The 57,671-nt window shown below is 39.8% G+C and carries 51 protein-coding genes and 1 other RNA gene (1 of these 52 cut by a window edge); 25 read left to right on the top strand and 27 right to left on the bottom strand.

The features are described 5' to 3' along the window. Positions 1-28: 28 nt before the first annotated feature. Complete coding sequence (gene prmB / locus ATS72_RS00850; protein ID WP_006793354.1) at positions 29-964, bottom strand: 50S ribosomal protein L3 N(5)-glutamine methyltransferase; 936 nt, start codon at positions 962-964, stop codon at positions 29-31. A 152-nt stretch (positions 965-1,116) separates the two neighbouring features. Between prmB and smrB the strand changes: the two genes are divergently transcribed. Next, positions 1,117-1,674 carry an endonuclease SmrB gene (gene smrB, locus ATS72_RS00845; RefSeq protein ID WP_006793353.1) on the top strand — a complete coding sequence of 186 codons (558 nt, stop codon included), beginning with the start codon at positions 1,117-1,119 and terminating at the stop codon, positions 1,672-1,674. Positions 1,675-1,701: 27 nt separating this feature from the next. Continuing rightward, on the top strand, positions 1,702-2,631 hold the full coding sequence (locus tag ATS72_RS00840) for an AEC family transporter (RefSeq protein ID WP_058428596.1): 930 nt from the start codon (positions 1,702-1,704) through the stop codon (positions 2,629-2,631). Between the two features lies 1 nt (position 2,632). Here ATS72_RS00840 and ATS72_RS00835 read toward each other — a convergent pair whose 3' ends face one another. The 3 genes from ATS72_RS00835 to sixA are packed head-to-tail and all read right to left on the bottom strand — an operon-like array spanning position 2,633 to position 4,215. Then, a complete protein-coding gene (locus ATS72_RS00835) occupies positions 2,633-3,370 on the bottom strand; it encodes an SDR family oxidoreductase (protein WP_058428595.1) in 738 nt (245 codons plus the stop codon). A gap of 6 nt (positions 3,371-3,376) precedes the next feature. Further along, positions 3,377-3,730 (bottom strand): RidA family protein, encoded by a 354-nt coding sequence (locus tag ATS72_RS00830; RefSeq protein ID WP_058428594.1) that lies wholly within the window; start codon positions 3,728-3,730, stop codon positions 3,377-3,379. Positions 3,731-3,744: 14 nt separating this feature from the next. Continuing rightward, positions 3,745-4,215 (bottom strand): phosphohistidine phosphatase SixA, encoded by a 471-nt coding sequence (gene sixA, locus ATS72_RS00825; protein ID WP_033019453.1) that lies wholly within the window; start codon positions 4,213-4,215, stop codon positions 3,745-3,747. 190 nt (positions 4,216-4,405) lie between these two features. On the opposite strand from sixA, the gene ATS72_RS00820 reads away from it, so the two are divergent. Continuing rightward, positions 4,406-7,129: an insulinase family protein gene (locus ATS72_RS00820; RefSeq protein ID WP_058428593.1), complete on the top strand. Its 2,724-nt coding sequence runs from the start codon at positions 4,406-4,408 to the stop codon at positions 7,127-7,129. Between the two features lie 53 nt (positions 7,130-7,182). Then, complete coding sequence (locus tag ATS72_RS00815) at positions 7,183-9,441, top strand: putative bifunctional diguanylate cyclase/phosphodiesterase (RefSeq protein ID WP_058428592.1); 2,259 nt, start codon at positions 7,183-7,185, stop codon at positions 9,439-9,441. On the opposite strand, the gene ATS72_RS18920 is transcribed toward ATS72_RS00815, so the two are convergent. Together ATS72_RS18920 and efpL are read right to left on the bottom strand one after the other, a co-directional pair. Then, positions 9,438-9,632 carry a hypothetical protein gene (locus ATS72_RS18920; protein WP_010555963.1) on the bottom strand — a complete coding sequence of 65 codons (195 nt, stop codon included), beginning with the start codon at positions 9,630-9,632 and terminating at the stop codon, positions 9,438-9,440. The genes ATS72_RS00815 and ATS72_RS18920 overlap by 4 nt on opposite strands. Before the next feature lie 404 nt (positions 9,633-10,036). After that, entirely contained in the window at positions 10,037-10,609 is a 573-nt protein-coding gene (gene efpL, locus ATS72_RS00805) for an elongation factor P-like protein EfpL (RefSeq protein WP_058428591.1), read from the bottom strand. 193 nt (positions 10,610-10,802) lie between these two features. Here efpL and ATS72_RS00800 point away from each other — a divergent pair, with 193 nt between their 5' ends. Beyond that, complete coding sequence (locus ATS72_RS00800) at positions 10,803-11,198, top strand: MmcQ/YjbR family DNA-binding protein (RefSeq protein WP_006793344.1); 396 nt, start codon at positions 10,803-10,805, stop codon at positions 11,196-11,198. Positions 11,199-11,281: 83 nt separating this feature from the next. Here ATS72_RS00800 and fadJ read toward each other — a convergent pair whose 3' ends face one another. Together fadJ and fadI are read right to left on the bottom strand one after the other, a co-directional pair. Next, the gene (gene fadJ / locus ATS72_RS00795) at positions 11,282-13,501 is read right to left on the bottom strand and encodes a fatty acid oxidation complex subunit alpha FadJ (RefSeq protein WP_058428590.1); all 2,220 of its coding nucleotides are present in this window, start codon (positions 13,499-13,501) and stop codon (positions 11,282-11,284) included. After that, a complete protein-coding gene (fadI, locus tag ATS72_RS00790; RefSeq protein ID WP_006793342.1) occupies positions 13,501-14,811 on the bottom strand; it encodes an acetyl-CoA C-acyltransferase FadI in 1,311 nt (436 codons plus the stop codon). The genes fadJ and fadI overlap by 1 nt, the downstream gene beginning before the upstream one ends. A 306-nt stretch (positions 14,812-15,117) precedes the next feature. Between fadI and ATS72_RS00785 the strand changes: the two genes are divergently transcribed. The 8 genes from ATS72_RS00785 to ATS72_RS00750 all read left to right on the top strand — a co-directional run bounded on the left by ATS72_RS00785 (position 15,118) and on the right by ATS72_RS00750 (position 23,368). Further along, complete coding sequence (locus tag ATS72_RS00785; protein ID WP_058428589.1) at positions 15,118-16,074, top strand: AAA family ATPase; 957 nt, start codon at positions 15,118-15,120, stop codon at positions 16,072-16,074. 3 nt (positions 16,075-16,077) lie between these two features. Then, positions 16,078-17,022 (top strand): DUF58 domain-containing protein, encoded by a 945-nt coding sequence (locus ATS72_RS00780; protein WP_058428588.1) that lies wholly within the window; start codon positions 16,078-16,080, stop codon positions 17,020-17,022. 3 nt (positions 17,023-17,025) lie between these two features. Beyond that, positions 17,026-17,460, top strand: coding sequence for a DUF4381 domain-containing protein (locus ATS72_RS00775; protein ID WP_058428587.1), 435 nt, complete (start codon positions 17,026-17,028; stop codon positions 17,458-17,460). After that, positions 17,453-18,439: a vWA domain-containing protein gene (locus tag ATS72_RS00770; RefSeq protein ID WP_058428586.1), complete on the top strand. Its 987-nt coding sequence runs from the start codon at positions 17,453-17,455 to the stop codon at positions 18,437-18,439. The genes ATS72_RS00775 and ATS72_RS00770 overlap by 8 nt, the downstream gene beginning before the upstream one ends. Continuing rightward, entirely contained in the window at positions 18,439-20,349 is a 1,911-nt protein-coding gene (locus ATS72_RS00765; RefSeq protein ID WP_058428585.1) for a VWA domain-containing protein, read from the top strand. The genes ATS72_RS00770 and ATS72_RS00765 overlap by 1 nt, the downstream gene beginning before the upstream one ends. Continuing rightward, positions 20,343-21,998, top strand: coding sequence for a BatD family protein (locus ATS72_RS00760; RefSeq protein ID WP_058428584.1), 1,656 nt, complete (start codon positions 20,343-20,345; stop codon positions 21,996-21,998). Before ATS72_RS00765 ends, ATS72_RS00760 begins: the two co-directional genes overlap by 7 nt. Positions 21,999-22,100: 102 nt before the next feature. Then, the gene (locus tag ATS72_RS00755; RefSeq protein WP_235591616.1) at positions 22,101-22,616 is read left to right on the top strand and encodes a sigma-70 family RNA polymerase sigma factor; all 516 of its coding nucleotides are present in this window, start codon (positions 22,101-22,103) and stop codon (positions 22,614-22,616) included. Further along, entirely contained in the window at positions 22,616-23,368 is a 753-nt protein-coding gene (locus ATS72_RS00750) for a DUF3379 family protein (protein ID WP_058428582.1), read from the top strand. Before ATS72_RS00755 ends, ATS72_RS00750 begins: the two co-directional genes overlap by 1 nt. A 64-nt stretch (positions 23,369-23,432) precedes the next feature. Here ATS72_RS00750 and ggt read toward each other — a convergent pair whose 3' ends face one another. Both ggt and ATS72_RS00740 read right to left on the bottom strand, forming a co-directional pair. Further along, positions 23,433-25,106: a gamma-glutamyltransferase gene (gene ggt, locus ATS72_RS00745; protein ID WP_058428581.1), complete on the bottom strand. Its 1,674-nt coding sequence runs from the start codon at positions 25,104-25,106 to the stop codon at positions 23,433-23,435. Positions 25,107-25,245: 139 nt separating this feature from the next. After that, entirely contained in the window at positions 25,246-25,791 is a 546-nt protein-coding gene (locus ATS72_RS00740; protein WP_058428580.1) for a GNAT family N-acetyltransferase, read from the bottom strand. 50 nt (positions 25,792-25,841) lie between these two features. On the opposite strand from ATS72_RS00740, the gene ATS72_RS00735 reads away from it, so the two are divergent. After that, a complete protein-coding gene (locus tag ATS72_RS00735) occupies positions 25,842-26,210 on the top strand; it encodes a hypothetical protein (RefSeq protein ID WP_006793331.1) in 369 nt (122 codons plus the stop codon). A 69-nt stretch (positions 26,211-26,279) separates the two neighbouring features. On the opposite strand, the gene fabB is transcribed toward ATS72_RS00735, so the two are convergent. Then, a complete protein-coding gene (gene fabB / locus ATS72_RS00730; RefSeq protein WP_008126923.1) occupies positions 26,280-27,491 on the bottom strand; it encodes a beta-ketoacyl-ACP synthase I in 1,212 nt (403 codons plus the stop codon). Between the two features lie 178 nt (positions 27,492-27,669). On the opposite strand from fabB, the gene mnmC reads away from it, so the two are divergent. The 4 genes from mnmC (at position 27,670) to ATS72_RS00710 (ending at position 32,404) form a co-directional block, all read left to right on the top strand. Next, positions 27,670-29,679: a bifunctional tRNA (5-methylaminomethyl-2-thiouridine)(34)-methyltransferase MnmD/FAD-dependent 5-carboxymethylaminomethyl-2-thiouridine(34) oxidoreductase MnmC gene (gene mnmC / locus ATS72_RS00725; RefSeq protein WP_058428579.1), complete on the top strand. Its 2,010-nt coding sequence runs from the start codon at positions 27,670-27,672 to the stop codon at positions 29,677-29,679. A 59-nt stretch (positions 29,680-29,738) separates the two neighbouring features. Continuing rightward, the gene (locus ATS72_RS00720; protein WP_058428578.1) at positions 29,739-30,068 is read left to right on the top strand and encodes a hypothetical protein; all 330 of its coding nucleotides are present in this window, start codon (positions 29,739-29,741) and stop codon (positions 30,066-30,068) included. A 171-nt stretch (positions 30,069-30,239) separates the two neighbouring features. Further along, a complete protein-coding gene (locus tag ATS72_RS00715) occupies positions 30,240-30,875 on the top strand; it encodes an SDR family oxidoreductase (protein ID WP_058428577.1) in 636 nt (211 codons plus the stop codon). A 470-nt stretch (positions 30,876-31,345) separates the two neighbouring features. Beyond that, positions 31,346-32,404, top strand: coding sequence for a hypothetical protein (locus tag ATS72_RS00710; protein WP_058428576.1), 1,059 nt, complete (start codon positions 31,346-31,348; stop codon positions 32,402-32,404). 95 nt (positions 32,405-32,499) lie between these two features. Here ATS72_RS00710 and ssrA read toward each other — a convergent pair. Then, positions 32,500-32,856, bottom strand: a transfer-messenger RNA (tmRNA) gene (gene ssrA / locus ATS72_RS00705). A gap of 267 nt (positions 32,857-33,123) precedes the next feature. On the opposite strand from ssrA, the gene ATS72_RS00700 reads away from it, so the two are divergent. After that, positions 33,124-34,749 (top strand): DUF342 domain-containing protein, encoded by a 1,626-nt coding sequence (locus ATS72_RS00700; protein WP_058428575.1) that lies wholly within the window; start codon positions 33,124-33,126, stop codon positions 34,747-34,749. On the opposite strand, the gene rnt is transcribed toward ATS72_RS00700, so the two are convergent. After that, a complete protein-coding gene (rnt, locus tag ATS72_RS00695) occupies positions 34,733-35,416 on the bottom strand; it encodes a ribonuclease T (RefSeq protein WP_008132506.1) in 684 nt (227 codons plus the stop codon). The genes ATS72_RS00700 and rnt overlap by 17 nt on opposite strands. Before the next feature lie 206 nt (positions 35,417-35,622). Here rnt and ATS72_RS00690 point away from each other — a divergent pair, with 206 nt between their 5' ends. Continuing rightward, on the top strand, positions 35,623-36,501 hold the full coding sequence (locus ATS72_RS00690; protein WP_008132510.1) for a flagellar protein MotY: 879 nt from the start codon (positions 35,623-35,625) through the stop codon (positions 36,499-36,501). A 96-nt stretch (positions 36,502-36,597) separates the two neighbouring features. Here ATS72_RS00690 and ATS72_RS00685 read toward each other — a convergent pair whose 3' ends face one another. After that, positions 36,598-37,485 (bottom strand): DMT family transporter, encoded by an 888-nt coding sequence (locus ATS72_RS00685; protein WP_058428574.1) that lies wholly within the window; start codon positions 37,483-37,485, stop codon positions 36,598-36,600. A gap of 326 nt (positions 37,486-37,811) precedes the next feature. Here ATS72_RS00685 and ATS72_RS00680 point away from each other — a divergent pair, with 326 nt between their 5' ends. Further along, complete coding sequence (locus ATS72_RS00680) at positions 37,812-39,017, top strand: aromatic amino acid transport family protein (protein ID WP_074210141.1); 1,206 nt, start codon at positions 37,812-37,814, stop codon at positions 39,015-39,017. 86 nt (positions 39,018-39,103) lie between these two features. Here ATS72_RS00680 and ATS72_RS00675 read toward each other — a convergent pair whose 3' ends face one another. The 4 genes from ATS72_RS00675 to ATS72_RS00660 all read right to left on the bottom strand — a co-directional run bounded on the left by ATS72_RS00675 (position 39,104) and on the right by ATS72_RS00660 (position 43,042). Next, positions 39,104-40,294 (bottom strand): amino acid aminotransferase, encoded by a 1,191-nt coding sequence (locus tag ATS72_RS00675; RefSeq protein ID WP_058428573.1) that lies wholly within the window; start codon positions 40,292-40,294, stop codon positions 39,104-39,106. 80 nt (positions 40,295-40,374) lie between these two features. Then, entirely contained in the window at positions 40,375-41,028 is a 654-nt protein-coding gene (locus tag ATS72_RS00670) for a GAF domain-containing protein (RefSeq protein ID WP_058428572.1), read from the bottom strand. Positions 41,029-41,084: 56 nt separating this feature from the next. Continuing rightward, positions 41,085-42,737 carry a fused response regulator/phosphatase gene (locus ATS72_RS00665; protein ID WP_058428571.1) on the bottom strand — a complete coding sequence of 551 codons (1,653 nt, stop codon included), beginning with the start codon at positions 42,735-42,737 and terminating at the stop codon, positions 41,085-41,087. Beyond that, complete coding sequence (locus tag ATS72_RS00660) at positions 42,737-43,042, bottom strand: STAS domain-containing protein (RefSeq protein ID WP_006794681.1); 306 nt, start codon at positions 43,040-43,042, stop codon at positions 42,737-42,739. The genes ATS72_RS00665 and ATS72_RS00660 overlap by 1 nt, the downstream gene beginning before the upstream one ends. A gap of 134 nt (positions 43,043-43,176) precedes the next feature. On the opposite strand from ATS72_RS00660, the gene ATS72_RS00655 reads away from it, so the two are divergent. Then, positions 43,177-43,506: a translation initiation factor gene (locus ATS72_RS00655; protein WP_010555944.1), complete on the top strand. Its 330-nt coding sequence runs from the start codon at positions 43,177-43,179 to the stop codon at positions 43,504-43,506. Between the two features lie 15 nt (positions 43,507-43,521). On the opposite strand, the gene ATS72_RS00650 is transcribed toward ATS72_RS00655, so the two are convergent. Beyond that, on the bottom strand, positions 43,522-46,533 hold the full coding sequence (locus ATS72_RS00650; protein WP_058428570.1) for a bifunctional diguanylate cyclase/phosphodiesterase: 3,012 nt from the start codon (positions 46,531-46,533) through the stop codon (positions 43,522-43,524). A gap of 359 nt (positions 46,534-46,892) precedes the next feature. Here ATS72_RS00650 and ATS72_RS00645 point away from each other — a divergent pair, with 359 nt between their 5' ends. Further along, on the top strand, positions 46,893-48,050 hold the full coding sequence (locus tag ATS72_RS00645; protein ID WP_008132528.1) for a chorismate mutase: 1,158 nt from the start codon (positions 46,893-46,895) through the stop codon (positions 48,048-48,050). Positions 48,051-48,111: 61 nt separating this feature from the next. Here ATS72_RS00645 and tyrA read toward each other — a convergent pair whose 3' ends face one another. The 6 genes from tyrA to ffh form a co-directional block, all read right to left on the bottom strand. Continuing rightward, entirely contained in the window at positions 48,112-49,245 is a 1,134-nt protein-coding gene (tyrA, locus tag ATS72_RS00640; protein WP_058428569.1) for a bifunctional chorismate mutase/prephenate dehydrogenase, read from the bottom strand. A gap of 446 nt (positions 49,246-49,691) precedes the next feature. Next, on the bottom strand, positions 49,692-50,051 hold the full coding sequence (rplS, locus tag ATS72_RS00635) for a 50S ribosomal protein L19 (protein WP_008132530.1): 360 nt from the start codon (positions 50,049-50,051) through the stop codon (positions 49,692-49,694). Between the two features lie 33 nt (positions 50,052-50,084). After that, positions 50,085-50,852 carry a tRNA (guanosine(37)-N1)-methyltransferase TrmD gene (gene trmD, locus ATS72_RS00630; RefSeq protein ID WP_058428568.1) on the bottom strand — a complete coding sequence of 256 codons (768 nt, stop codon included), beginning with the start codon at positions 50,850-50,852 and terminating at the stop codon, positions 50,085-50,087. Then, on the bottom strand, positions 50,852-51,388 hold the full coding sequence (gene rimM / locus ATS72_RS00625) for a ribosome maturation factor RimM (protein ID WP_006792802.1): 537 nt from the start codon (positions 51,386-51,388) through the stop codon (positions 50,852-50,854). The genes trmD and rimM overlap by 1 nt, the downstream gene beginning before the upstream one ends. 17 nt (positions 51,389-51,405) lie before the next feature. Continuing rightward, positions 51,406-51,654: a 30S ribosomal protein S16 gene (rpsP, locus tag ATS72_RS00620; protein ID WP_006792801.1), complete on the bottom strand. Its 249-nt coding sequence runs from the start codon at positions 51,652-51,654 to the stop codon at positions 51,406-51,408. A gap of 260 nt (positions 51,655-51,914) precedes the next feature. Further along, positions 51,915-53,294 (bottom strand): signal recognition particle protein, encoded by a 1,380-nt coding sequence (gene ffh, locus ATS72_RS00615; RefSeq protein WP_006792800.1) that lies wholly within the window; start codon positions 53,292-53,294, stop codon positions 51,915-51,917. 249 nt (positions 53,295-53,543) lie between these two features. Here ffh and ATS72_RS00610 point away from each other — a divergent pair, with 249 nt between their 5' ends. Both ATS72_RS00610 and ATS72_RS00605 read left to right on the top strand, forming a co-directional pair. Next, positions 53,544-54,350 carry a cytochrome C assembly family protein gene (locus tag ATS72_RS00610; protein ID WP_006792799.1) on the top strand — a complete coding sequence of 269 codons (807 nt, stop codon included), beginning with the start codon at positions 53,544-53,546 and terminating at the stop codon, positions 54,348-54,350. 61 nt (positions 54,351-54,411) lie between these two features. Then, the gene (locus tag ATS72_RS00605; protein WP_008132535.1) at positions 54,412-55,683 is read left to right on the top strand and encodes an HlyC/CorC family transporter; all 1,272 of its coding nucleotides are present in this window, start codon (positions 54,412-54,414) and stop codon (positions 55,681-55,683) included. Between the two features lie 43 nt (positions 55,684-55,726). On the opposite strand, the gene ATS72_RS00600 is transcribed toward ATS72_RS00605, so the two are convergent. Both ATS72_RS00600 and gshA read right to left on the bottom strand, forming a co-directional pair. After that, entirely contained in the window at positions 55,727-56,341 is a 615-nt protein-coding gene (locus tag ATS72_RS00600) for a transglycosylase SLT domain-containing protein (protein ID WP_008132536.1), read from the bottom strand. A 134-nt stretch (positions 56,342-56,475) separates the two neighbouring features. Next, on the bottom strand, positions 56,476-57,671 hold the 3' portion of the coding sequence (gene gshA / locus ATS72_RS00595; RefSeq protein ID WP_058428567.1) for a glutamate--cysteine ligase. It continues 382 nt past the right edge of the window; the window shows 1,196 of its 1,578 coding nt (coding positions 383-1,578); its start codon lies off the right edge, out of view — the gene reads right to left on this strand; the stop codon is at positions 56,476-56,478.

Below are 57,671 nucleotides of genomic sequence, written 5' to 3'. Positions count from 1 at the left end.
AGTTCATATTAACCTAAAGCAAGTCGTGTTATTTTGAAAAATACTCATCTAGCTGTTTTTTGCTAATAACAAATACGCCTAACCCACCTTGCTCAAACTCAATCCATTCAAATGGCGCATTTGGATATAAAGCATCCATATGTACCATAGAGTTCCCCACTTCTACAAATAACAAACCGTTATCGGTTAGATGATTGCTGGCTTCGCTTAAAATAGTACGCGTTACATCAAGACCATCGTGCCCTGATGCAAGGCCTAGCTCTGGCTCATGGTGAAATTCACGCGGTAAGTCTGCCATGTCTTCAGCATCCACATACGGTGGATTAGCCACAATTAAGTCGTACTTTTGGCCCTCTACGCCACTAAATACATCTGATTGAATAGGCAGTACTCGATCACTTAACATATAATCATTAATGTTGATATCAGTTACTTCAAGCGCTTCATACGAAATATCAACAGCATCTACTTGCGCTTGCTCAAATGCTTGTGCAAGTGCGATGGCTATACAACCCGACCCTGTACATAAATCTAAAATACGATTTACCGAGTTTGGCTCAACAAGCCAAGGCGTAAAACGATTGCTAATAAGTTCTGCAAATGGTGAACGAGGAATTAGTACACGTTCATCTACGTAAAACGGCATACCTGCAAACCATGCAATGTTAGTTAAATAAGGAACTGGAGTGCAGTCGTTTATACGCTCAGCAATAAGACTCGCTAGTCGGTTTTTTTCTGTACTTGTTAAACGCGCATGCATTAATTCTTTTGGTGCATCAACGGGTAAGCTAAGCGCTGGTAAAAGCAGGCTCACAGCTTCATCCCACGCGTTATCTGTTCCGTGTCCAAAAAATATACTACTACTTGCAAATTGGCTTGTAGTCCAACGTAACCAGTCATGTAAAGTTGACAGTTCTGCAACAGCTTCTTCGAGTGTTGCTTCTTCAATTTGTAAATCGCTCATATATTTTTACCTGTATTAGCTTACTGACTGTTTTGAGTCTTTAAGACGATTGCATTGCCTATATTGGCTTAGCAAATTACAATTGCCTCTCATTTAAGTATTGTACCGCCTTTTGCGCTGCGTTTTTACGTTTTTTTGTTTAGGTAATTGTTATGAAAAAAGACTCTCCATCACCATCGTCCCTAAGCAATGACGACATAGACTTATTTCGCCAAACGATCACAGGCGCTAAAGTATTTAAACAAGATACTCATCGTTTTGATACAAAACCTAAGGTGTCACAAGCAAAGCAATTTGCCCAGCAAAAAAAGCAGGCTCAATCTGAATTTTATTTCTCAGATGAATATATTCCCGATATAGACACCCACGGTACTGTCCATTATGTAAAAGAAGGGCACGACACTTATTTACCTAAGCAATTACGACGAGGCGACTTTGCACCTGATTTAACGCTTGATTTGCATGGCTTAAACAAAGAAATTGCTAAAGATGAATTAGCAGGACTCATTCACGAATGTAAAAAACAACATTATTATTGTGCGTGTGTTGTGCACGGAATTGGTGGTGGCATACTTAAACATAAAATTCCTCAGTACCTAGTTCAGCACCCAGACGTAATTGCAATGCATCAAGCGCCACTTGAATACGGTGGTAAAGGCGCGGTACTTATTTTGATAAACTTACCACAAAGCGATGAATTTAGACGCTAACCCAACATATTACTAGGAAGTAATTACGTGCATATTGTTTCTATTATTTTTCCACTTATATTCATTGTCGCATTGGGTTATGGCTGTTGCCGGCTTTCTTTTTTTAACAAACAGCACATTACAGGGCTGAGTAAATTTACTTTTTACATAAGTTTGCCGGCTTTTTTATTATTGAATATGTCGCAAATAGACTTAAAGCAAAGCATTAGTCTTTCTGCATTTTTAAGTTTTTATATCCCGGTGTTGTGTATTTTTGGATTAGGTATTTTAGTCGACCGATTTTATTTGAATAAAAATAATAGTAAAAATTACCAAAAACACGGCGTATTTGGTCTTGCGGCTAGTTACTCAAACATGGTGTTGGTAGGGATTCCTATCATTATTGCATCGCTGGGCAAAGAGAAAATAGCCATTGCTTTTATGATCATCACCTTCCACAGCACTTTATTATTTGCACTGACCTATTTAATTGGGGCAAAGGGCAATAGCAGTTCGTTCTCGTGGTCACAGTTTGGCAAAAGCATGGTGCTTAACCCTATTGTTTTAAGTATTGGTTGTGGCTTAATCATTAACGTTTCGGGCATTGTATTATTTAAAAACTTAACGGACAGTTTGGCATTATTAGCAACCCCTGCAATAGCCTGTGCGCTATTTGTATTGGGCGCAAACCTAGCGTTTTATAAAATAGCAGCAAACTGGCAACCTGCTTTAATTGCCTCGATTTTAAAAATTATGATATTGCCGGCAGGCGTACTATTTATTGGGTCGTATATATTTAAGCTCGACCCGCAAATACTAACCGTACTAGTTTTATTAAGTGCCTCACCTGTTGGCGTAAACGCCTATTTAATAGCGAGTCAAATTAAACAACATGAAGCAACGCTTGCAGGAGCGGTGGTGCTATCTACTATTTTAAGTGTAGTGAGTTTAACGTTTTGGTTAGCGGTTTTACTTTAATTTATAAGCCACCAGCTACATCAATAAAAGTGCCTGTAGTAAATGAAGCAGAATGTGAGGCTAAAAAGTATATTGCAGCAGCCACTTCTTCAGGTTGCCCACCCCTACGCAGAGGAAGATTACTTTTAAGCCGTTCTACCCGCCCCTCTTCACCACCATCTGTGTGCATATCAGTGTAAATAAGACCTGGCCTAACACAATTAACACGCACGCCTTTACAAGCAACCTCTTTGGCGAGACCAATGGTTAATGTATCAATAGCGCCCTTTGTCGCTGCATAATCAATGTATTCATTAGGTGAACCTGTTTTAGCCGCTACCGATGACACATTAACAATACTGCTACCGGGTAACATACGCTTTATGGCTTCTCGGCTACATATAAATGTACTGGTAATGTTTGTAGTGAGTAATTCGTTAATTCGCTTTGCGTCCATGTTTAGCAGAGGCATTTGAGGTTTAAGCACACTGGCATTATTTACAAGCACGTCGAGCCGACCAAATACTTTATCTATACGTGAAAATAAATCGTTAACATCGCTCTCTTGAGATACATCGGCCCTTACTAGTTCGGCTCGTACACCATAACTTCTTACTCTATCGGCAACGTATTCTGCTTGAGTTAAATGGGTCTTATAGTTAATACATACATCATATCCGTGGCGCGCAAAATAAACAGCGGTGGCTGCCCCTATACCTCGGCTAGAACCGGTTATGAGTACCACCCGCGATTTGTTCATACAAAATTAGTCCTTTAGCGCTGCCACTACCGAAATTTCGACCAATAGCGCATCGCGCGCCATTTTAGCTTCTACACAGGCGCGTGCTGGTGCATAACCTTCTGGTATCCATGCATCCCATACAGCATTCATGTCGGCAAAATATTCCATACTTTTTACATAAATTGTTGCGCTTAACATATGCTTTTTTGAGCTACCTGCCTCATCTAGCAATGCTTCTACTTTATCGAGCATGGTTTGCGTTTGCTCTGTTATTCCCTTTTCAGCATCAGCGCATACTTGTCCACACAAATACACAGTGCCGTTGTGCTTTACAATGCGGCTCATTCGCGCACCGGTTTGAAGACGTTCAATGGTCATATTAGTCTCTTAATTTATAAATCGGCAGGAGCGTTTATATTTATATATTCGCTACGATTCGTATTTTCATTGTAATGAATGACAGCCACAGCGCCTGTATTAAATATAGGCATGTTTCCTGGGCAAAGCTGATCAACCAAATAGCTCACTATTGGCATATGCGCTACAATTAACCAGCTATTACACTCGGGGTGCATTTGGATGAGTGTTTCAAGGTAATCAGCTGCAACATGCGGTTTGCCTTCCGGGGTAATATCGGCACACGTTTCGCTATATTTAAACGTGATGCTTTCAGCGACCCCGTTTGCTGTTTGTTGAGCTCGTACGTAAGGGCTAACTAACAATGCATCCGGTTTTTGCGTATTGGCAAGCCACTGCCCCATTTTTTTTGCTTCTAAATGACCCACTTGGGTTAAATTTCTTGCCGCATCATCGGCCTGCATAGGTGCAGCTTCGCCGTGGCGCATTATTAAGATTGTTTTCATAAAAAATCAACCGATTAAAGAATATAAACAGTAGCCAGTTTGCTCACTTGTCAGCTATATTAACAACATAAACTTATTTTTTCTAAAATAGTTCTTTCACGACATTCAGGTAAATCTTTTAGCACACCCTTGCTGCCCTGAAGTTATCCTCTGTTGTTATCAAGTAAACGTTTAGTTTCAGGAGCACCATTTGAATATCAGCCGCAATGATAATAGAGCATATCGCGCCCTTACACTGGACAATGGTCTAAAAGTATTGCTTGTGCAAGATAAAGATTCAACAAAGGCTGCAGCATCAATGGCTGTAAATGCGGGCCACTTTGACGATCCTGCTGATAGGCAAGGTCTTGCTCACTTTTTAGAGCACATGCTTTTTTTAGGCACAGACCAATTTCCAGATTCTGGAAGTTTTAATAATTTTGTTTCGCAAGCAGGCGGAAACACAAATGCATGGACCGGTACAGAACACAGCTGCTACTTTTTTGATATAAACAATCAAGAGTTTGAACACGCATTACTACAATTTAGCCGCTTTTTTATTGCCCCACTGTTAAGTGCTAATGAGACAGAAAAAGAACGTAATGCCATAGATGCAGAATTTAAATTAAAAATTAAGGACGATGCCCGTCGCATTTATCAGGCCCATAAAGAAACGGTTAACCCTGCGCATCCTTTCGCTAAGTTTTCTGTTGGTAACCTGCAAACACTCGCAGACAGAGAACGCTGCATTAGCGACGAACTTTGTGACTTTTTTAATGAGCATTACCAAGCACAATGGATGACATTAGTTGTATGTGCAAACGAAAAGCTAGACACTCTTCAAACCTGGGTAAAAGCTCACTTTAGCCAAATTTCAGGAAATAAAGCATCTGTAAAACCTGAGATCAGCGAGCCACTTTATCGAAAACAAGACCTAGGGAAAATTTTACACATAGAGCCACACAAACACATGCAAAAACTAATCGTTAGTTTTGCCATGCCTAATATTGATGACTTTTACCGACATAAAACCGTCAGTTTTATTGCACATTTACTCGGTTATGAAGGACAAGGCTCACTGTATTCTATTTTAAAAGAGCAAGGTTGGATAAATGCCCTTTCAGCGGGAGGGGGCATTAACGGCAGTAACTTTAAAGATTTTAATGTCAGCATGGCGCTTACCGATGAGGGTATAGAATATTTTGAAGATATTATCGAAATGCTTTTTGAGTACATATGTTTAATTAATGCCAACACAGAAAAGCTGCCCCGCTTATATCAAGACAAAAAAAATCTTTTACAAATTGCGTTTGATAACCAAGAAAAATCACGACTTATTGATTGGGTAAGTAGTTTGAGCATCAATATGCAGCATTATGACGAATGCAACTATGTACAAGGTGACTACCTAATGGAAGGCTTTAATAAAGCAACGCACGAAATGGCGATGCAATGGTTAAAACCTAACAATATGCGTATTGTACTCATTCACCCTGACGTAGAACCCGAGCATAAAACTGCGTGGTACAACACACCCTATAAAGTAGAAAAAGTATCACCTAGTTGGCTTGATGCCCTTAGTGATATCAATAAACCACTTAAAGATATGTACCTACCCACTGCAAACCCATATCTCACTAAAGAGGTTGAGCTTTTCGAAATAGAAAAGCCCCAAGAGCAACCCACACTTTTAGTAAAAGAACCGGGGTTTGATTTTTGGTTTAAACAAGACAGCACATTTAGAGTAGCGAAAGGTCATTTTTATTTAGCTATGGACTCTGACTTTGCGGTAAAAGACGTAAAGCACATGGCGCTAACACGCTTATTTACCGATTTATTTATGGATAGTGTTGGCGAACAGTTTTACCCAGCAGAACTGGCTGGTTTAAGTTATCATTTAACCTCCCACCAAGGGGGACTTACACTACATACTGCAGGGTTATCATCGAGCCAATTAGAACTCGTCGATGAACTTTTAGATGCGTTATTTAATGTAGATATATGTGCAAAGCGCTTTGCCGAGTATAAAAAACAACTTGTTAGGCATTGGCGTAACAGCAACCAAAACAAACCTGTTAGTGAGTTGTTTAGTATTTTAGGTGCAAAACTAATGCCTTGGAATCCACAGCCTAACGATTTAGCAGAAGCGTTAAAAGCAACAAGTTTTCAGCAATTTAATGAATTTAGACAAGACTTTTTTAAGGCGTTACATGTGGAGTCTTTTTTACATGGTAACTGGCAAGAAAATCATGCTTTAGAATTTCAAAAAAAGGTGGCTGCACATTTGCAGAATGCCACAACTATCGACGATTTAAGACGCCCTTTATTTGAAATAAAAAAAGCAACACGTTATGAAATTGAGTTACCGTGTAACGATCATGCCATGGTTGTGTATTACCAGGCACAAACCAATGACGTGAACGAAAAAGTTAAAATGATGGCGTTAAATCATTTAATGAATCAAGACTACTTTAACGAGTTGCGCACAACACAACAATTAGGTTATTTGGTTGGTGCGGGTTACGCGCCTTTTAACACCCGGGCAGGCATTGCTTTTTATATACAGTCCCCTAAATTTGACTCAAAAACCTTGCTACATCGCCATACTCACTTTGTGAATCAATATTTAAGTAATATCAATGAGCTAGACGAGCATAGCTGGCAGCAACAAAAGCATGGTTTAAAAACGCATATTGCAGAAAAAGATAAAAACTTACGTTTGCGCTCACAACGCTTATGGCTTGCCATAGGTAACAGAGATCATAATTTTGATATGCAAAAACGATTGCTTTGTGCACTGAACATGCTGACTCTACAAGAAATTAAAGATTATGCTCTGGTACTTTTTGATGAAGATAGGCCAAGATACGAGCTTTTAAGTAACGCTAAAGTTAATAAATCTCAAAAAACACCGGTTTACTCGCATTCTCTTTGACTCTTGAATGTGCTTGTTTTAAATTGTCATTAGTAAATTAGTAGTAATAAAAAATGATAATAAAAACAATAAAACTAAACCTATTCGCTGTATTACTTGCTTACTCGTTTGATACTTACGCCTTTGAGTCTTCATTTAAATACAATTCAGACACTCTGCTGTTATTGTCGAGCGCTATTATTGCGCTCGCTTTGCCATACCTATTATTTGTTATATACAAGCTTAGGCGCTCTCGTCGCCAACTTCGCCTCTCTGAAAAACGTTTAAAAAGTACCGTTGAAGGCAGTGGTGACACCTTGTGGGATTGGAATATAAAAACAGGCGAAGTTATTCGTATTAACGATAAATACATGATGAACTCCCCCACTATTATGGGTTTCCCACCAAATAAAGGACTTATACACCCACAAGATATTCCTCATGTTGAGCATCTACTAAAAAAACATTTTGCAGAGCAAAGCGTTTTTTTTGAAGCCACATACCGAATTAAAGATACATTTGGCAAGTGGCATTGGGTGCTTGACCGCGGCAAGGTTATCGAAAAAGATGCAAATCTAGCCCCGCTCAGAATGACAGGCACTGTTCGCGATATTTCACAGTTAAAATCAACCGAAGAACGATTAAATCTGTTTGCTAAATGTGTTGAGTCGTTTACTGATGCGCTGGCAATTTACGATAAGAACTTTAAATTAGTCGATATAAATCCCAGTTTTTTAACGTTATTTGGTGGTATGCGCGAACAATACCTAAATAAAGATTTTAATTTGCCTGGATACGATACAAGTTACGTTGAAAACATTATCGATGTAGTGCGCCAAACTGAGCATATTCAGCAAGAAATTAAACTGCGCAATAATGAGCGTGTATTGCTGCCAATAGAAATATCAATTGATGAAATTAAAAACGAGCAAAACCAAATTACTAACTACGTGGTTGTTTATTCTGATTTAACAGAGCGAAAAAAAGCAGAGTCGCAGCTGCATAATTTATCAAATCGAGATCGCACAACAAGCCTGCCTAACCGTAATTTATTTTTTACTAACTTACATAAACTGGTTCAGCAAGACGCTCACCATGCATTACTTGTTTTTGATTTAGATAACTTTAAAAAAATAAACGACTCATTAGGTCATCAACTAGGTGATAGTTTACTGGCAAAGCTTGCTATGCGGTTAAATAAACTCACCCGCGAAAGCGATGTATTTTATCGCTTAGGAGGCGATGAATTTGCGCTTGTAATGTCAAATACGAACGACCTTCATGTAATCACTCGCACTGCGAAACAGTTTTTAGCGGCTATTTCCACCCCATTTAAAATGGCAGGGCACGAGCTGGCTATTACCTCAAGCGTTGGTATTGTGTTGTTTCCTGAAGATGGAAACACACCCGAGGTACTACTTAAAAATGCAGATACCGCAATGTATCATGCTAAAAAGAAAGGTAACAGCTACCTGTTTTTTAACGACACCATGAACCGCCAAGCAGTTAAACGCTTACAAATTGAAAACCTAATGCGTTTTGGTTTGAAAGAAGATCACTTTGAAGTCTACTATCAGCCAAAAATGAATATACGCACGGGCAAGTTAACAGGCATGGAAGCGTTAGTCCGTTTTATTACTCCTAAAAAAGGAATAATAAGTCCGGGCGTATTTATCCCTATTGCTGAAGAAACAGGTCAAATAATAGATATTGGTGAAGTTGTTTTAAACAAAGCCTGTCGCGATGTAAAAAAATGGCTGGACGATGGACTGTTTAATGGGCGCGTTGCTGTTAACTTGTCTGCTAAACAATTTAGCCTTCCTGATTTAACATCGCGTATTGATATTATTTTGCAAAAAAATGCTTTGCCATCGTACTTTTTAGAATTAGAGATCACTGAAGGCACAGTAATGGATGATCCAAACGAAGCCATTAATATTATGCGCTCGTTAAGCGCCCGAGGTATTCATTTAGCCATGGACGACTTTGGTACTGGGTATTCTTCTTTGGCTTATTTAAAACAGTTTCCACTAAATACACTAAAAGTAGACAAGGCGTTCATTGATGATATGAAAAACGAGCGCGGCCGAAATATGGTCGATTCAATCGTCACGATTGCTCACAACCTTGACTTACATGTGGTTGCCGAAGGCGTAGAACAAGCACATCAAATAGACATTTTAAAAACGCTTAATTGCGAAACGGTACAAGGTTATTATTACTCAAAACCGTTATCTAAAGACGAATTTACTGATTTTTTAAAACAACAACAAAGTAAAGCAACGCCAAGCTTAATTAGCTCTAAAAAAAGTAATGTGGCGTCTATAAGCTAAGCGCGCCACATGCAGGTATTAACACCGACATATCTCAACCAGGCTCGCCTGTAATGAACGTTAAATAAAAACCAAGCCAATGGGCCAAGCAGCGCACTAAGCACAAGCCAGCGCTTTACGGGCATTCCTTTTTGTATTGTGTCTAAGTACATAAGCGGGATAAACAAACTGCTAAGTAAAACAAACCACAAAACCACATACCTTATCTAATTAAATTGGCGCGCAGTTTAGCGTTTCTTCGATTAAATTTAAAGCAATACACCTTTAACAAAAAGGCAACGTATTTAGGCCTGTTAATCTTTACGGGTTAAATTTTGTTCAAACCAGCGGCTATTTAACCGCGGCGCGAGGTTTGTGACCTAGTAGATTAAGTAAAAACTGAGTAACAAAGAGTCAATAGCCCTTAGGAAGAACCCTTTGGGCTGCAGCTGTTTAGTATTAATGCGACGTTATCGCCAGTTGATGGGGAATAACCACACTACATAGGCTCTGCCTTACCTACATACCAAACAGACAGCTGCAAATTTAACCTTGAAGGATCAACAGACCCTAGCTAAACCGCAGCTTTTTAATTTAATTAATAATTTGATGAGCGCTACTTTTCAGCACGCCCCATAAATTTGTTTTCAACCGTATTGATACGAATGCGATCGCCCGTTGAAATATGCTCAGGAACAGATATATTCAAACCAGTAGACATGCGTGCTGGTTTTGAACGAGCACTGGCTGAAGCGCCCTTAATAGAGGGATCAGTTTCTTCTACAACAAGCTCAACGCTTGAAGGTAAATCAAGCCCTACTGGCGCTCCATCAATGACAATAACGTGCACCCCTTGGGTTTCTTCATTGATGAACAAAACTTCTTCACTAATGGCATCTTTATTCAAGTTATACGGCGTGTAGTCTTCGCTATCCATAAACACGTATTCGTCGCCATCTATGTACGACAGCATAGCCTCACGACGAATTAAGTCAGCAAGCGTTAGCATATCGCTGTCTTTAAACGTCTCATCAACCTTGCCACCGGTTACTACATCGTATAAACGCATACGGTATAAGCTTCCCCCAGCACGGCCTTGAGGAACAGAGCGCACAATATCTTTTACTACTAATACACGACCATTAAACTCAATAGCTGTGCCTTTTTTTACTTCACTCGCCTTTGGCATGTGTAAATCCTATTATTTTTTTGATTGCCAGAAACATACCATGAACTGAACTTTGTTCAACAATAAAGTGAGCTAAAACGGCTTATACCTTGTATTGACTTGTAAAATCTATATTTATACTAAAATACATATAATCAATTCATTAAAAAACTGCTATGGTGTATCTACCTAGTATGACTTCAAGGAATGGATCATGGATCAAATAAAAGTACATGAGTATTTAATCAAAAAGCCACTTGTGTTGGTTACAAAACCATTTGCTCAAGAGGTTGATGTCTATAAAGTGAATCATAAAATGTTCGCCACGCTTGCTGTTGGTAACGATGGTGAAACAAACGAAAACGGTGAAGTAATTTGGTGGCTTAATCTAAAGTGTGATCCCGATGAGGCACTTTCGTTACGCGATATTTTCCCCGCGGTTATCCCAGGCTACCACATGAATAAGCGTTTATGGAATACGGTTATTTTAGACGGTTCAATCCCCCAAGGTGAAATTGAACGCATGATTGATAATTCGTTTAATTTAGTCGTGGAAAACATGCCTGAAAAAGACCGTAACATGATAGCGCAACATTTAAATGCTGATTAAGCTTACTTATAAGCCTGTTACTTAGCCTAGTTAGGACACAAAAAAACCGCATATAAATGCGGTTTTTTAATACGTGTTAAACGTTATTTAGTGTCATCTTTAGCAACGTCTGATTGCTCTTCAGGCACAACATCTGCTTCTTGCTCTGATGTTTCTAGCTTTACTACTTCAGCAACGGTTTCGTTTTGTGTTGGCTTTTCGCCATAAAACGTTTCACCTGACTCAGCCATTGATACTAACGACTCACAGGGTGCAAATATAGCGTTGCTATTAGCAAGCGTAGACATATCCGAACTTACTTTGCTCGTACCGAGTTTATCCATGTAGCTAAATGGACCACCTAGGAATGGCGGGAAGCCAATACCAAAAATAGCGCCAATATCACCATCACGTGGGCTTGCAATAATGCCCTCATCTAAACAACGCGCAGCTTCATTAAGCATTTGCGCTACACAACGCTGAGCAATTTCGCTTTTGTTTAAACGTGAATTAGGCGTTACACCCAGCAACTCGTACACTGACTCGTCAATTTTTTTGCCTTTTTTCTCGTAATCATAAAAACCACGACCCGTTTTACGGCCAAGGCGTTTTGAATCAATCATGCGTGAAAAGGCATCAGGTCCTTTAAAGCGCTCTCCTAATTCTTTTTCAAGAATAGGTGCGATCTTAGAGCCAATATCAATACCTACTTCGTCAAGTAATGCAAGCGGACCTACTGGGAAACCAAACTCTACAAGGGCTGCATCAATTTTTTCAATTGGCTCACCAGCAAGCATTAAGTTAGCCGCTTCATTTAAGTAAGGTGCAAGTATGCGGTTTACGTAAAAACCTGCCATGTCTTTAACAACAATTGGCGTTTTACCCTGCTTACGCGCAAAATTAACAACACGTGCGATTGTCTCTTGAGACGTACCTTCGTGCGGAATAATTTCAACCAGTGGCATTTTTTCTACTGGAGAGAAATAATGCAAGCCAATTACGTTTTCAGGACGTGTAGCATTTGCCGCAATCTGAGAAATAGGCAACGATGACGTATTACTCGCAAAAATTGTATTCTCTTGGCATTGCTGTTCAACGTCTGCAACCATACCTTGCTTAAGTGCTAAGTCTTCAAATACCGCTTCAATAACTAAATCAATGTGTTTAAAGCCACTGTAGTCAGTTGTACCGGTGATACGGTTCATTGTTAACTGCATATCTGCTTTAGACATAATGCGGCGCTTAAGGCGCTTATCAAGAATTTTGTAGGTGTAGTTCATCGCATTGCTAATGCCTTGTTCTGCGACATCTTTAATACGAACAGGCACTTTCGCTTTTACAGCACTTACATGGGCAATACCAGCGCCCATAAGCCCGCCACCTAACACGGCAGTTTTAGTCACTGCTGGCGCGTCATCGTTGCGCCACTCTTTTTTCATTTCGGTGGTTGCAAAAAATAAACCACGAAGCGCTTTAGATTGCTCACTCATAACAAGCGTTGCAAACCCTTCTGCCTCGGTTTTATATGCTTTAAGCTCATCAAGCTCAACGCTCGCTCGTACTGCTTTTATAATAGCCAGTGGCGCTGGGTAATGGCCGCCCGTTTTTTTCAGTACGTTTTCTTTTGCTTTTTTAAAGATAAAGTTACGACCAAATGGGTTTGACTCTAATAGCTTGCTTACTTTGTCGAGCTTTGGCTCTTTAGCTTGAGGCTTTTTCTTGGCAGCAAACTCTTTTGCCACTTTTAAAAGCACGCTTTGCGGTACGCAATCATCTAAAACACCGGCTTTTTTTGCCTGCTTAGGACGAATTTGCTTACCAGTAAGCATCCATTCAAGTGCTTTTTGAATACCCACTATTTTAGTTAAACGCTGCGTACCACCGCCACCAGGTAATAAACCTAGTTGAACCTCAGGTAGGCCAATTTTAGTTAAATCGCTATCTGTACCAACACGGTAATCACACGCTAATGCAAACTCTAAACCACCACCAAGCGCAGCGCCATGAATGGCACTTACTGTAGTGTATGGTAGTTTTTTCATATCAAAAAAAGCGTGATGACACAGCTCGCTAATAGCAAGTGCATCTTCACGTTTTTCTACGCTATCAAGCATCTTTACGTCAGCGCCTGCAATAAAGTTATCGCTTTTACCGCTGATAAAAACCATGCCCTTAACAGCATGTTCTTGTGCTTGCGTAAGTAATGCTTTTAAATCGTCTGCAAACGAGTCACGCAGGGTATTCATTTTTTCACCCGGCACGTCAATCGTTACAACGGCAATTTTATTTTCGTCTACCGCTAAATTAAATACTGAATCTGTCATTACGCGCTCTCCAATACAAAGGCTGCACCTAAACCACCAGCAGCACATGCTGTTGTTAATGCTAAACCGCCACCACGACGTTTAAGCTCGTTTAAGCTTTGTGTAATTAAGCGAGCACCTGTTGCTGCAAATGGGTGACCATATGCAAGCGAGCCGCCATTCACGTTAAACTTATCCATGTTAATTTCGCCAATTGCTTTACTACGACCTAGCTTTTCTTGCGCAAACTTGTCTGAAGCAAACATCTTCATGTTCGCAAGGGCTTGCGATGCAAATGCCTCATGCATTTCAATTAAATCTAAATCAGCAAGGGTAATACCCGCTCTGTCTAATGCGATAGGTGTTGAATGCGCAGGACCCATTAACATGTCTTGCTCCACACCAATGGCAGAAAACGCAAAGCTACGTACGTAACCTAAAATTTCGTAACCAAGCGCGCGTGCTTTACTTTCGTTCATCATCAATACCGCAGCGGCACCATCTGTAAGTGGTGTTGCATTTGCGGCTGTAACCGAACCATGTTGACGGTCAAACACAGGCTTAAGCTTTGCGTAACCTTCAACTGTCGAATTTTTACGAATATTGTTATCTTCTTCAATAAAGCTTTTGTATGGCGGTAAATGTGCCGTCATTACTTCATCTTTTAACTTGCCATCTGCCCATGCTTGGGTAGCAAGTGAATGTGAACGATGCGCTAATGCATCTTGGTCTTCACGGCTAATATTATGTGTTTTAGCCATTTGCTCAGCAGTTTGCCCCATTGAAAGGCCTGTTGAGTACTCTGCAACTGCAGGCGGTACTGGCATTAAATCTTTTAAGCGCAGCTTTGAAAAAATTTGTAAGCGTTGGCCTAAAGTACGCGCTTTGTTTAAATCAACTAAGCTACCGGCCAATTTTTTACTTACGCCAATAGGTAATACAGACGACGAATCGGCACCACCGGCAATACCTACACTCACAGAGCCCGCCATAATAGACTCAGCTACGTTAGCAATTGCCTGAAAGCTGGTAGCACATGCACGTGACACAGAATAAGCATCAACACCAACTGGCATGCCTGTACCAAGTACAATTTCACGCGCAATATTTGGCGCTTCTGGCATTTGTACTACTTGACCAAATACAAGTTGATCGATTTCTGACTTGTCGAAATTTAATCGCTCAAGCATTTCGTTAACCACTAATTTACCCATATCAAGTGCTGGTACGTGGTGGAATGCTGTTGCTTGTTTTGCAAACGGTGTACGAAGGCCACTTACAATGGCAATACGATCACCCTTTGGTGTTTTTAGTATGTTTTGCTCAGACATTTATGCTCTCCCGCTGACAGGTCTGACCTGTTTGTTTTCCTCGATTCTAAACAACCCGTGTGCTAAAGCCAATAGATAAACTGAAATTTATACAAAGTAGTCATGTTTACATATCACACAATAGGCTTTTTTAAACGCATTTACAAAGATTTGTGGTACGCTAAAAACCGTTAAAAAATAACGAACTATTTTAAAAAATACAGTCTAACTCTTGAGTTACCCTATTATAAACCTTATAAATAGGTCAGTATTTGCAACCTAACCCATTTAGGTACTAACCCAGCTGACGAGGACAGTCCACTTATTATGGCAGCTAACGCATTTTCACAATTAAAAACGTACTTAGATACACAAATCATTGGCCAGCCAGAGCTTACTCAAGCACTACTTATTGCTATTTTAGCTGACGGCCACTTATTAGTTGAAGGCCCACCAGGGCTTGCAAAAACACGCGCTGTAAATGCGCTTGCAAAAGGGATTGAAGGTTCGTTTCAACGTGTCCAGTTTACACCCGATTTATTACCGGCCGATGTAACTGGCACCGATATTTACCGCCAACAAACAAGCGAGTTTGTGTTTGAGAAAGGCCCTTTATTTCATAACCTTATTTTGGCTGATGAAATAAACCGTGCCCCAGCAAAAGTACAATCAGCTTTACTAGAGGCCATGGCTGAGCGCCAAGTAACGGTAGGAAAAAACACCTACCCACTTAGCGACTTATTTTTAGTAATGGCCACTCAAAATCCGCTAGAGCAAGAAGGTACTTACCCGCTGCCAGAAGCACAGCTTGACCGCTTTTTATTACATTTAAGTATTGGTTATCCGGGCGCCGAGCACGAGCTAGACATTTTACGCCTAACGCGCGGTGAAGCATTAAAAGAGCAACAAGCTGTTTTACAAAAAATTAGCCAAAGCGATTTATTTGCTGCCCGCCAAGCAATTTTAGGTTTGTACTTAGCCGAGCCTCTTGAGCAGTATTTGGTTCAACTTATTATTGCTACGCGAGAAGGCGCGCAATTAGATGAACAACTAGGCCGCTGGATTGAATTTGGGGCCAGCCCTCGTGCCACTATCGCGCTCGATAAATGTGCACGTGCTCATGCATGGTTACAGGGCCGAGACTTTGTAGCCCCTGACGACATACAAGCGGTTGTTCATAATGTACTACGCCATCGCATTATTTTGAGCTACGAAGCCCAAGCCGATGGTATTACAAAAGACCAAGTAATTAGCCGAATTGTAGAACTGGTAGCTGTACCTTAATTTATGCATAAACAATTAGACCCTCAGGTATGGCTGAAACAAAGCCATAGCCACGGTGTTAATTTAGCACTAAAAGAGCTGATGTATTACAAAGCCAAAGCGCAACTGCTTGAGCTTGCTCCTAAGGTTAAAATTAAAAATACTTTAGCAGGGCAATATCTTGCACCGCATAAAGGCCGTGGTATGGAATTTGCCGAAGTTCGCCATTACCAGCAAGGTGACGACATTCGTTCAATTGACTGGCGAGTTACAGCGCGTACAGGCGAAACCCATACAAAACTTTTTCAAGAAGAAAAAGAACGCCCTGTTTTTGTATTTACCGATTTTTCAAACTCGATGTTATTTGGCTCAAAGCTCCTGCTTAAGTCAGTGCAAGCTGCGCACATTAGTGCTTTAGTTGCATGGTCTGCCTGCCAGCGTGGCGACAGAATTGGCGGCATTGTATTTAATCAACACGCTCATTTAGAGCTCAAACCCAGCGCGCGAGAAAAAGCCGTATTAAAGCTTTGTCACAATTTATGTGCTAACCACCAGCAAGCCCTTGGGGGAATAGATGCAAAAGCCCACAATAACTTTAGTGATAACCTAAAGCGCCTTAATCATTTGGCAAAGCCGGGGAGCTTAGTGTATTTGGTATCAGATTTTAGTTCTCTTGACGATGCAAGCTTCAAACAGCTTGAAATACTTAGCCGCCATTGTGAGCTTATCGGGTGTCATATTAGCGACCCATTTGAACATCAATTACCGGCTTATAAAGATACTGTAAGCGTTAGTACAAATGGCCAAGATATTGCTTTGCCACTAATGGATAATACCTTTAGAGCGCGCTTTGCTAAAAATGCTGAAGATACATTCAATAAGCGCCTTACTCGCTTAACTAAATCGGGTCTTAATTTAATATCGTTCAATGCAGCCGAACCACTTGAACTGCAGCTTGTGAGAAAATAAACCATGCAAACCAATCCACTCGATGGCCTGCACGATGTAATAGCACCTAACCAAGTTGATTGGTGGCCACTCGCCCCTGCTTGGTGGGTTATTATTACTCTACTTTGCATTGCGCTTTTAACCGGTGTGTATGCAATTTATAAAGCGTACCAATTTAAAAAAGCAAAACGTTTTGCCGTATCATTAAGCCAACAAGAGCAATACCCTCAGCATTTACATATTATTTTAAAACGCCTGGTTGTTGAATATTACGGTAAGCACCTTGCCACACAACCTACAAAGCAGTGGTGTGAAACGCTTAATACACTCAGTGGACTTACGTTTACTGAGCAAGAAATTTTAAGCTTATACAGTAGCGAAAATAACAATGTCGATTTAAGTAAAAAATTTCGACAAGCAATCAAAAACTTTAAAGTAAAGGAGCCGCTATATGTTTGAATTTAGTTGGCCATGGCTTTTTTTGCTCCTTCCGTTACCTTTACTGCTTTTATTACTAAAGCCAGCAGCAAGTAGTAACAATACTCGCTTACGAATTCCGGGGTTTGCTCAGCACAGCTTGAGTAATCAAAGTATTGAACCTCGATCACGTCGTTTATCGTTATTTGAATGGCTACTTTGGTTATTACTTGTCAGCGCAGCTGCTAACCCCACGTGGTTAGACGAGCCTATTTTGTTGCCAAATGAAGGCCGAGATATCATGCTTGCGGTGGATTTATCTGGCTCCATGACCGAACAGGATATGGCCTACAATGGTCAATATGTTGACCGCTTAACAATGGTAAAAGCAGTACTTAGCGACTTTATAGAACAACGCACTGGCGACAGACTTGGACTTATTTTGTTTGGCGATACGGCGTTTTTACAAACACCTTTAACGCGCGATTTAAAAACGGTAACTAAAATGCTTAACGAAGCACAAATAGGTTTAGTTGGACGCGCGACAGCTATTGGCGACGCACTTGGCTTATCAGTGAAACGTTTTGCTAGTAAAGACGACAGCAACCGAATCGTTGTGCTATTAACAGACGGTCAAAATACCGCGGGTAACTTAAACCCTGACGACGCATTATTACTCGCCCGCGAAGAGGGCATTAAAGTCTATACCATAGGTGTCGGCTCTGATAACCCACGTGGCTTTAGCCTATTTAATATGGGTGGCTCAGGCGGAAGTAATTTAGATGAGCGCCTACTAAAAAATATAGCTGACGATACCGGCGGCCTTTACTTTAGAGCCAAGGATGTAGCGGGCCTCAAACAGATTTACGCAGAGCTTGATAAGCTAGAGCCCATTAGTGCGGACGAAAAAACCTTTCGCCCACAAAGCTCATTATTTTATTACCCGCTACTTATTGCCATTTTACTAATTAGCTTAAACGTGATGCTAAGTACATTGCGCGTATTAAAGGAGCCAAACTAATGGATTTTGAATTTATTCGCCCCGCCATTTTATGGCTGCTTATACCTGCAATCGGCCTATTTTTTGTAGCGTTAATTAAGCACAAAAAAACCACAGACGTGCAATTAATTGCACCGCACTTAGCCCAATTTGTCATCAATGATACCAACACAAAAGCCAACCAACCACTTTGGCTGATAGCTGTATTTTGCAGTTTAGGGGTTTTATTCAGTGCAGGCCCAAGCTTTGAAAAAAAACAGGTACCCGTTTTTCAAAGCAAAAGTGCTCGTGTCATCGTTATGGATATGTCTTATTCAATGTACAGCACCGACATTTTACCAAACAGGTTAACGCAAGCTCGTTTTAAATCCCTTGATATGATTGAGCTTTTTAAAGAAGGTGACACCGCGCTAGTTGCTTATGCTGGCACTGCGTATACCATATCGCCACTAACCAATGATGCCACAACACTCAGCAATTTAATTCCAAGCTTGAGCCCCGACATAATGCCCGACAAGGGCTCCAATGTTTTAGCTGGCCTAGATATGGCAAAAGAGTTATTAAATCAAGCAGGTTATATTGATGGCGATATTATTTTAATAACCGATGGTATAGAACAAGAAGAACAAAGCGATGTAACAAGCTTTATAAATAACACAACATTTAGACTCAACATTTATGGTGTAGGGTCAGAGCAAGGTGCGCCTATAAAGTTACCTGAAGGTGGTTTTTTAAAAGACCGGTACGGTCAAATTGTCATCCCTACTATAAGTATTTCACAACTAAAAAGCTTAGCAACGCGCAGTGGCGGGAAATTTGCGCGCTATCAACCAAGTAATAGCGACATAAATACGTTTTCGCCAATGGCTAATAGTGAGTTATTAAAAGATGAAACACAAAGCCAAGCACTGTGGCGCATTGACGCCGGTATTTACGGGCTTTTGCTCTTGTTACCATTTGGTTTGTATTTATTCAGGCGCTCTGCCTTTTTAGGCGCGGTTTTGTTGCTTACCTTTTTACCTCAGCAAAACGCGTATGCATTGGAGCTCCCTACACTATTAAAAAATATAGACCAACGGGCTCTCACCGCCTATAAAAATGAAGAATACGACAAAGCCGCTAACGCGAAGTCAAACCAATTAAAAGGCGCAGCGCTTTACAAACAAGGCAATTATAACGCCGCTTTAGATGCATTTGGTCAAGATAAGTCCGCCACAGGTTACTATAACTATGGCAATGCACTTGCCAAAGCGGGCAAACTTGAAGAGGCAATAAACGCTTATAAGCAAGCTCAAACGCTGCAAAGTGATTTTAGTCAAGCCGCAGATAACCAAGCCTTAGTTGAGCAGCTGTTGAATCAACAAGAACAGCAGAACCAGCAAGAACAAAGTGGTGATGAATCTCAAAATCAAGAAAACCAGCAACAAGGCGATCAAAACCAACAACCCAATAACGAACAATCTGGGCAAGAGCAACAAAATAATGAGCAAAACGACTCCGCAAAAGGTGAAAACCAAAGCCAGAGCGATGCGAGCGAAAAATCAGAGCAAGAATCTGAACCCTCTGATGATCAGCAAGGTCAAACCGGTGAGCAATCAGAGGAGCAAAATAAACCTGATATGCAAGCACAGCCACACAGCGAACAAAGCGAAAATAAAAACGCTGAACAGTCTGACCAGCAACAGCCCCAATCGCAAGCAATGAGTGAGCAACCCGTTAGCGACGAGCAAAAACAAAAAGCGCAACAACAGGCAATGCAAGCACAAGCCAGTGAGCTTACAAATGAAGAAAAAGAAAAAGCCCAGCAGCTTAATCAGTTACTCAGAAAAGTACCGGACGACCCGGCAATTTTACTACGGAATAAAATGCAACTCGAAGCCCAAAAAAGACAATATCAACGCCGCCCTACAGGAGTAGAAAAATCATGGTAATGCGATTATTTTGCTGTTTATTGCTACTATGCGCGATCCCCTCGTTCGCAGCGACAAAACTTCAAGCGAGCGTAGATAAAAACCCTGTTTTGGCGGGGGAGTTTTTTATGCTCAATATATCAGTAGACGATAACGTGAAAGGTGAACAACCCGATACGTCTGTACTGCTGAAAGATTTTGTAGTCGGCCCAACAAGTTTAAGTACGCGAACTAACATCATAAACGGTAGCATTAATAAACAAACTACGTGGAGCGTTAAATTAATGACCCGCACCGAGGGGCAGTACACTATCCCCTCATTTACGGTAAGTGGATTAAGCTCGCAGCCAATTGATTTAACCGTGACAAAACGTGCCGCAAACGCTGACAATAATAACGACATTTTTGTAAAAACATCACTTTCTAGCAATTCACTCTATGTGCAAGAAGCAGGCGTTTACACACTAAAACTATACTTAGCTAAAGAGTTACTTGATGGTAGTTTAAGTACACCGAGCATGGAAGATGCACAGCTAACACAACTAGGTAAACAGACAGAAAGTTACGAATTAGTTGATGGTAAACGCTACCTGGTTATTACTCGGGAGTATTTAATTCAACCCCAAAAAAGTGGTCCTTATACTATTGCTGCCCCCGTATTTCAGGGCCGAGTGCAACAAAATTATCGCCAGTTGGAAGTATCTGCAATTGGCGAAGACCAACAGATAGAAATTAAACCCATTCCCAGTGATTACAAAGGTGCATGGCTACCTAGTGAGCTGGTGAACCTTGGTGAAGAATGGCAACCAAGTGATGACACCATTGAAGTCGGTACACCTATAACTCGTACAATTACACTTACAGCGCTTGGCGTAACCAAAGAGCAACTCCCAGATATAGAAATGCCAACAATAAATGGGATCCGTAGCTACCCTGATCAAAAAGAGAACAACAACGCAGTAAGAAATGGGCGTGTTGTTTCGCAACAAACTGCATCGTATGCATTATTGCCACAAACACCGGGCACTTACACCTTACCTGAAATTAAATTACCTTGGTTTAATACTAAAATTAACCGTATTAGTTTTGCCACGCTCCCAGCGCGTAAAATTACTGTAACGCCAAGCAGCACCGTTGTTAATACCCCTGTAAATACAGAGCAAAGTATTGATAACACACCCGTTGATGAAACTAAAGCTGACGCTAATACATCAGCCCAAATGCAAACTGCTCGCAGCTACACGCCACTATGGCTTATTGCTGTTGCTGTACTGGGTTATATTTTATGGATTGGCACTGCAATTTATTATTGGTTTACCCGTTCTAATATAAATACCATTGAAAAAGTGAAGCAATTACCTACTCCACTCAGCAAGCCAAGTTTAAAAAAGCTGTTAAACATACAAAAAGCAGGTGATGTTAAGGCCTTTTACAATGAGCTAAATAATTACGCAGTACAAATAACCAAACAGGATACCGGCGCTATTGATGAGTTATGCCGACGGATTAATAACTCACAGTTGAGTACTGAGGTAATTCAATTACAAGCGCAATTGTATGGAAATAAAGCTACAAACAGTGACCTTGGTGCTATTATAAAAATACTTGAGAGTGAGCAAGCTCAAGCATCAAATTCGCAACAAACTGTATTAAAAGACCTTTATAGCTAAAATAAAGTTACGTATGAGTCTTTTTTCATTAAATAAAAATATAGTAGTAAAAAAGTGCTTATGCTGGGAAATAAAAAATCTAATAATCAGGTCTTAATCGATATGGCAGAGAAACAAAAACGTTATGAAGCCTTAGTTCACGTTTATAATAAAGAGCTTTACCGCTTTGCATACTGGTTGTGCCGTGATCCGCACATAGCTGATGATTTAGTACAAGAGACATTTTTGCGCGCTTGGCGCTCACTTGATTCTTTACTCAATCAAAAAGCAGCAAAGCCGTGGTTACTGACTATTTTACGCAGAGAAAACGCACGACGATTTGAACGTAAACAGTTTGATTACAGTGATGTGGAAAACGATACGCTAGTTGATGAAACCAGCCACTCGCTTGATGATGAAATGGAGCAAACCGTTATTCAACGACAAATTGGATTGCTATCTGACGAATACAGAGAGCCACTATTATTACAGGTCGTAATGGGGTGCACCGGCGAGGAAATTGCCGACATACTCGATTTAAATAAAAACACGGTGATGACACGTTTATACCGTGCTAGAAACCAACTTAAAGAGGCTTTAAGCCGTGATGATGAACAACTTAAAGGGGCATCAAAATAATGGATGAACTTGAGTTTCGTCGCCGCACTATTGCGCAACCAAACGATATAGATAAGGAACTTATGGAGTTTGCCCAGAGCAACCCTGAGCGACAAAGTTTTATTACCGAAATGAAAGAATTTGATAAACACCTTCAAGATGCACTCGACATACCTGTGCCTGATAACCTAGCCGATCGTATTATTTTAAATACATCGTTAAAAGAAAAAGCCTTACAAGAAGAGCAAGCTGCTGGCACCAATGTTGTTGACGCTAAATCGCGTTTTAAGTTTGACCGTGTGCACCTTGCCTTAGCAGCATCATTCATGGTCGCAGTGAGTGCGTTCTTTTTCAGCTCAGAACAGCATATTGGCCACGAAGCGGGCGAGCATGCACTTGCGCATGTGTACTACGAAATAAATGCCCTTGATAAAAAATCCCCTATCAGCCTTCAAAGTGTCAATGACAAACTGGCCGTACTTGGTGGTCACATAGATGAGCTTCCTGGCGATATAACTTACGCTATGTTTTGTGATTTTAAAGGGGAAAGAGGCTTACATTTAATTTTTGAATCGGACTTTGGACCAATGACGGTATTTATTGTACCTTCAGAAAATAAATCGTTTGGTTTGGGAAATGATCATTTCCAAGATGAGCGCTTTGAAGGCCAAATCAATCGTGGGTCGCAGGCTGATACCATTTTGGTTGCCAGTGTGGGTGCACCACTAGATACCTATAACGAGCGAGTAACCAGCGCAATTCGCTGGCTCTAAGCCATAGTAAATAAAAAACCGCTTAGTACATACTGAGCGGTTTTATAAATCTAATTTTAATTAGTTAAAAAACGATTGATTTACCTCTTCCTGAATTTTCAGACGCAGCATCTAATTCCCCATCTTTATTAATAATCACATGCATGTCACCAAAGTGGCGCTCGTCAATTGTGTAACCCATTTTTTGAAGCTCTACTTTTACCGCATCATTTAACCCTTCGTGAACACGTATAACGTTTTTAGGCCACAGCTGATGATGAAAGCGAGGCACGTTAACCACCTGATCTGCACTCATATTAAACTCTATTGCATTTAAAATTGACTGGTAAACCGAGCTAATAATCGTTGTACCACCCGGTGAGCCTGTTACCATTTTTACCGTGTTATCCTTTAATAAAATGGTCGGTGTCATGGAGCTCAGCATGCGTTTATGTGGCTGTATTTCATTAGCTTTACCACCTAACGCACCAAACGCATTCATAACACCCGGTTTTGCGCTAAAGTCGTCCATTTCATCATTTAAAATAAACCCGGCGCCTTCAACTACAACCCCACTACCAAACCCTAAGTTTATAGTTGTGGTATTTGCTACGGCATTCCCCATTTTATCAACAATAGAAAAATGTGTGGTTTGTTCGCTTTCTTTCAGTCCGGGCTTTATTTTTTCGGTTGTTGAAATCGCGGTTAATGAGATATCAGCCATGCGCTTTTTTAAATATAATTCATTGAGTAATGCGTTTACTGGCACATCAAAAAAGTCAGGATCACCTAAGTACTCTGCTCGGTCTGCAAACACGCGTTTTCCTATTTCAGAAAGTAAATGCACGTAAGACGACGAATTATGAGCCACTTCGTTATGTAGTTTTTGCAGTTCATACATTTTTAGCCATTGTAAAATTGCAATACCGCCTGAACTGGGTGGCGGCGAAGTAAGCACTTCATACCCGTTCCAACTTGCTTTTAATGGTGTGCGAGACTTGGCCGTATAATTTTTTAAATCAGCTTTGGTAATAATACCGCCATGCTTACGCATAAATTTTTCGATAATATTGGCTGTTTCGCCTTCATAAAACCCAGCTTGTCCATCATCGCGAATTCGCTTTAATGTTTTTGCCAGCTCAGGTTGTGTAAATTTTTCATTGGCTTTTAAACCAGCAAAATATTTTTCGAAGTTAACATCTATTTTTTGCTCGTTTAAGTAGCTTATGTAATTACTAACCCCTTGCGCCAACTTTGGTGGCACAATAAAACCTTGCTCAGCTAAAGTAACGGCAGGTTGTACTAATTTTTTCCATTCTACCGTACCGTGTTTTTTATGAGCTAACCACATACCCGCAACACTGCCAGGTACACCACTTGCGTGTATGCCATAAATAGATCTATTAGGTATTACATTGCCTTGTTCGTCTAAGTACATGTCTCGGTGTGCATCGCTTGGAGCCGTTTCTCGGTAATCTATAAAATCACTTTTTCCATCTTTTTGGATCAGCATAAATCCGCCGCCACCAATGTTACCCGCTTCAGGCAGGGTTACAGCCAATACAAACTGTGCTGCTATAGCTGCGTCTACGGCATTTCCGCCCAGCTCTAATATATTTTTAGCCGTATCAGCACTGTACGAGTCAGGCATAGCAACAGCACTTTGCGCAACTTGCTTGGCTGCTACATGAAATGCACTGAATTGAAACACAAGCACACTCGTTATCACTAGCTTGGTTGGCGAAAAAAATAAGCCCATATAACGTCCTTAAATTATTGTTTTAGTTGTTGGAAGTTTCACTTAAAAGTTAAGTTAAAAATAATAAGCAGTATAACCTTCCCATATTTATGCATAGCATTTATGGCTAGGTCAATCCTTGTAGGTGCAGATTTTAGTCTTACTTTAGGCGCTTAGAATATAAAACAGCAGGTAAGTCACCCTGCTCATCAGTATGCGTGTAAGATTTGACAAACGTTAGTCCAAGCTTTTTCATTACTTTTATAGAACTTATGTTATCTGCTAACGCACTGGCACTAATATAATTAACATCGGTCTGTTTGGTGAGCTCTGCACATAATGCTCTTGCGGCTTCAGTTGCATACCCTTGTCCCCAGCTTATTTGTTTAAAGCGCCAACCAATTTCAATATCACTAAAGTTTGGCTGTTCACTAAAAAAATCCATAGGTCTTAAAAGGACCCAACCAATAAATGTATTGGTGTCTTTAGTTGTCACAGACCAAAGCCCCCAACCCTTTTTAGCATTGCGGTATGCAAGCATACGCGGTATCCCCTCTTCTCTAATTTGTTTTTTAGTTGTAGGCACACCACGCGTTAAAAATTGCATTACTGCAGGGTCTTGATCAAGCTCATATAGTTGTTGCCAATCATGCTCGTTCATTAATTTAAACTTTAACCGCTCTGTTACGGGAACGTTCATTTTCATTACTCTATAATTATCTGGAATTAACTATTAATCTCTTGAGGAGATAGCATATGAACAAATTAGCAGGTTTAGCATTATTAGGCACTTTAATTACTTTAACCGGTTGTGAAGACGCTAAAGAAGTAAAAGAAGAAACAAAAGAAAAAAGCGCTCAAATGCAAGAAAAACTAGGTGATGCCTGGAATGAAGTAAAAGAAACAACACACGATCTTAAAAATGATGAGTCGTTAAACGAGTTACTTCAACAAAGCAAAGCCATGGGCTTAGATATGTACGACGATGGAAAGGAAATTGCTATCGATGCATGGATAAAAAGTAAAGAAGCCGCAGGTGAATTAACAGAAAAAACCAAGCAAAAAGCCCAAGAAATTGCTGACGAAATTGAGCAAGCTCGCGAAGAACACAGTAAGGGGGAATAACTCCCTTTATAATAAAAAGGTAAGCCATTGTGGCTTACCTTTTTTAACCGAAAAAACAAATGTAGGTAATTAAGCTTTGTATTTGCTCATTACCAAAGTGGCGTTTGTACCACCAAAGCCAAAGCTGTTAGACATCACTGTATTTAGCTCTACATCTTTGCGTTCAGTAACAATATCTAAACCTTCAGCTTGCTCGTCTAATTCATCAACATTAATAGACGGTGCTACAAAACCATGCTCAAGCATTAACAAAGAGAAAATGGCTTCATGCACACCGGCAGCCCCTAAAGCATGACCCGTCATTGCTTTAGTCGCACTGATCATGGGCGAGTTACCACCAAATACGTCTTGAATTGCACCAAGCTCTTTAACATCACCCACAGGTGTTGATGTGCCGTGCGTGTTAAGATAATCAATGCTGTCTACATTTTGCATTGCTTGACGCATACAACGTGCAGCACCCTCGCCCGATGGAGCAACCATATCGTATCCATCAGATGTAGCACCATACCCGACTATTTCAGCGTAAATATGTGCGCCGCGTGCTAATGCATGCTCTAGCTCTTCTACGACTACAATGCCACCACCGCCAGAAATAACAAAACCATCACGATTAGCATCATAAGTACGCGATGCTTTTTCTGGTGTTTCGTTGTATTTAGTAGAGAGTGCACCCATTGCGTCAAATTCCATAGCAAGCGTCCAGTGAAGCTCTTCACCGCCACCAGCAAACACAACGTCTTGCTTGCCAAGTTGAATTTGTTCAACCGCATTACCAATACAATGCGCCGACGTAGCACATGCTGAACTAATTGAATAATTAACCCCTTTTATTTTAAAAGGAGTCGCTAAACATGCTGAAGTTGTACTGGCCATAGTGCGAGGCACCATGTAAGGGCCTACACGCTTTACGCCTTTCTCACGTAAAATATCGGCGGCTTCTACTTGCCATTTAGATGAACCACCACCAGAGCCAACTATAATACCCGTGCGCTCGTTTGAGACTTGCTCTTCTGATAACCCTGAGTCTTCAATTGCTTGAGTCATCGAAATGTAAGAGTACGCAGCAGCATCACCCATAAAGCGCATTGCTTTGCGGTCAACATGGTCTTTAACGTTTATATCAATTTTACCTGATACGTTGCTGCGCAAGTTGTAGTCAGCAAACTCTTGGTTGAAAGCGATACCACTTTTACCTGTTTTTAATGACTCTAAAACTTCTTCTTTGTTGTTACCAATGCTTGATACAACACCGATACCGGTAATTACGGCTCTTCTCATGGGTGATTCCCTTAGCTTAATACTTAATTGCGTTTTATTTTACGCGAATTTAATCACTTAAGTGGTCAGCTTTCTAGCGTACACTTGTACTCTGAACTGCTAGCTTATAAATAACGCCAGACTATTACAAAGAAAACCCGTAAAATAATGAAAAATATATTTTGTAAATTTAAAAATTATGATTAAAAACGCACATATACACTTTAACGATTTAGGTACACCGTTTGCTGATAACTTTGGTGATATTTATTTTTCGAATGACGACGGTCTTGCCGAATCGCATTATGTGTTTTATGAGCAAAATAATATAGAAACTCGATTACAAACTCATGACCAACCCCACTTTGTAATAGCAGAGACAGGGTTTGGTACTGGGTTAAATTTTTTGAATACATGGCAACACTTTAACGATCATATTGCACGTCAACAACCACAAAATCAATTAGATAAAGGTGTAAAACGCCTTCACTTTATTTCGTTTGAAAAATACCCATTAAAAGTTAACGATTTAAGCAAAGCGCTTCAAGCGTGGCCTACATTACAAAAATTAAGTGAAAAACTCGTCAACAATTACCCTATTAATTTACAAGGGTGTCACCGACTTGAGTTTGACAACGGACGTGTTGTCCTCGACTTACATTTTGGCGATGCACTCGCGTCTATTAATACAATGAGCTACCCACAAACAGGGATTGTAGATGCCTGGTATTTAGATGGGTTTGCCCCAAGCAAAAACCCTGAAATGTGGCAGCAAAGCTTATTTAATAGCATGGCTGACATTTCAAAAGCAAAGGCAACTCTAGCTACGTTTACAGCAGCAGGCTTTGTTCGCCGTGGTTTAATAGAAGCCGGGTTTAATACAACTAAAACCAAAGGCTTTGGCAAAAAAAGAGACATGCTAATTGGCCAAATACCACATGCAAACACGGCTCAATCAGCCCCTCCTTACTTTAATCAAGACGATAGTAAACTTAATAATGTTGCTATTATTGGCGGCGGTATAGCGAGTAGTTGTATTTTATACAGCCTTGCTAAACGCGGTATAAACGCTGAATTATTCTGCAAAGACCCGCAGCCTGCCATGGGCGCGTCACATAATGTGCAAGGCGCGGTGTACCCTCATTTACAAGCTAAAGATTCACCCCATAGTGAACTTTTTGCACATAGTTTTTTATACGCAAAGCGCGTTTACCAGCAATTGTTAAATGATGGATTTAGCTTTGATCACCAATGGTGTGGTGTTTTGCAACATGCTGTAAAAAAGCCCCTTGCTGATAAACACAAAAACCTTGCTCAAAAGCAACTTTGGCCAAAGCAACTTATGCAAAACGTAACCGCAGAGCAAGGCGATGAAATAGCCGGCGTTCAAACTGGGTACCCCGGTGTTTATTTTGAACAAGGTGGCTGGGTTAATCCACCACAACTTGTTAATGCAATGCTAGGCGCAGCCAATAAGCTAATACCCCACAACAGCCACTTTAATTGCAATATAGTAAACATAGAAAAAACAGCAAACGGCTGGGTTTTAATAAGCAATAATCAACAGTTTGGCCCATTTAGCGATGTTATTATTTGCGCTGGTGAGCACAGCGACACATTTGAGCAAACAAAATCACTTCCTATTGTAGGCGTGCGCGGTCAAGTATCGCATGTTCAAGCAAGTCCTGAATCTCGAAAGCTTAAAACGGTACTTTGCCATAAAGGCTACTTTACACCAGCTTATTTAGACCATCATTGCATGGGCGCTACATTTGATAAAAACAGTAAAAGCCGCCATGTTTCAGATGAGGATAACCACACTAACCGTGCTCAACTCATAAACTTTTACGATCATAGCGACTTTGCTACAACGTTAGGAAAAGTAAGCTCTGCAAAAGCAGCAGTAAGATGCACATTCATCGACCACTTGCCAATGGCTGGGCAATGGTGTGAACAAAGCGATTATACAAATGCATTTGCAAACCTGAGGTTGGGTAAGCGTTATCAATATTTGCCTCTCAATCACCCTCAACAAGGGCTACATATTTTTACGGGCTTTGGAGCTCGTGCCTTGTGCAGCGCACCACTGTGTGCTGAACATTTTATTAGCTGCTTAGCAAACGAGCCGCGCCCACTCAGCGAGCGAGTAAGCCAAGCTATACACCCCGCTCGCTTTATTGTAAGAGATTTAATTCGTAATAAAATATAAATGACAAAGCCCACTATTTGGGTAAACTGTTCTCAATAAAAGGAACTTAAAGAGTCACAATGAAAAAATTAATTATACTATCGCTGTTATTGTTTACCTCGTTTAAAACACTTGCCATAAATGTTGTTGATATTGCAGTGCCAGATGAGTTTGTAACAACCATGGAAGTAACTGATGAATACCCACTTGTTAAAACTGGGTATTTAACGCAGTCTATTTCCTCCATTACAGACTTTTATCAGCAACAATTAGGTGACCCATTGAAGATAACCGGCAGTGAAAACTACCGCACCCTTTATTACAATTACCAAAATCGTAAGGTACGTATTAGTTTATACCACCGTAACTATGTGACCGAAGTGAGTATAATGATTGAAAAAACGTTATAAAAAACACAAATATAACCACTCATTTTCATACTCAGTTAAGGTACTCTTTTTAAATTAAATGTTTTTTAAAATTAATACGTTAATCTCTCTTTTTACCCTTTAAAAACAATTTTTAAGCCCAAGGTCTATTTGTAAGCAAATACATTTACTAACAAGTGAAAGGAGTTAATTATGAGTAAGACCTTAATTATTGGCGCTAGTGGTCAAATTGGTAAAATGACAACGGAGTTATTACTTAAGAACGAACAAAATGTTACCGCCCTTGTTCGTGATAAAACTAAGCTAAGTGATTTAGAAAGCCCGTTTTTAAATATTGTAGAGCAAGATTTAGAAGGTGATTTTAGTGAAGCTATTAAAGGTTGTGATCAAGTAATTTTTGCGGCTGGTTCTGGTGGAAGCACCGGCGACGACAAAACACTATTAATTGATCTATGGGCTGCAGCAAAAGCGGCTAATTACGCAAAAAACAATAACGTTAAGCACTTTATTATGGTCAGCTCAATAGGTGCAGATAACCCTGACGCAATAGAAAGTGATTTAAAACCATACTTAGTTGCTAAGCACATGGCCGATGAACACCTTGCCACTAGTGGTTTAAATTACACCATTGTTCGCCCGGGTACGCTCACTGATGAAAGCGCATCAATGAAAGTGACAAAACAGCGCCCTGATGACCAAGATAAGGCTAAAATTAGTCGTGAAAATGTAGCCAATGCACTGCTGCATATCGCAACCAATTCGTTTGAAAAGAACCGTATTTTTGAATTTTTTGACGGTGATACTGCCATTAAATCTGCGGTTAAATAGCCAAAGTGCTCCATTAACAAAAGCGTTAATGGGGCAACACTTTCAACTATTAGCAAGTAAACTGAACAGCTAACACTCAAAACAAGCTGCTAATATTTAATTCAAAAAGAACAAATCATTTAGATACGCCACAACAGCCATAAAGCTACCCCAAACAATTTACCCTCTAACCACGTCAACAACTGCAAACCAAAGCATTGTCTACAAGAGTTAACAAATTAGCAATAGAATCCCTTCACGATAAGCCTCAAGTGAGCAGCGCTCTGTGACCTAAACGTAACCTATTATCCCTCCACATTTCAAATTTTCTTCTCGTAAAGTCACTTTACTGTATTAAGTTTGAGCACATTAAATTATTAATAAAAAATCATTAGTGAGGAATATAGAAAACAGGGCCTTAATCTGTTAAGTTTATGTTATGTATATAGATAAAAAAGCTCCTTAAGGGAAATGAAAACAAAGGAATTAAAGTGAGCGCTACATTTAAAATTATTTTTAATGGCCAACTACAGCAACATGCCGATATTTCATTGGTACAAAAACAACTTAGCCAATTTTTAAATATTCCCCACACTATTGCTATAAAGTTGTTTGATGGTAAATCCTACGCATTAAAAAAAGATCTAACGAGTATTGAAGCCGTTAAAACAGAGTCGTCACTAAAAAAAATGGGCTTAATAACACGAGTTGAACTGCATCAATCTACCGCTCTTACAGCAAAGCAGTACCCTATAGCGTTAAAAAAATTAACAAAACATGATGATGCAGAAGAACATAAAACGTCTAATTCAAAACGTACACTACTGCAGAAAAAAACTAATTCTATACAAACTATAATTACGCGTTACAAAAACGACAAAGTAAAGCTGCAGCGCTCTTCACTAAAAAGCCTACTCTATCTTTGCTATATAGCTCTGTTAGTTATGACAATTACGGGCCTTACTATTAGCTATAATTTGCTTTCAAATACAATGAGTGAATCGCAAAGTAACACGTTAACAGGCTTAACCTACCAAGATTACAAACAGTACATAACTGACCAAAAGGTAGTTAGTAATCAACAAAAAACGAATTTGAGTGCCAATAATAATGCACAACTAAGCCACGATAGCGAGCAGTTCAATCGTTTTTCTCTATTAATTAACAGCTATGCCGACAGTGTAAAGCAGCCTAATATTGAAAAAATGGGAGGAGAAAAATTAAACCTTCGCCTGCAAGAAATAGACGACTTAGGTGAGAAAAATGCGTTTTGGTTGCAACTCATTAATTTAGCAAAAAGTTTAAATAATGACGCACATACAATGATTACACTCAATAATACAGATCCAAATAAAGTACAATGGATCAACGCCGTAGACTGGATAAGCCAGCGTTATATTAGGCAACAGCAAAATGGCAACGCACACCCTAAAGTAAATCAGCCAAACAACGCCGTAATTAACTTAACGCTATCAATTAGTGTTTTATCACTACTTATATTAATGATCATTGTGATAAAAATGAAGCTACGCACAATAAAAGAAACATAATAGCTTTTATTAACCACATAAAAAAACCCGCAACTTGATTGCTCAAGTTGCGGGTTTTTTAGGGTTTTTAAACAAACGAATTTAAAAACCGTTATTGGTGGAGCTGGGGGGATTTGAACCCCCGTCCGAAAAGCCTCGACCGTCGGTACTACATGTTTAGTATTGTCATTTAATTAACCTTTAAATCCCGGACAAACACGGTAAGTAAAGGCGAGGCCGCTTAGTTTTAACGCTTCAACCCCGGCCAGGGTTTCCATCGCGATCAGGTGTTAGGGTGACACTCCAGAATCCAGTCCACAAGAATACATGGAAGGAGCGCTAGCCAGCCTAAGCTGCTAGAGAGTAGTTATCGTCGTTTGCGATTACTTTAGATTGCGGCTTTTTTACGAGGCAAACCGCACCTCGACATGCACCTTGGGCTTCTTGAATTCCGTCGAATCCTAATCAGCCCCTGAATTAGTAAACTCATTCAGAGCGTGCAAGCAGTATAACTGAGTAAAGTGATGATACTCAAGGCTTAATAACGCTTTATTTGATTTACACAGGCTAACTGCATATTTAGCAACCAAATTAGCAATAATGTATTAGCCACAGTAAACATTTACTTAACAATATGGTAAACCTGTGTTCAAATAAGGGATTAGCCAGCTAGTGCTAAAGGTTTAGTTGTAACTGTAAAGGTTAAGAATAATAACAGGCATAAGAAGTAGGGATTTAAAATGTCGGTTTTTTCATTAGATAAAAATACAGGGTGTGTTTCTTTAATTAAACATCCTATTGATAGCGGTTTTCCGGTCACAAGCACTCAATTAATTGAAATGTTTGAACAATCTGAATTTGGCGAGTATGAAACTATTACAGCTAATATCGGGAAACTTTTTGCGCCTTCTAAAAACCACAAAGAAGTATCTTTAGTGATTGCTAAAGCAGTGGATGCCACTATTGCTATTAATATTGATGAAAAAAATATGGTCGCAGAGGCCACTATTACTACAGCTAAAGGTGGATCACTGTTAACAATGGAAGATGCCCAAGAGGCGCTTAGCCAAGCAGGTGTAAAAAAAGGGATTAGTCCGCGTGCGCTTGATAGTTTTTTAGGCCAACAGTTTGAAAAAGCTTCAGGTGTGGCATATAGCGCTATTGTAGCCCATGGCCGCAATCCAAAAGAAGGTAGCGATGCTAAATTTGTTCGCCTTTGTTCAACAGCACAAGATCGCGTTTTAAGCCCGCAAGCAACTGCTGGCGGTAAAGTTGATATGAAAGATCTTGGGGCTATCATTACTGTTAAACCGGGCACACCTCTTATGCAACGTATAGCCGCCACCCAGGGTGAAGACGGATACACGGTGTTTGGCGATATTATCCCTGCTTCGCCAGGAAAAGAACTTGAACTACAACCCTTTGAAGGGACAAAAATAGACCCAACAAACCCTAATTTACTGATTGCAGATTGCAAAGGCGTTCCTGTTGCGCTGCCACGTGGAATGCGCGTTGACGACGTTTTATGTTTCGATAATGTAGATGTAAGTACAGGCCACATTGATTTTGACGGCAGTGTAATTATTAGTGGCGATATAAAAGACGGAATGCGAGTAAAAGCGAAAGGTGACATTACTGTTTTAGGCTTTGTTGAATCAGGAATTGTGCAGAGCGAAAGTGCTGTAACTATTGTATTAGGTGCCATAGGCCGAAACCGTGAAAACGAAGAAGCATTTACTTGCCGTATTTCAGCCAAGCGTACAATTTCTATAGGCTATGCTCAATATTGTGACATTAAGACTGAACAAAGTTTATTCATAGAGCGCCAAGTATTACATTGTGACCTAACAGCTAAACGTTTAATACGTGTTGGCAAAGCCGATAACCCTCGTGGCAAAATTATTGGTGGTAATATATTTGATGCAATGCGGATTGAAACTGGTGAATTAGGTGCGCCTGCTGGTACTAAAACGCGTGTGTTTTTAGCACAAAATTGGTTTGAACTGCGTGATAAGCAAAGCCAAATTAACGACTTTGAAAAGGTATTAAGTACTAAATTACTGGAATTAAAAAATGCCCGAACTAAAGCAGAGAAAATAACTAACCCTGCTCAGCGCAAGCAATTTACTGATAAAATTACGGCTAACGAAAAGCAAGTGAATGCCCGCTCTCGTCATGTTAAGCAACAAAAAGCACTCGTAAAAAGAAAAATAGCCCAGCTATTAGCTTCTAGCCGCTTAAAAGTGAACGAATTAATGCACCCTGGTGTGGAGCTTAAAATAGCAAAAGAAACTAAACAGTTTTCGCGTATTTATCCCCCCCACTTCGTGAAATTATCTGAGGGTAAAATTACTCAGTCGTTTTAGGTTCCTTGGCGGCTTCATCATCGTCACTCTCATCGAGTGGCGCAAGCGGCCAACCGCCTAACTCTTGCCAACGGTTTACAATTAAACAATATAATTCAGCAGTGCGTTCTGTGTCGTAAAGTGCCGAGTGTGCTTGACTGTTATCAAATTCAATTCCAGCCGCACGACAAGCCTTAGCTAATACTGTTTGACCTAAAGCAAGCCCTGCTAGCGTTGTTGTATCAAAGCTGACAAATGGATGAAACGGTGTGCGCTTTATATTATTACGCTCAATAGCCGCATTTAAAAAGCCATGATCAAACGCGGCGTTATGCGCCACAATAACAGAACGCTGGCACCCTGCTGCCTTTTGCGCTTTACGCACGACCTTACAAATCTCTTTGATAGCGTCTTCTTCTGCGACTGCACCTCGTAATGGCGAAAATGGGTCAATGCCGTTAAACTCAATTGCTGCTTGCTCAATATTTGCGCCTTCGAACGGCTCAACGTGAAAATGCACTGTTTGATCTATGCTAAGCAACCCGTCATCATCCATTTTTAAAACAGAGACTGCAATTTCAAGTAATGCATCTGTCTCTTTGTTAAAACCAGCAGTTTCAACATCAATAACAACAGGAAAAAAGCCACGAAAGCGTTTTGCGAAAAGGGTTTGCTCAGTATTTGCCATAGTATTCTTGGTTTGTAGGTATAAGCCTTCTATTATGTCAAAAGTAGGTGCCGTTCGGCTAGGGACTTTTACCTATTATTTATGCCTATGATTATAGGCATACAATTTGCTTTAAGTGATACTAGCTAAGTGTTAACTGCTATATAATATGGCAGTACTGAACAAAGCCAAATTTTTGGCGTGTCGGGTTTACGGGGGAGTCTTTGATGAAATTAAAGTTATTATTAATGAGCGTTAGTATTAGCTCTGCGCTATTGAGCGTCAGTGCACATGCGGCCATGCGTAATTACTCTGCAAATCAAGACAGTTCAAATTGGGAAGTGGTTAAAACAACACGTTTGCAATGCCAGTTGAACCATGAGGTACCTTACTATGGCGAGGCTATTTTTAAAGCATCGGCGAGTAAAAATAAAAACCTAACTTTCAATTTAGATATGGTTGTTCGCCCTGAAAATTACGCCATTGCAGGGCTTAAAGCAGTTCCTCCTTCTTGGCGCTCTGGGCTGCCAGCACGCGACATAGCAAATATGAAGCTACTTAAAAAGTTTGATGGTGAACTCGGTAATCAAACTGCTTGGGAAATGCTTACAGAACTTGAAAAAGGGTTTTACCCCACTTTTTATTACCAAGACTGGCAAAATAGTGCCGATAAAATTGCCGTTGGTATTTCAAGTGTAAACTTTAAGCAAGCCTATTGGGCCTTTTTGCAATGCCGTGACGAACTATTACCTTACAGCTTTGAGGATATTTCGTTTACAGTGATGAACTATCAATCTAATAGCAGTAAGTTAACTAAGTCATCCCAGCAACGCCTTGATAAAATTGCTGAATATCTAAAAAACGATTCAACCATTGAGTCCATTAGTATTGATTCTTATACCGACAGTTATGGCGGTCGTTGGAACAACTTAGACCTATCTCGTAAGCGTGCAAAAGCGATAAAAGATTATATGGTGAGCTTAGGTGTGGATGAAAATAAAGTAAAAACAACGGGGTTTGGTGAAAAACGTTTTGTAGACACCAACGATAATATTTTAGGCCGCGATAAAAACCGCCGTTTAATCATTCAAATAGCTAAAATGTAGGGGGGTTACTTAATTGACGAGGTTACAGACTTTGCGCCGTAATTTAATTAATCGCTCTCGATTAAACACATTTTATGCCGCAAAGTTAAACACGCCCTAGCGCTTACTTTTAGTTTTTAAGTATTTATCACCAAATTGAAAAAAGCCTAAACTAATTACAATAATAGCAGCGCCAATTATTAGCTCTTTACTTAGTGGCTCGTTATTAAGCCACGCACCTAACCCTATTGCAAAGCTAGGTGTAATAAGTGTTGTTAACGCAACGGTGCTCGCGTTTAAGTTTTGTAAAACATGAAAATATGCCAATGCCCCTATTAACGACCCAAAGAGTCCTAAATAACCAATTGCCCAAAGCGACCTTAAATTCCAGTTTTGTATATTAAGCTCACCATCAAGCACCCACCACGCAATAAAAAATAATGGCGTTACAAATACTAGTGCACCAAATGTTGTGGCCATAGGGTGAATTGCAATTCTCACCCGCTTTATCATCACACCGCTTAAGCTAAAAAAGCACACAGCCATAAATACATATACAAGCCCAAGTCCCTGAGTTTGTGAGTTTTGTACTTGGTTATAGCTTACAAAATAAAGTCCGACTAACGCACTTGCTAAAGCAATGAGTTTTATAAAACTAAATTTAGGCTCGTTTAATAGCTGTTGAGCAAGCAATCCAGATAAAATAGGAGCTAATCCAAACATAAGTGAAATAATGCCAGAGGGCACTGTTCTAGCCGCCATATAACTCAATAACATGCCACCAAAAATACCAATACTTGAGTAAGCATAGAGTAGGCAAGCTTGCTTACTCCATGGCACTCTCACATTAGTGACTGCAACGACAAGCGCACCAATAAATAGCCCAACGAGCATACGCATTAACACCGCTAGTGATGGCGAAACACTCTCACTGCTCCACACAATACCCAGCGGTGTGGTGGACCATATAAGAACCATTAAAAAATAAGAAACTTTAACAGGCACGTACCATTCCTTTGTAAGTTGAAAATAAGGCGAGTGGGTTTTAAGGGAAAAAGCCAGCTAAGAATATAAATAAATTAGTTACAGTACAGGTACTTAACTGTCAGTTTAATCTTAAGATATAAACGCTCAATAACTAGTAATAGAATTATACGCTGTAAAGGGTTTATGAATAGATATTTAATCATATTAAAGATTAAAAAATGCTTAAATATACAGCTGTAAAATGTAAGTTACATTTTATTTAATGCCATTTATAACAAAACTATTTGAGTTTTACCGTTCTAGTTATATGGTGCGTGTAAATTAATAATAATTAAGGTAATTAAGTGCTCAAAAATAAAACAACAGGCAGCATGTTAATTGTAGCTGGTACCACTATTGGTGCTGGTATGCTTGCTTTACCTATCGCTTCTGCTGGCTTAGGTTTTATGACTGCACTTGCACTCATTGTTGCAAGCTGGATATTAATGACTTACACCGCCTTGCTTATGCTAGAGCTACACCAGTTTGCTCCTCGTGATGCCACGTTAAATACACTTGCTAAACGCTGGCTTGGGAAGCGCGGTCAATACATTGCCAATTTTTCAATGGTGTTTTTATTTTATGCTTTATGTGCAGCTTATATCGCAGGCGGTGGTGCTCAGCTTCAAGAGCGGATCAACCTTGGATTTGAATTAGAAATTGCCCCCCAATTTGGCTCCGTTATTTTGGCGGTCATTATTGCAAGCGTGGTTACACTAGGGACTAGCAAGGTAGATAAATTTAATAGAATACTCTTTTCAATCAAGGTGATTGTTTTAGCTTGCTTATTTTATATGCTTACGCCTTATGTACAAGCAAAGCACTTGCTCGAAATGCCTGTTGAGCAAGGGCTAATATTATCGGCAATTCCTGTGGTATTTACATCTTTTGGTTTTCACGGCTCTATCCCATCAATTGTTAAATACGTAGGCCTTGACGTAAAAGTTCTGCGTAAAGTGATGATTGCAGGCGCAGCATTGCCCTTGGTGATTTACATATTTTGGCAACTATTAAGCCAAGGCATTATGAGCCAAAGCGATTTACTCAATAGTGAGGGCTTAAGTGGTTTTGTAGCCAGTGTTGCAGGTATTGCACATAATCCAAATGTATCTATAACGGTGAAATTATTTGCTGATTTAGCGTTAGCGACTTCATTTTTAGGTGTAAGCTTAGGTTTATTTGATTTTTTTGCTGATGCATTTAAACAAGGAGATAACAACCAAGGCCGTGTTATAACAGCGCTTATTACATTTATTCCGCCTTTAGGATTTGCTCTTTTTTACCCGCAAGGCTTTATAATGGCCCTTGGCTATGCCGCCATAGCTTTAGTTGTACTGGCTGTATTTTTACCTGTTGCTATGGTTTATAAACAACGCGCCTCAACTAGTTCCGACACTGGTTATAAAGTACGCAGTGGTCGTACAGGCCTATTGATTGCAGCGTTATGTGGTGTGCTAATAATTACTGCGCAATTTATGCAAATGAGTGGGTTTATACCTGCAATTGGTTAAAGCTTGCTTTTGTAACACCAAAATTTAGTTAATAAAAAACCGCACACCATGATTAATGGAGTGCGGTTTTTTTATATTAGCTAAGTTTATTTACAAACGTCAGCAACTGCATTTGCAAAGTAATCAAGGTTTGCTTTGCTAACACCGGCTACGTTGACACGACTTGAGCCAACAATGTATATGCCGTACTCTTTTTGTAATCGCTCAATTTGCTCTTTATTAATACCCAAGAACGAAAACATACCGTGTTGACGTTCAATAAATGAAAAGTCTTGCGCTATGTCTTTTGATGCTAAGCTTTCTTTAATTAAACTACGAAGGCCATTAATACGTGTACGCATTTCATCAAGTTCAGCATGCCACATTTGCGTAAGCTCTGTACTGCTTAAAATAGTGTTAACAATATCAGCACCATGTGCCGGAGGCATTGAATAAATGCTACGTACCACACTTAGCATTACTGAGTTTGACACATCAGCTGTCGCACTGTCTTTTGCAATTAATGAACATGCACCGATACGCTCACGATATAAACCAAAGTTTTTAGAGCACGATGAGCAAATAATTAACTCTTCAACGGCATCAGCTAAAATACGAAGTCCGCGTGCATCTTCTTCTAGTGAAGAGCCAAAGCCTTGGTAAGCTATATCTACTAATGGTGTAAAGCCAACTTCTTTAGCAAGCTCTGCTACTGTGTTCCACTGAGCTTCGTTTAAATCCATGCCACTTGGGTTATGACAGCATGCGTGTAATAGCACTACATCACCCTTTGGCACTTGCTTAAGGGTATTGATCATCTCATCAAATAGCAGGTCTTTATTTTCGTAGTCGTAGTATGGGTATTCTTTTACGATTAAACCCGCAGCTTCAAATAAACTAATGTGGTTTGCCCAAGTAGGTGTAGTAACCCATACAGTTGCATCTGTATTACAACGCTTAATAAACTCAGCAGCAACACGAAGTGCACCTGTACCACCTGGTGCTTGTGCTGTACGCACGCGATTTGCTAATAATGCTTGGTGCTCACCAAGTAATAGCTGTTCCATTTTTTGACAGTAGTCTAAGTTACCTGCTAAGCCAATATAAGATTTGCTTGTTTCATTTTCTAAGCGAAATGCTTCTGCTTTCTTCACTGCGTTTAATACAGGTGTATTACCGTGCTCATCTTTATAAACACCCACACCTAAATCAATTTTATTAGGGTTTGTATCTTTTTTATAGGCCGCCATAAGGCCAAGAATAGGATCGGTTGGTAATGGTTTTAATACTGAGAACATGGGCTATCTCTTATCTATATTTATGGGTTAGCAATTAAGCTTAGCTTAACATAAAAGCACATCACGTTGACTAGTGTTATTTACACGAGTGAGTGAGGAATTTTAATACAACACGCAATTAAAATGGCCAAAACTTTGTCATCAAAAAAGTCATAATCAAATGCTTCAGCATCAATAATACCTACACACTCATTTTGGGCATTAAATAAAGGCAAACATACTTCAGATTTAACTTTAGGGTCACAGGTATAATACTCTCCACCTTGTGCTAAATACTTCCCTACATTATTAATAATGCGACCTTTTTGTGATAACGCCACTTGAACATTATTACTTCCTGCAGCAAAGGCCTCTGTAAGCGGAAATAGAGGGCGGCTAGGTACACCATGATAAGCAAGCTTTAAAAGTTGTTTACCTTCGTCTGTGTCTGTTGATTGATAAATACCATACCAGTCAACACCCGTTTGCGCGTGTACATAGTTAACAATACTTTGCAGCTGTGCAAGCTTGGTATTGCTATCTTTATTTATAAAATCAGCAAGGTTAAAAGGCTCATCTTGCAAGTAACCAAATAAGCTACACGCCCCGCCTTCACCTAATTCAGGTATTTGATACTGCCAACGCGTTTCTGGTAAAGATGTATGCGCTAGATAGTGCTCAAGCTTTTCAAGCTCGGCTGAAATTAAGTTTGCATTAACGCGCAAATGCGCTTGCGTTAAATAAGAAGAAATCATTTGGCCATCCATACATCTAAGTTGCCAGAAATGATAGCATGGATATTTTCACAGAGCTAGATCAACTTATAGGACATTTCAACTTGGTTACCACTGGCGTTATATGTAACTTTTTCTGCAATTTCCTCAAGCAGTGAAAGACCTCGCCCAAATTCATTATTGCCACTCATTTCATCATTTGATTGGCTACTGAATCCCCTTCCCGAATCACAAATGATAAAATACAAACTGAGTGTTTCTGGGCAGTAGCGTATATCAATAATGATCATGGCATCTTTTAACTCATTTATGGCTTTCTCACGCATTTCATAAAACTTAAAAAAACCGTCTTCTTGCAGCTTTATTGCGGAGTCTAATCCTAAAACACCATGATCAAGTGAATTATTGTAAGCTTCAGAAAGGAGTAAAAAAATGTTTGAGCGATGGTCATTTAATCCCTCAATACGACTAAGAATATTGACAATATCGTAGACAGGATCGGTTTGCTTAATTTGCTTTGAATTAAGGCTTAATGACAAATTGAAGGCAAGCGTTGAAAAAGGCTCTCTCGGCTTTTCTTCCACCTGCAAAGGCAAACAGTTAAGCAAGACAATGCTTACATCATCTTGTTGTTGTAAGCCCTGCGCAAAATCACTCACATCAGCAATTATATCTTCACAAGAGATCATGGGCTTACTTTTTAATGATGCTATAAAACGTTCTTCGGCAAAAAACTCGTCCTGCTTATTAGTGGTTTCTATTATGCCGTCGGTAGCAAAAACTAAACGTGTATCACTATTTACTTCAAAATGTATTAAATCGTACTCAAATTCATGTTTGTCTAATATACCCAATGCCATGTGTTGAGACTCTAATGTCTTTTCTATATTACCTTTAGTATTGATCAAATATGCATCGGGTAAGCCACCAAGCCACGCTGATATACTTTTTCCTGACGCACTGAGCTCAACAATGGTAGCTGCGCAAAACATATGCCCCGGTAACAGGTTGTAAAGAAGTGTATTTAGTTCAAAGGCAATATCATTAACGGCTTTACCTTTATTTACCATTGTATAAAATGCGCGAGATACAGGGAGTGCACCAATAGCAGCCGCTAGGCCGTGCCCGGTAAAGTCACCCAGCATACAATACAAGTTACCTATTGGACTTTGCGCAACTAAAAACATGTCTCCATTAAACATGGACGCTGGCGACAAATTAAAGTCGAGATACTGCTTAAAATCATCTTGATTCTCGAGCGAATTATTAAATATATGCTCAACTATTTCGTGTTCACGTTCAATTTGATTATGGTGATACTCGAGCAGTTGCTTTTGTTGGTTGGCTTTTTTACTTAGCTCACGAGTTCTTCTATGAGCTTTAATTTTTGCGTGAAGAATAACTTTATCAAATGGTTTGTGGATAAAGTCATCTCCGCCAACTTCTAAACATTTTTCAAAACTTGCTTTGTCGTCTAACGAAGTAATAAAAATAATAGGTAAATAAACTTCACTGTATTTATTTTTTATTATTTTGGCTGTCTCAAAACCATCCATAACCGGCATTATTACATCGAGTAACACAATGTCTATGGCTTCATGCTCAAGGACTTTAATTGCTTCTTGGCCGTTGAAGGCCATCGATACTTGATAACCTTCATCTTTGAGCATTTGACTTAATAAAATACGGTTTAATGCCTGATCATCGACAATAAGAACGTGTGCTGCCATTAGCTAATATCAAATTTCTTATCGAAGCGCGATATTTGTAATATTTTTTTCAGCTGTGGCTGGCAATTAGTGATTTCAAACACAGTCACTTTATCTTCTAATGTTTTTTTCATATTTAAAAGCATGCCTAGTGCAGAACTATCCATATAGTCAGTTTCTCTTAAATCTACAATCACTTTGTTAGTGCTACTGTCTATCTGAGCATAGGCTTGGCGAAAAGACTGCACTAAATTAAAGTCAAACTTTCCCTTTATTTGTATTGTTAGCGCTTTCCCATCGGCTGATGTACGGGTAGTTAAATTCATCGATTTCTCCGTTAAATGTATCTTTGATTAAATATAACCTGTTAAAAGTATTTAGCAAAAAGAAAAACACACAACAGCAAATTTGCTATTATTTACGCCATTATTTAATACATTTTGACTGAATAAGGTAAACCATGACAGATAGTCACTTAGTATATTCAACAAGCACTGGACGCATTGACCAGCCAAAACCAGAAAAAGAGCTTGATATTAAGCTTTTCAAAGATGGGTTTGTTCGTATTGAGCGTCAAACAAAAGGCCGTAAAGGTAAAGGCGTAATGCTTGTTGTTGGCATAGACCCAAAAGAACATGACTTAAAAAAGTTAGCTAAAACAATAAAAAGTAAAATGGGCCAAGGTGGCGCTGTAAAAGAAGGCGTTATAGAAGTCCAAGGCGATGACCGAGATAAGTTAAAAGCAATTTTAGAGGGCTTAAAGTTTAAAGTGAAAATTGCGGGTGGTTAACCCGCAATTATAAAGCTACATTACTTTTTTAAATGGTACTTCACCCAGCTTTAAATATAAGTCTGGTAAATCAGACTCAGGGATTGGCCGGCTGTAATAGTACCCTTGCACTATAAAACAGTTGTTGTTTTGTAAAAACTCAACTTGCTCTATGGTTTCTACCCCTTCAGCAACCACATCTAAATTAAGCTTTTGAGCCATTGCTATAATAGCGGCAGTAATCTCCATATCATTGCTATCTTCTGGGATATCTTGCACAAATGAACGATCTATTTTTAGTATATCTACCGGGAAGCGTTTTAAATAACTAAGCGAAGAATACCCCGTTCCAAAATCATCAATTGAAATAGAAATACCTAGTGCTTTTAGCTCATGAAGTTGAGCAATAGCAGCCTCTACGTTCCCCATCAACATGCTTTCAGTTAACTCTAAATGTAATCGTTTAGCCGATACGCCCGATGTAATAATCATCTTACTTAGGGTCGGCACAAGATTCGAATCTTTAAATTGGCGAGCAGATAAGTTAATCGATACGTTATTTTCACGGTTTTGCTCTGTCAATCTCACAACGAAATTACATGACTCCTGTAATACCCACTCACCTAATTCAACAATAAGCCCTGTCGCCTCAGCTACAGGAATAAACTTATCTGGCGGTATTAGACCTTCTGTTGGGTGGAACCATCTCAATAATGACTCGTATCCTACAACCTTTTGAGTACGGCTATCTATCTGCGGCTGATAATAAACCACAAACTGATCTTCTTTTAACGCAATACGCAGCTCGTTTTCAATAAATAATCGCTCATTTGCGGCTGCATTTAGCTCTTGGCTATAAAAGTGGAACGTATTACGCCCTTTCTCTTTGGCCTCATACATTGCTAAATCCGCGTGTTTCAGAAGCTGATCTTCTTCAAGGCTGTCATATGGCGCCATAGTAATACCAATACTCGCGCTTATAATTACTTCGTTATTTCCTAGCATAATTGGCATATTAAGCGTTTGCTGTATTGTATTTGCTACATCGGTTGCGTGCTCTTGGCTTTCAATTCCACTGAGTAATACTGCAAACTCATCGCCGCCTAAACGTGCAATCGTATCTTCCGATCTTAGGCGCTTCTTAAGTCTATTCGCAACCTGTATTAATAATTGATCGCCTGCGTCATGTCCAAGGGTGTCATTAATTCGCTTAAATTCATCTAAATCAAAGTAAAAAAGTGAAAATGCATAATGACCACGTTCTGCAAGCGCAAGAGATTTACGTAACTGCATTCTGAAGAAGGTTCTGTTAGCTAAACCTGTTAGCGTGTCAAAATAAGCGAGCTGTTCCATTTTACGCTGGCTTTCTTTAACAAACGAGATATCTTGTGCGGAAGCAACATAACTTGTGATATTACCGCCTTCTTCTCGTATCGGTGAAACGCTCAATGAAACCCAAATTGGCTGTTTGTCTTTGCTTTCAATTAACGTATCACCGCGCCAATAGTTACGACTACGTAGGTCTATATCAATATCTTCAACCAAAATAGCCATATCAGACGCAATAATGTTTAAAAGTGGTGCTCGAGTGAAATGACTCTCTGGATAACCTGTCATCTCTAACATTTTGGGATTAACGTATTCGATAACAAAGTTCTCGTCAGTTATAACAACACCTGTGCCAGAGAAAGCGACTGCTTTTGATAATCGATTAGCTGCTTTTTCGGCTATTTCTTTTTCAGTTATTCGCTGGTTAAGTCCATCAATTAATTTACGAATTTCAACCGACATATCTTTAAACGAACCGTTAAGCGTACCAATTTCGTCTTTATTCTCTTCTGGAAATTGAGTATCTAGTTTACCCTGACCAAAGCTCGATACCGCATAAACAAGTGAATGCAATCGGCGTAACACAAGATGCTGCAAGGCTTGATGCAATAACAAGGCAACTAAAATAGCGTAAAGAATAAAAAGACCAAAAAACTTAAGTTTCAAATCTTGCAGAGCAGACAATGTAGAAGAACGCTTTTTATAAACCCCTATGTACCAATCTAGCTGATCAATTTTTTGAATATTGATTAAGTGTGCCTCGTCATTTTGTAAAAAAGAACTTGCATATTCTGGAAGCTTTGTCGCAATTGCCTCACTAATAATTGACTTGAGCTGAGGGTTTACAAACTCGTCCATAGCCACTTTTTTATTATTTTTTCCGTATTCAGCAAGTAATGAAGCACTCAAATCTGGGTGGGCTAATAATTGGCCTTTACTATCAAAAACAAGTAAGTTTTTTTCTTTGTCACCTATAGGTAAAAAAGACACGAGTTTATTAAGCGTAATATCACTGCCTGTAACCCCTATAAATTCATTATTCGAATAAATAGGGACCAGTAAACTGATCACCCAATCATGCCATACCCTATCGTAGTAAACCTTTGACCATTCAGGTTCTACAGAGTTGCCTAAACTTTCGCGAACATACTTGTAAGTTGAACCACCGCTTACTCGAAAATCAGCAGGAGCATTTAACGCCCAATTAGGTGGCGATATTCTGATAAAGTCATCATTGGTTATAAGGTAAAAATTGTAGAAGTCATAAACCAATGTTGGTGAAATAACATCCCATAGTGCTTCAGAGTTATTGAATAACTGTTTGTAAAAAGGTGTGTACTTTTCTTGTGGTAAAAACGCGGCAGATAAACCATCAGATGAAGCACTTCGAATAGTACCATCACTATTAAACTGTAGTTGCGCTTTACTGGTTAGATCAATTGGGGAGTTTTTTTGAAATAACTGCTCATTAACTATGTTGTTAGCCTGCTTGGCAATATTAACTTTTGTTTCTATTCGTTCTTTAAATTGCCTTACTAATAAATCGGTCGAGCTTTTTAGTACTTCGTGCTCTTCAAAAACCAGCTGCTTTTCCTCAGATTTAAGCATAAAAAAGGCAGCACAAACACCCGCAATTAAACAAATTGAGGATATGAGTAACGACAATTTCACACTTAAAGAGTTTATTCCAAAACGCGATGGAGGGCGTCTATATAGCACAAGCCAACCTTAATTATTAATAGTTGTTATTATTTAGCTGTTAATGAAATATACCAGATTCAAATTCATTATTATAAATTTTTTGTAAACTTTATAAAAAAATTACAAAAGTTGAAATAATCAATACTTAAGCACTATCTTAGTAAAGTATGTTATTGACATTACCCCTAACTCTCCATACATTAACTGCATGAACATATTTTATTCTCGCATTATTTTTTCTTTTTTTAGCTTCTTTATATAAAAGAGGCTGGCCTGTTTGTGAGATAAATCAATCGAATAGTAAAGCCTCCCAACCGGGAGGCTTTTTTGTATATGCTGCATTGACGCAGATGACTTTTGGAATGAGGAACCCCAAAATGACCAATGATGTATTAAACACATTAAGACATGATATAAATGAAATAGACTCTGACTTACTCGTACTCCTAGCTAAACGGCGCCGTATTAGTCATGGTGTTGTTGAATATAAAATTGCAAATAACAAGCCTATTCGTGATGAAGCCCGTGAACTAGCACTACTAGAAAAATTAATTGGTTATGGCAAGTCACTTGGCTTAGATGCGTATTATGTAAACAATGTTTTTCAAACAATCCTAGAAGACTCCGTATTACACCAGCAAGCAATGCTGCAAAAAAACCTAAACCCTGATGCATTAAGCGAAACACACCGTGTTACTTATTTAGGTGGACAAGGCTCATATAGCCAACTTGCTTGCCATAAGTACTTTAGCCGTCGCCCCGGCAAACTCGTTGAAATTGGGTGTTCATCGTTTGAAGAAATCACCTCCAAGGTAGAAAGCGGGCAAGCAGACTTTGGATTACTTCCTATTGAAAATACCAGCTCAGGCAGTATTAACGAAGTATTTGATTTACTACAACACGCACAAGTATCTATTGTTGGTGAAGTGACACACAGTGTTGAGCATTGCTTATTAGCTAAACCTGATACACAACTTGAACAGCTCACAAAAGTATTTGCTCATCCACAACCCTTCGCACAATGTAGCCGCTTTTTACAAGGGTTAGGGGATTTGCAGCATGAAACATGTGACTCAACATCTTCAGCGCTTCAATCTGCGCTCAGCACACCAAATAGTGCTGCAATTGGCTCCGCTCAAGCTGGTAAAAATGTAGGCCTTGAAGTTATTAAATCAAACTTAGCTAATCAAAGCGAAAACCACAGCCGCTTTATAGTCGTAGCGCGTAAGCCTTTGCATGTGTCGAATCAAATACCAACGAAGACCAGCTTGATCATGTCGACCAAACAACAAGCCGGCTCACTTGCTGATGCACTGATGATTTTCAAGCAACACAAAATAAACTTGGTAAAACTGGAATCACGCCCTACCCCAGGCAACCCGTGGGAAGAAGTATTTTATGTTGATTTAGAAGCAAACTTGGCTGATACCCAAGTAAAAGAAGCGCTAGAGGAACTTAAAGAACATACCCAATATGTGCGCATATTAGGTTGCTACCAAAGTGAAACATTACAAGCTGTTAGTGTGAATACTTAAATATAGGCTATTCAAAAGGAGGCACAAAATGTGCCCCCTTTACATTTATTTTAATGTAAAGCTAGTCGAGCACCTTAGCGTCATTCGCTTTATTAAGTAAACTGCGGCTTTGTGTTAAAAAATGCGCAGTTGAGTCTGAAAAATATGATTTAGCATCTGCAAATGCCTCCATTAAGGCTGCTTTATCACCTACCCTAAGCTTTTCAAGCGTTTGAGCAAAGGTATCTTGGTATTGAGCCAACAAACTTTCAACGTCATCAAACTGAGCCAACATTATATCGGAATAAAGCTCAGGCGATTGCGCAAACAAACGCCCTACCATCATTAGCTCTAATTGATATATCGGCGACGAGCAACTTCGTAACTCTGCTAAAGTATGGCTTTGTTTTGCTAAAAACTGCCCATAAACAAACGTTGTTAAATGTCGCATTACCTGAATTATTTGCATGGCTTCATCATGTTTTTTAGCATCTAGCTCTACAAGCTGACACCCCCACACTTGTAACTGCTCTAATAGCCCTTTTGCCGCCTTATGCTCCCTTCCCTCACATACAACTACCGTTTGTTTTACCCAATGTGAAATATCAGGCCCAAACATAGGGTGTAAACCAACAACTGGACCACTATGAGCTGCTTTTAATGCTTTAATTGGCGATTGCTTTACTGATGTAATATCTACGAGCAAACAGTCATCATCTAGTTTTGGTAGTTTAGCAACTACAGACTCTAAAGCATTAATAGGTACACTTATCATTACCAGTTTTGCACCGGTTAAAATGCTTTGGGCATCATCTTGCTGCTCTTTATCTAATATTTTGACGTCATAACCTGAGCGCATAAATTGTTGAGCAAATAACTGCCCCATCGCCCCTTGGCCGCCCACAATAACAATAGGTGAAAGTGATGGCGCTGCACACGCTAACTTAGCCTGTTGATTTTGATATGCTTCACGCATCATCCGTCTGAGAATATCTTCAACTAGATCAGGACTTACATTTTGATTAATTGCTTCTTGGCGCCTAGCCGCTAGTAATTCAGCTTCACGCTCTGGTGCATGTAAAGGCGCACCTGTTTGCTGTTTGATTTCACCAATTTTTTGGGTAATACCATTACGTTTAGCTAGTAAGGCAACAAGCTGCGCATCGCATTCATCTATGCCTTGTCTTAGTTGGGCCAAATCACTCATATTTGCCACGTCCAATCCCACCTTGAAAAAATCATATTTCGTAAATTTATATTTACATAAAAGTAAACTAATCAATACGATAAATACTAACAGGATACGTTAGACGTTAAAAGGGCTGATCACATATAGCAAGGTTAAAACCAACGGTGAATTCATGTTATCAGTCAGATTATGAGCAACATTTCAAAAGCTTTTGAAGGGAATGATCAATGAGTCTTCAGTTTTTTAGTAGTGAGCTAAATATCGATAAACCCATTGCGTAAAAACAATAAAAAATTTTAAACCTAAGCTGTAGTAAATAAAAAAGAAAAACGTTTTTTGAGTCAATTTATTTCAAATACGTAATAATGCCTGCGCCACTCAACATTACAATAAAAATCTAGACCGCTTAAAAACGAAAACGGGTTGCAATCCGAAGACTGCAACCCGTTTTTTGCGTTGATAAACAGCGCGTATTAGTTAAGTTTTTCTCTAATACGTGCAGATTTACCAGAACGCTCACGTAAGTAGTAAAGCTTAGCACGGCGAACTGCACCGCGACGCTTAACTGTTACGCTATCGATAAGAGGGCTGTGCGTTTGGAATACACGCTCAACACCTTCACCGTTCGAGATTTTACGAACTGTGAATGCTGAGTGAAGACCACGATTACGCTTAGCGATTACAACACCTTCAAAGGCCTGTAGACGCTCTTTAGCACCTTCTTTTACTTTTACCTGTACAACCACTGTATCACCAGGGCCAAATGCAGGTACGTCTGTTTTAAGCTGCTCTTCTTCAAGCGCTTTAATAATATTTTGGTTTACTTTTGCCATTATGTTTCTCACTTTCCTAGGTGTAACTGTCTTCTAGCCACAAGCTTTTTGGTACTCTTGCTGAAATTCTGCGAGTAATACCGCTTGCTCCTCAGTCAGAGCTAGGTTATGCAACAAGTCAGGACGTCGTATCCAAGTTCTGCCTAATGACTGCTTAAGCCGCCACCTTGCTATCGCTTGGTGATTACCACTGAGTAATACAGCAGGAACTTGTTTGTCGTCCAATGTTTCTGGTCGTGTGTAGTGAGGGCAATCTAGCAAGCCATCCGAAAATGAATCTTGCTCTGCTGATTGGTTATGACCTAACACGCCTGGCACCAATCGCGCTACTGCGTCAATTAATGTCATGGCAGGTAGTTCACCACCACTCAAAATAAAATCACCAATTGACCATTCTTCGTCAACGTATGACTCTATTATTCTCTCATCTATACCTTCATATCGACCGGCAATCAAAATCAGTTTGTCAGAGTTAGCGAGTTCGCTAGCCCCTTGCTGATCAAGTTTGCGCCCTTGTGGGGACATATAAATTACTTTAGCACCATCACCTGCCACTTTTTTAGCGTCAAGAATAGCTTTTTCCAATGGTTTAACCATCATTAACATACCTGGTCCGCCCCCGTAAGGACGGTCATCTACAGTTCTGTGCTTATCTAAAGCATAGTCACGTGGATTCCAGCAGTTAAAATCAATTAATCCATTTTTTACTGCGCGACCAGTAACCCCTTGTTGGGTAATTGCGTCAAACATGTCCGGGAAAAGGCTTATCACCCCAACCCACAATGAACTAGTTTGAGTCATTAAAACCCAGGGTCCCAGTCTACGGTAATTTCTTTTACGTCGTATTTAACATCTTTGATAACTGAATCAGTTAAAAAAGGTATTAAACGCTCCGATTGACCAAATGCATCTTTACTGTTTGCTTTCACAACCAGTACATCATTTGACCCTGTCTCCATCAAGTCATCAACAGTGCCTAAGTTATAACCTTTATCAGTTACAACCGACATGCCAATGAGATCTCGCCAATAGAACTCACCTTGCGGTAGTTCTGGTAATTGCGTTGCATCCATTGAGATTTCTGCATGGGTATAAGCCATTGCTTCGTCTCGATCGTTTACTTGCGCAAATTTAGCGATAAAGCCTTTGTTGTGGCGACGCCAGTCGACCACTTCTAAGGACTGCCATTTACCTTGTTGCCCTATCAACCACGGGCTGAAATCGAAGATCCCTGCGGGATCATCAGTAAATGAATGTACCTTAAGCCAGCCCTTTATACCATAAGGGGCGCCGAGCTTTCCTACGACAATTATTGATGAGGTGTTCTCTTGACTCATGGTTACACTTACGCCTATTAAGCCGCTTTACGAGCGTCTTTAACTAATTTAGCTACACGATCTGAAAGACCTGCGCCTTGACCTACCCAGTGATCTACACGAGATAAATCTAAGCGAAGTTTTTCTTCCTGACCCGAAGCGATTGGGTTAAAGAAACCAACTTTCTCGATGAAGCGACCGTCACGCGAGAAACGGCTATCCGCAACCACAATTTGATAGAAAGGGCGTTTTTTAGCGCCACCACGTTGCAAACGAATAGTTACCATACCGTCCTCTAAATAGATTGACTGTTTTCATTAATAAGATTTACTCCCCAGTATGGGGAGCCGGTGAATTGTACGAGTTTTTAGCAATAACGCAAGTAAGAAGTGAAGCAAAAAGCCAGTTTAGTAGGTTAAACCGTGATCTAGGCTAAAAATTAGAGTTAATGCAGTACAGAGTGCATAAATTATTCAACAAAAAAGGAGCAATTTGCTCCTTTTTTGTATGCGTTGTGATTAATTAAAGTGCAACGCTTACTAAAAATCTAAAATTTTGGACCGCCGCCGCCCATCATGCCCGGTGGCAACATGCCTTTCATACCGCGCATCATTTTTTGCATGCCGCCTTTACCTTTCATTTTTTTCATCATTTTTTGCATCTGCGTAAATTGTTTAAGCAACTTATTGATCTCTTGTACCTGTGTGCCAGAACCTGCTGCAATACGTTTTTTACGCGACCCTTTAATGATTTCTGGACGAGCTCGCTCCTGTTTTGTCATAGAGCTGATGATAGCCTCCATTTGAATGAAGGTTTTATCACCCATCTGACCTTTTACCGCGTCAGGTAAATTAGACATCCCAGGGAGTTTATCAAGCATCGACATCATGCCGCCCATATTTTTCATTTGCTTTAACTGGTCAGCAAAGTCATCCAGCGTAAAGCCTGCACCTTTAAATACTTTTTCGGCAACTTTGGCAGCTTGCTCTTTATCCACTTTCATTTCGACTTCTTCGATTAATGAAAGTACATCACCCATGCCTAAAATTCGCGATGCAATTCGGTCAGGGTGGAAAGGTTCAAGTGCGTCTGTACGTTCACCCACACCCATAAACTTAATGGGTTTACCCGTAATATGACGAATAGATAAAGCAGCACCGCCTCGGGCGTCACCATCTGTTTTAGTTAATATCACACCAGTAAGTGGCAGAGCTTCGTCAAATGCTTTTGCAGTATTTGCCGCATCTTGACCCGTCATAGCATCAACAACAAATAATGTTTCAATTGGGTTGATAGCTGAATGAAGATCTTTAATTTCATCCATCATGTCGCTATCCACATGTAAGCGACCCGCTGTATCAACTAATACAACATCAATAAATTTCTTTTTAGCGTGTGTAATAGCCGCAGTAGCAATATCAACAGGCTTTTGTGAAATATCACTTGGAAAGAAATCTACATCAACTTCTGTGGCTAACGTTTCAAGCTGTTTTATTGCTGCAGGACGATAAACATCGGCACTAACAACAAGCACTGATTTTTTCTTGCGCTCTTTTAAAAACTTAGCAAGTTTACCAACACTGGTCGTTTTACCGGCACCTTGCAAACCAGCCATCATAACAACTGCTGGCGGTTGTGCGTTTAAGCTCAGCTCTTCGTTTGCTTCGCCCATCGCTTTTTCAAGCTCTTCACGCACAATTTTTACAAACACTTGCCCAGGCGTTAAGCTTTTAGTTACCTCAACACCCACTGCACGTTCTTTAACTTGCTTTACAAAATCGCGAACAACTGGCAAAGCCACATCGGCTTCCAAAAAGGCCATGCGCACTTCGCGAAGAGTATCTTTAATGTTGTCTTCTGTTAGGCGGCCACGGCCACTGATATTTTTTAAGGTTTTACCTAATCGTTCTTGGAGATTCTCAAACATGTATCGGTTCCGATAAAACGTTATACCAATTTAATTACTCAGCCGATTTAGCTACTAGCTCGACTAATGACATTGATATTATTAAATTTGAATTAAAAACAGTATACCGTAAATAGTGGTGGACAATACAGTGTTCAAGTGCAGTGAATTAAGTTTCTTTTTTAAGGTCTATTCATTTGCGTTGCTATAAAATACAATACGTTTGTACTTGCAAGGATTTTTTGACTCAAATTAAGTGGCCCAAGCAAAATGCTGATCATCAGTTTAACTATTATCACCAGTTTATTTTATGTGTTAGCAACGTCACACGTGCTTTCACGGCTTTTTCATAAACAAGGCCCAAACCAAAAAGTAACTGTTATCTTGAGTACCGTCGCTATATTGGCGCATATGTTGTTATTGGTGAACTCGGTGTTTCGTTCTGACGGTCAAGATCTAAGCATTGTAAATGTCGCACTGCTAACCTGTTGGGTTATCGTTGTGTCTGTAACAGCTGTCTCCTTAAAATTTCCAGCCACTTTATTATTGCCCGTAGTGTATGGCTTTGCAGCGCTTTTATCTGTTGCAAGCTTATTTATACCCCATCATATATTGCTGCAAAGTATAGATGTTGAGCTTGGTTTGGTTGCCCACATATCACTTTCCCTACTCGCTTACTGTATCTTAATTATTGCAACCTTATACGGCGTGCAATTTTACTTTATAGATAAACGCCTTAAGCGCAAAGATCTCGCCATTGTGCATAGCCATTTACCTCCGTTGATGGTTGTTGAGCGCCAGCTTTATCAACTGCTTAATCTTGGTACTGCGCTGCTTACAATTGCACTCGTGTGCGGGTTTGTATTCCTCGATGGCATGTTTGCCAAAGAGTTTATTCATAAAACCATACTTTCGTTGGTGGCATGGGCTATTTTTGTTGTAGTCGCCCTTGGCCATATTAAACAAGGCTGGCGTGGTAAACCTGTGGTAATTACCATCATGGTTGCAGCATTTGTCCTCACATTAGCTTATTTTGGCAGCCGTTTTGTACAAGAAGTCGTACTAAACAAGTTTTAACTTGACTCTAGTTGCTCACTCTAGCTTAATACGCATTGATTTATAAAAAAAGGATCCATCGTTGGACGACATATCGACAAGTACCCTGTTTATCACGTTAGGATTATTGGTACTTTTTTCTGCTTATTTTTCTGGTTCTGAAACTGGGATTATGTCAATCAATCGTATACGCCTGCGACATCTTGCAAAGCAAGATCACCGTGCAGCTAAACGAGTCAGTAAATTACTTAGCCGTCCCGATAGGCTTATTGGCCTCATTTTAATTGGTAACAACCTAGTAAATATAGCCGCAGCTCAAGTTGCCACTATTATAGGTATCCGCCTATACGGTGATTTAGGTATCGCAATAGCAACTGGTGTACTTACCTTGGTTGTGCTTATATTTGCTGAAGTAACACCTAAAACACTCGCAGCCCTTTACCCTGAAAAAGTAGCCTTTCCAAGCTCAGTGATACTTAAAGGCTTGCTGAAAATCATGTTTCCGTTTGTTGTAGTTGTTAACTGGCTAACTAACGGCATATTACGTTTATTTGGTATTAGTGCAGCTCAAATCGATGAGCACAGCATGAGCAAAGAAGAATTAAAAACAGTCGTGAACGAATCAGGTGCTTTATTACCTGCTCGTCACCAAAGCATGCTGACTTCAATCTTAGATTTAGAACAAGTTACTGTTGAAGATATTATGATTCCACGTAACGAAATTGTGGCGATTGATATAAACGACGATTGGAAAGTAATTAGCCGCCAGCTAACACATGCACAACATACACGTGTTTTGTTGTATCGCGATAATATTGATGATGCTGTCGGTTTTATTCACTCACGTGATGCGCTGCGACTTTTAACAAAAGAGCAATTTGATAAACCTTCACTATTGCGTGCAGTTCGCGAAATTTACTTTATCCCCGAAGGCACATCGTTAAATACACAACTGTTTAAGTTTCAACAATCAAAAGAGCGAATTGGTATAGTTGTTGATGAATACGGCGATATTCAAGGCCTAGTAACCCTTGAAGACATTTTAGAAGAGGTGGTGGGCGATTTCACGACCACTCAAACACGTACGCCAAGTGAAGAAGTGACAACACAACCTGATGGCTCGTTTATTGTAGATGGTGGCGCAAACGTCCGTGACTTAAATAAAGAAATGGAATGGGACTTTCCTCTTGATGGCCCTAAAACATTAAGCGGCTTAATTGTTGAATATTTAGAAGATATTCCTGACGCAAATATCAGTTTACGTATTGCGGGATACCCATTAGAAGTACTCGAAGTAAAAGAAAACATGATTAAACAGGTTAAAATACAACCTAAAAAACGTACTCGTCAATAACAAATAAGGAGCCATAAGGCTCCTTATATACGCTGTTGTCCGATTAAGTAAATAACCGCTCCAACCAGCCTTTATCAAGCTCATCTTCACATCGCTTTAATTGCGTGCCATAACGACTTGCTCTATTTTTTACTTTGTTGGCTACGCTCATTAACCATTTTTTCTTCTTATATGTGCCACGTTTATACCCGCCCCAGCCTTCATGATAATTAAGATATTGAGCGTAAGCATCCCATTTTGAAATGCCGTTTACTTTATGCGTTTTATAAACAAACCACGCCATAAAGTCGATTGCATCATCAAAGTCATCCCTATCTGCCCCGCTGTTACCTGTTTCACGAACGTAATCAGCCCAAGTAGGCGTTTTAGCTTGTGAATAACCGTAGGCTGAGCTTGCTCTACCTGTTGGTATAATCCATAAAAAATATTCCATAGGCGGAGCTGCATCGTGCTTAAACGAACTTTCTTGATACATCATGCTCATGAGAACATGTTTAGGAGAGCCCCACTTGTCTTGCGCGTCTTTTGCATCAAAATACCAGTCAGGCTTTTCTTCAAAAATTTTGCAAAGATCATTTGGCTGTTTAGGTGGCGCTGTAGCACACCCGGCAAGGGAAAAAGCGAGAGTGAGAGATAAAATAAGTGCTTTTTTGTTCATTTTTTGTGTTCTCACTGAACTTTCATAAAAAGTGTTGGTCGTAATAATTAATGCAGCCGTATAGCATTGTTTCATCCCTGAATATTATTTACGCAGCCATAATAGCTGCGTTTTTTTTGAGTGCATGTTGGCTATCAGTTTTTATGAAAATACTCATCTAAAAACGCTGTAAACGACTGCGCATCTGCATTTTCTATATTACGCTGCGCTTCATTTGACTGCTCAACTTGCTGCTCGAGCCACGGCTTTAAAAACTCACTGTAATCTGTTTCTATGTGGCTTTGCTTATACTTATTTGCTAATTCTAAAGCAAAGTGACCATTGTCTAAACCTGACTCTTTTAGTTTTGCTACATATCGCCCAGAGTAAGTAAGCGAAGGATCATTAACCCACGTGCCCATTCGCTCAATTGTTTCAGAGTAATAACTTACGCCGTAAGCTTTATCCATCCACTTTGCAATATCAGTCAATTGAGCAAATATTTGATTCCCCCAAGATTGCAGGCTACGCGGAGTATTATTATCGTTGAGCATCAACCCTTGCTCTCTCCCCTGATTTACAACCGCATCTAAATTTTCAGTACTGCGAGACTGTTCTTTCCAATCCATGTTTGGTGAATCTTTTAATAAGCAATACGTTAAAAATACATCTAAAAAGTGAATTTGCTCTATATCGATACCCACTTCACTAAATGGGTTTACGTCTAATGCACGAATTTCAACATATTCTATACCCGCTCTCAATAGTGCATCTGTTGGCGTCTCACCACTGTTCGCATTACGTTTAGGGCGAATTGGCGAATAAAATTCATTTTCTATTTGCAGAATATTTTTATTTAACTGTTTTGGCTGTTCGCTAGTGTAGTCGTCAATGTCGCTGTATATATCTGATGGCGTATTGATGGCCTTTTTCAAACCAGCAACATATTCATCAAGCGAGTTATACATGACACGCAAGGACGATTGTGCGCTGTTTGTGTAACCTAAGTTACCTAAACGCAGTGCAGTGCCGACCTCTAAGTACAAGGTACCTTTACCTAACTTTTTAAAAGGTAAATCTGTTTTACGACCTTGCAAAAATGAGTTACACAGGGCAGGCGATGCGCCAAACATATAACTAATAAGCCACAGCTCGCGTTTGAAGTTTCTTATCAGCGATAAATAACCATCAGATATAAAATCCTGCAAGCTCGTATTACTTTGCTTTAACGAATGCAGAGACTTCCAAAGTGACTCTGGAAAAGAGATATTAAAATGCACGCCAGCAATAGCCTGCATCATACTGCCGTATCGATTTTTTAGCCCTTCACGGTAAAGCGTCTTCATTTTGC

The sequence above is a fragment of the Pseudoalteromonas sp. 13-15 genome, from assembly GCF_001468205.2.
Lineage (GTDB): Bacteria > Pseudomonadota > Gammaproteobacteria > Enterobacterales > Alteromonadaceae > Pseudoalteromonas > Pseudoalteromonas marina.
Note: the sequence above shows the minus strand (reverse complement) of the source record. Positions and strands in the feature narration are given on the sequence as shown.

Excerpts from the sequence above, each read along its gene's own strand:
- prmB (WP_006793354.1), bottom strand. The coding sequence starts at position 964 with ATGAGCGATTTACAAATTGAAGAAGCAACACTCGAAGAAGCTGTTGCA.
- smrB (WP_006793353.1), top strand. The coding sequence starts at position 1,117 with ATGAAAAAAGACTCTCCATCACCATCGTCCCTAAGCAATGACGACATA.
- ATS72_RS00835 (WP_058428595.1), bottom strand. The coding sequence starts at position 3,370 with ATGAACAAATCGCGGGTGGTACTCATAACCGGTTCTAGCCGAGGTATA.
- ATS72_RS00830 (WP_058428594.1), bottom strand. The coding sequence starts at position 3,730 with ATGACCATTGAACGTCTTCAAACCGGTGCGCGAATGAGCCGCATTGTA.
- sixA (WP_033019453.1), bottom strand. The coding sequence starts at position 4,215 with ATGAAAACAATCTTAATAATGCGCCACGGCGAAGCTGCACCTATGCAG.
- ATS72_RS00815 (WP_058428592.1), top strand. The coding sequence starts at position 7,183 with ATGATAATAAAAACAATAAAACTAAACCTATTCGCTGTATTACTTGCT.
- efpL (WP_058428591.1), bottom strand. The coding sequence starts at position 10,609 with ATGCCAAAGGCGAGTGAAGTAAAAAAAGGCACAGCTATTGAGTTTAAT.
- ATS72_RS00800 (WP_006793344.1), top strand. The coding sequence starts at position 10,803 with ATGGATCAAATAAAAGTACATGAGTATTTAATCAAAAAGCCACTTGTG.
- fadJ (WP_058428590.1), bottom strand. The coding sequence starts at position 13,501 with ATGACAGATTCAGTATTTAATTTAGCGGTAGACGAAAATAAAATTGCC.
- fadI (WP_006793342.1), bottom strand. The coding sequence starts at position 14,811 with ATGTCTGAGCAAAACATACTAAAAACACCAAAGGGTGATCGTATTGCC.
- ATS72_RS00785 (WP_058428589.1), top strand. The coding sequence starts at position 15,118 with ATGGCAGCTAACGCATTTTCACAATTAAAAACGTACTTAGATACACAA.
- ATS72_RS00780 (WP_058428588.1), top strand. The coding sequence starts at position 16,078 with ATGCATAAACAATTAGACCCTCAGGTATGGCTGAAACAAAGCCATAGC.
- ATS72_RS00775 (WP_058428587.1), top strand. The coding sequence starts at position 17,026 with ATGCAAACCAATCCACTCGATGGCCTGCACGATGTAATAGCACCTAAC.
- ATS72_RS00770 (WP_058428586.1), top strand. The coding sequence starts at position 17,453 with ATGTTTGAATTTAGTTGGCCATGGCTTTTTTTGCTCCTTCCGTTACCT.
- ATS72_RS00765 (WP_058428585.1), top strand. The coding sequence starts at position 18,439 with ATGGATTTTGAATTTATTCGCCCCGCCATTTTATGGCTGCTTATACCT.
- ATS72_RS00760 (WP_058428584.1), top strand. The coding sequence starts at position 20,343 with ATGGTAATGCGATTATTTTGCTGTTTATTGCTACTATGCGCGATCCCC.
- ATS72_RS00755 (WP_235591616.1), top strand. The coding sequence starts at position 22,101 with ATGGCAGAGAAACAAAAACGTTATGAAGCCTTAGTTCACGTTTATAAT.
- ATS72_RS00750 (WP_058428582.1), top strand. The coding sequence starts at position 22,616 with ATGGATGAACTTGAGTTTCGTCGCCGCACTATTGCGCAACCAAACGAT.
- ggt (WP_058428581.1), bottom strand. The coding sequence starts at position 25,106 with ATGGGCTTATTTTTTTCGCCAACCAAGCTAGTGATAACGAGTGTGCTT.
- ATS72_RS00740 (WP_058428580.1), bottom strand. The coding sequence starts at position 25,791 with ATGAAAATGAACGTTCCCGTAACAGAGCGGTTAAAGTTTAAATTAATG.
- ATS72_RS00735 (WP_006793331.1), top strand. The coding sequence starts at position 25,842 with ATGAACAAATTAGCAGGTTTAGCATTATTAGGCACTTTAATTACTTTA.
- fabB (WP_008126923.1), bottom strand. The coding sequence starts at position 27,491 with ATGAGAAGAGCCGTAATTACCGGTATCGGTGTTGTATCAAGCATTGGT.
- mnmC (WP_058428579.1), top strand. The coding sequence starts at position 27,670 with ATGATTAAAAACGCACATATACACTTTAACGATTTAGGTACACCGTTT.
- ATS72_RS00720 (WP_058428578.1), top strand. The coding sequence starts at position 29,739 with ATGAAAAAATTAATTATACTATCGCTGTTATTGTTTACCTCGTTTAAA.
- ATS72_RS00715 (WP_058428577.1), top strand. The coding sequence starts at position 30,240 with ATGAGTAAGACCTTAATTATTGGCGCTAGTGGTCAAATTGGTAAAATG.
- ATS72_RS00700 (WP_058428575.1), top strand. The coding sequence starts at position 33,124 with ATGTCGGTTTTTTCATTAGATAAAAATACAGGGTGTGTTTCTTTAATT.
- rnt (WP_008132506.1), bottom strand. The coding sequence starts at position 35,416 with ATGGCAAATACTGAGCAAACCCTTTTCGCAAAACGCTTTCGTGGCTTT.
- ATS72_RS00690 (WP_008132510.1), top strand. The coding sequence starts at position 35,623 with ATGAAATTAAAGTTATTATTAATGAGCGTTAGTATTAGCTCTGCGCTA.
- ATS72_RS00675 (WP_058428573.1), bottom strand. The coding sequence starts at position 40,294 with ATGTTCTCAGTATTAAAACCATTACCAACCGATCCTATTCTTGGCCTT.
- ATS72_RS00670 (WP_058428572.1), bottom strand. The coding sequence starts at position 41,028 with ATGATTTCTTCTTATTTAACGCAAGCGCATTTGCGCGTTAATGCAAAC.
- ATS72_RS00665 (WP_058428571.1), bottom strand. The coding sequence starts at position 42,737 with ATGGCAGCACACGTTCTTATTGTCGATGATCAGGCATTAAACCGTATT.
- ATS72_RS00660 (WP_006794681.1), bottom strand. The coding sequence starts at position 43,042 with ATGAATTTAACTACCCGTACATCAGCCGATGGGAAAGCGCTAACAATA.
- ATS72_RS00655 (WP_010555944.1), top strand. The coding sequence starts at position 43,177 with ATGACAGATAGTCACTTAGTATATTCAACAAGCACTGGACGCATTGAC.
- ATS72_RS00645 (WP_008132528.1), top strand. The coding sequence starts at position 46,893 with ATGACCAATGATGTATTAAACACATTAAGACATGATATAAATGAAATA.
- rplS (WP_008132530.1), bottom strand. The coding sequence starts at position 50,051 with ATGGCAAAAGTAAACCAAAATATTATTAAAGCGCTTGAAGAAGAGCAG.
- trmD (WP_058428568.1), bottom strand. The coding sequence starts at position 50,852 with ATGACTCAAACTAGTTCATTGTGGGTTGGGGTGATAAGCCTTTTCCCG.
- rimM (WP_006792802.1), bottom strand. The coding sequence starts at position 51,388 with ATGAGTCAAGAGAACACCTCATCAATAATTGTCGTAGGAAAGCTCGGC.
- rpsP (WP_006792801.1), bottom strand. The coding sequence starts at position 51,654 with ATGGTAACTATTCGTTTGCAACGTGGTGGCGCTAAAAAACGCCCTTTC.
- ffh (WP_006792800.1), bottom strand. The coding sequence starts at position 53,294 with ATGTTTGAGAATCTCCAAGAACGATTAGGTAAAACCTTAAAAAATATC.
- ATS72_RS00610 (WP_006792799.1), top strand. The coding sequence starts at position 53,544 with ATGCTGATCATCAGTTTAACTATTATCACCAGTTTATTTTATGTGTTA.
- ATS72_RS00600 (WP_008132536.1), bottom strand. The coding sequence starts at position 56,341 with ATGAACAAAAAAGCACTTATTTTATCTCTCACTCTCGCTTTTTCCCTT.